A 55,901-nucleotide genomic window follows, 5' to 3' on the forward strand; every position below is an offset into this window, starting at 1 on the left:
GACCGCCTCGAACCTGACCCCATAGGGGCTCTGCGATTGGCAGACAAACGCATCCCGCCCCCACACCGAAAGGAAACACCATGACCCGCGAGAAAACGGCCCACATCGAGCCATCCAAGCACTCCACCGACGAAGTCGATGAATTTCTGGAAATGGTGAAAGACAACGTCGACGACGCTCCAGGCGCTGGTTCGCCGGCCATCAAGCCGAACACGAATCTGGACGACGACGGCAAGCCCACCACGGACACGCCGAAGAACCCCAAGATCTGAACTGTCCGCTTTCAGCGCCGGGTTGAAACCGGCAGAATGGCCCGGTTCAGGCCGACCGGGATGTGCCCGGTTCGACAACCCGATGGCGTTGAAAGAGGTGCGTGCTCATGAGAATGGTGGCTTTGTTATTGGCTCTTCTGGTGGTCGGCCTTCTCGTGGCCCGTCAAATGGGCGGCGGCGCGCCGGCTCAGGTCAAGCAACCGGAAGCCATTTCGGATGTGGCGGTCCCCGCCATGCCCGCCGTTCCCACAAAGCCCCAGGATCTGCCCGAGTTTGAACGGCAGGTGGAGGGCTACGTCAGCGATCTGGCCGCTGAGCGGGTGAAGCAGATGGAGCAGGCGGAATCGGGGAAGTGACGGGGGACTGCTTCATGCCGCTCCTGGCCGGACCTGGCGTTGCGGATCGATGAGGCTTCAGCGCGCAAATTCTTTCGACTCTTGTCGATTGCCGGGTGGCAGCTTCGTCGTGAAGACAGCATCCACCAAAAAGGAGTGAGCCATGAAGTACCTCGGCCTTGCGTACTACAACCCTGAAAAATTCGCCGCGATGGCGCCAGACGACGTGCGAGCATTGGTGAGTCAATGCCCGCCGATGGATGAAAAGATGCGCGCCACCGGAAAGGTGCTGGTTTCCGCGTCACTTGCTGAGCCCAAGGACTGGATGACGCTGCGCCCGCGCGGGGGCAAACCACAGATCACCGACGGACCCTATACCGAGGCAAAGGAAATGGTGGGTGGTCTGTTCATCATCGAGGCCGGAAGCCGTGACGAGGCCATGCGTCTCGCGGCCATGCACCCCGCCGCCTCGTTGGGTGAGTCTGTGGGATGGGGCATCGAGTTGATTCCCATGGAGTCCTTCCTGGGCTGATGTTGATCCGGGTCAGGCGGAGCCGGTGCATGCGGGGTAGGTCTACCGAGATGCGGGGGCGGACCGTAACGTCTGCCTGTGGTGTGGTGACTGCCTCGTGCCGACCCGTTGTTGTCATTCTCCACTCCCCCAAAAACGCTCCTTCGGACGTACACCTGCTCAATGCTGAGGCTATAGTGGATGAACCGAATGCGCTCACGCATCTGATCCAAACACCGGTTGGACTGCGGCACAGGGGTGCTGGGTTTCACGGAATTTTTATAACTGGACATGCATCCATGTATATTGGGCGCCAATCCAAGCTGCAAGCCACTTTCAGGAGGGACACATGACCAACTTATGGAGCAGCGGCCAGTTTATAGAGCAGGTTTTGCTCTGGACATTACGTTAGGCCTTTGACGCTATGTCGCTGACCGCAGATGACCTAAAGACCGCAGCCTCAGTGGCGGCTATCGTCATATCTTTGGTGTCGCTCTACTTCACGCGCGCCAACTGGCTGCAGGCGAATCGTCCGATCGTCACAGCGTTCCTAACAGAGCATGAGTCTGGCAACTCGGCCGCGACTTTCAATCTGGTCTTGGCCAATACGGGAAACAGGCCAGCCGTTAGAGTTCGATTGCATGCGTCCCACAGTGAAATTGCCAAGCTCTTGGAACCCGGTGTAGCCAAGAGTCGTTTCGAGCAAATCGAGGCCGTTTTCCTGCCAAAGAGCGAAGTTCCTCTCCTTCGAAACGGAGAGGAACTCACAACATCCTTCGGCGCCTTCATTGGTGTCTCAGCTACCGGTCCTTGGCTACAGTACGGCTCCGAGGTTGCCGTATCCATCACGTACAACGACCTCGAAGGACGTTCGTATGAATCCAGACTTCCACTCAAAATCTATGCCCGCGAAGGTTTCGGTGGCGGCGTCTGGGCTGGCAAAAAGGCCTAACTCCTCCGTCAAGGGGACCTGCCTTCGGCAGGCCCCTTACGTCGAACGTTGAACGTCCGCTCTAACCTACGGGCAGGGGCTGCTGATGGCCGGCACCGGCCCCATGTATCCAGCCTTTGCCGGCTACCACCCAACAAACCACTCCCGGCAAAAACCCGAACACCCAGGGGCCGTTCCCCGCCCCATGCCTCAGTCGCCCCTTCCTTGGTAATATACGAACCAGCTACAAACCGTATACAAGGAGGCTCGCATGGGCATCATCAAGATTTCAGAGCAGATGCATGAAAACCTGCGTCTGACCAGTGGGGCGCTGAGCCGCTCCATGAACGCGCAGGCCGAACACTGGTTGCGCGTGGGCATGTTGTCGGAGCTGAACCCGACGCTGTGCCACGGCGAGATTTGCCAGCTGTTGATCGACACGGAGCGGCAGGCGCAGCCCAGTCTCAGGAGCGTGCCGTCCGCCGGCCTGGAGAAAGCGGCATGACGGGCAGCAAGCGGGGGGTGACCATCAAGACGGCGGCCGAGATCGACATGGCCCGGCGCGCCGGGCAACTGGCCGCCGACGTGTTGCGCATGATCGGCGAACACGTGAAGCCGGGCGTGACCACGGACGAGCTGGACCGGCTGTGCCACGACCACATCGTGAACGAGCTGAAGGCGATTCCGGCCAACATCGGTTACCACGGCTACCCGAAGACGATCTGCGCTTCGGTGAACCACGTGATCTGCCACGGCATCCCGTCGGACAAGAAGCTGAAGGACGGCGACATCGTCAACATCGACGTGGCGCTGATCAAGGACGGCTGGTTTGGCGACACGAGCCGCATGTATTGCGTGGGTGAGCCGGGCATTCTGGCCAAGCGCCTGGTGCGCACGACCTACGAGGCGATGCGCGCGGGCATCCAGCAGGTGCGCCCGGGCGCGACGCTGGGCGACGTGGGCCACGCGATCCAGTCGGTGGCGCACGCGGCGGGTTTCAGCGTGGTGCGCGAGTACTGCGGCCACGGCATCGGGCAGATCTACCACGACGAACCGCAGGTCTTGCACTACGGCCAGCGCCACACGGGCCTGAAGCTGGAGCCGGGCATGGTGTTCACGGTGGAACCCATGATCAACGCGGGCAAGCGCGAGACCAAGGAGCTGTCGGACGGCTGGACGGTGGTGACGCGCGACCGCTCGCTTTCGGCGCAGTGGGAACACATGGTGGCGGTGACGGACACCGGCTTCGAGATCCTCACGCCCTGGCCCGATGGCCTGGGCGACTACGCGGCGATCGAGCAGGTCAGCGCCGCACCGGCCGTGGGCGTGTTCGAGCCGGTTTGAAGAGGCTCCTGCAAGCCCAGGGCACCGCCGGGCCGGCTTTGCCGGACGGCCAGTGCCGCCCCCTGGGGGTAGTGCGAAGCGCTGCGGGGGGTCAATAGTGCGGTGGGAGTTCGTCGCGCGGGTTGCGAAACCCGGGTGAGCCGCCATCAGCGCCCTGGCGGCGCAGCAGGCTCACTTCGCGCAGCAACAGGTCGATCTGCTCTTGCTGGCGGGCCACCACCGCGTTCAGCGTGTCGAGCAGGTCGTCGGCGTAGCTGGCCTTGATTTCCAGTTCGGTAAGGCGGTCTTCCAGGTGCACGGCGGCGGGTGCTGAGGGTGGGGTCGAAGCGGTGCTCATGTGGCTATTGGACACCACGGGACACCACGCCGGCGCGTGACCCGCTCACTCCGACTGGTGTTCGAGCGAGGCGGAGTTCATGCAGTAGCGCAGGCCGGTGGGCGAGGGGCCGTCGTTGAACACGTGCCCCAGGTGCGCGCCGCACTGGCTGCAGACGGTTTCCACGCGCACCATGCCGTGGCTGCGGTCGGTGATCTCGGTGATGGCGCCGGGCACGGCCTGCGAAAAGCTGGGCCAGCCGCAGCCGGCGTCGAACTTGGTACTGGCGTCGAACAGGGTGTTGCCGCAGCAGATGCAGTGGTAGCTGCCGTCGGCCCAGACCTGCTCGTATTTGCCGGTGAACGGGCGCTCGGTGTGGGCGTGGCGGGTCACGTCAAACGCGCCGGGCTCGGCGCCTTTCTCGGCGAGCAGGGCGCGCCATTCGGCTTCAGTCTTCTGGACGGGGAAGGTCATGGGGGGAACTCCTTCAGGACGAGCAGCTGATTTCGATGTGGGCCGCCCAGTCGGGCGGGAAGTCGGCCAGGTCTTCGTGGCCGGGCAGGGCGGTGTACGGCTGTTCGAGCGCGGTCTGCAGCCGCCGCAGGGCCGAGAAATCGCCCTGGCGGGCGTGCTGGATCGCGATCTCGCCCAGGTGGTTGCGCAGCACGGTCTGCGGGTTGGTGGCCAGCATGCGCGCCTGCGTTTCGGCCGGGTCGAAGCCGGGCTGGCTCTGCAGGCGGCCGCGCCAGTGCAGGGCCCAGGCGTCGAAGGCTTCGCGCTGCAGAAACAGGTCGCGCACCGGCTCAATCGCCAGGCGCGCGGCGGTCTGGTCGGCCAGGGGCTCGGCAAAGCCGGCCACGGCGTGCGAGAGGCGGCGCCAGAAAATGGTGAAGTCCACCGCGTCGCGGGCCATGAGCTGCATCAGCTGGTCGACCAGCTCGGCGTCGCCGTCCTGCACGGTGGCCAGGCCCAGCTTGGCGCCCATGCGCTGCTGCAGCGCGGCGGGAAAGACGGCCTTGTAGGGCTCCAGCGCGTCCAGCGCCTGCTGCTGGTCGTCCATCAGCGGCAGCAGGGCCTGGCCCAGGCAGAACAGGTTCCAGTGCGCGATGTTGGGCTGGCGGTGGTAGGCGTAGCGCCCGCTGGTGTCGCTGTGGTTGCAGATGTGGGCGGGGTTGAAGGCGTCGAGAAACTGGAACGGGCCGTAGTCGATGGTCAGGCCCAGCACGCTCATGTTGTCGGTGTTCATCACGCCGTGGCAGAAGCCCACCGCCTGCCACTGCGCCACCATGGCCGCGGTGCGCGCGCTCACGGCTTCGAGCAGGTTGGCGTAGGGGTTGCCGTCGGCGATGCGGCAGCCGGGGTAGAACTGGTCGATCACGAAGTCGGCCAGTTGCTTGAGCGCGTCGTGTCGGCCGCTGTGCGAGAAGTGCTCGAAATGCCCGAAGCGGATGAAGCTGGGCGCCACGCGGGTGACCACGGCGGCGGTTTCGATCTCTTCGCGGCGCACCGGCGCGTCGGACCCTGTGACGCACAGTGCCCGGCTGGTGGGGATGCCCAGGGCGTGCATGGCTTCGCTGCAGAGAAATTCGCGGATGGAGCTGCGCAGCACGGCGCGGCCGTCGCCCATGCGCGAATACGGCGTGAGCCCGGCGCCCTTGAGTTGAATCTCCTGCGGCCCCTGCTCACTGGGCAATTCGCCGAGCAGGATGGCCCGCCCGTCGCCCAGTTGCCCGGCCCACTGGCCAAACTGGTGGCCGCTGTACACACTGGCCAGGGGGCGCATGCCGGGCAGCAGGCGGTTGCCGGTGAAGGCTTGCAGGGCGTCGTCGGATTCCGCCCAGGCCTCGTCCAGGCCGAGCTCGCGCGCCAGCGCCGGGCTGCTGCCCACCAGGTAGGGGGCCGGCAGCGGCGTGGGGCGCAGTTCGGTGTAAAACGCAGGGCCGAGGCTGGCGAAGCGGTGGCTCCAGCGGCCGGGCGCCAGGCCGGCCACCGTGTCGGCACCCGTGGGCGCGGAGTGGGGAGGGGTCATGCGCCGCATTGTCACCGGGATGACTTGCACCCACGCCCGGGCGGGCTATCGGGGGCAACCCGCTGTGAATCGCGCCACCGACTGCGGCATGATGCGAACGGTTGTTCTATTTCAGTGCAAGTACACCTACACCAAGGAGATTTCCCATGCTGGGACAAATGCAAAGCCAACCGCTGCTGATCTCGTCGCTCATCACCCACGCCGAGCGCCACCACGCCAGCACCGAGATCGTCTCGCGCCGGGTCGAGGGCGACATCCACCGCAGCAACTGGGGCCAGATCGCCCGCCGCGCGCGCCAGGTGGCCAACGCGCTGGACGGCCTGCACCTCGCCGCGGGGGACCGCGTGGCTACCTTGGCCTGGAACGGCTACCGCCACCTGGAGCTGTACTTTGGCGTCAGCGGCACCGGCCGCGTGCTGCACACGCTCAACCCCCGCCTGCACCCCGAGCAACTGGCCTGGATCGTGAACCACGCCGACGACCGCGCGGTCTGCTTCGACATGACCTTCCTGCCGCTGGTGCAGGCGGTGGCGGGCAAGTGTCCGGGCGTGAAACACTGGGTGGCGCTGTGCGACGCCGACAAGCTGCCGGCCGACAGCGGCCTGCCCGGCCTGGTGAGCTACGAGGCCTGGATCGGCGCGCAGCCCGACACCTACCTCTGGCCCGATCTGGACGAAAACAGTGCATCGAGCATGTGCTACACCAGCGGCACCACGGGCAACCCCAAGGCGGCGCTGTATTCGCACCGCTCCACGCTGCTGCACGCGTACGGCGCGGCGCTGCCCGATGCGCTGGGCTGCTCGGCGCGCGATGCCATCCTGCCGGTGGTGCCGATGTTCCACGTCAACGCCTGGGGCCTGCCGTATTCGGCCGCGGCCGTGGGCTGCAAGCTGGTGTTTCCCGGCCCGGCGATGGACGGCAAGTCGGTCTACGAACTGATCGAGGCTGAAAAGGTGAGCATGGCCGCGGGCGTGCCCACGGTCTGGCAGATGCTGCTGGGCCACATGCAGGCCGGCGGGCTGAAGTTCAGCACCCTGAAGCGCACGGTGATCGGCGGCTCGGCCTGCCCACCGGCCATGATCAACGCCTTCCACGACACCTACGGCGTGGAAGTGCTGCATGCCTGGGGCATGACGGAAATGTCGCCCCTGGGCACGGTCTGCACGCTGAAAAACGCGCAGCTCGCGCTGTCGCCCGAAGAGCAGACCAAGGTGCGCCTCAAGCAGGGCCGCGCGGTCTACGGCGTGGACATGAAGATCGTGGACGAATCGGGCAACGAACTGCCCTGGGACGGCAAGGCCTTTGGCGACCTGCTGGTGCGCGGCCCCTGGATCATTGCCAGCTACTTCAAGGGCGAGGGCGGCGACCCGCTGCGCTACGACGCGGCGGGCAAGGGCTGGTTCCCCACCGGCGACGTGGCCACCATCGACGCCGACGGCTTCATGCAGATCACCGACCGCAGCAAGGACGTGATCAAGTCCGGCGGCGAGTGGATCAGCTCGATCGACGTGGAGAACATTGCCATGGCCCACCCGGCCGTGGCCATGGCCGCCTGCATCGGCATGAAGCACCCGAAGTGGGACGAGCGCCCCATCGTGGTGGTGGTGAAGAAGCCGGGCGCCGAGCTCACGCGCGAAGAGCTGCTGGCGTTCTACGAAGGCAAGACCGCCAAGTGGCAGATACCCGACGACGTGGTGTTCGTCGATGCGATCCCGCTGGGCGCCACCGGCAAGATGCAGAAGATGACGCTGCGCCAGCAGCTCAAGGACTACGTGCTTAAGTGAAACACCCCCTGCGCCGCGTCGCTCTGGTGGCCGCGCTGGTGTGGCCGCTGACGCTGTGGGCCCAGCAGGGCCAGACCGTGCGTATCGCCTTCATCGACCCGCTCTCGGGGCCGTCGGGTGACATCGGGCGCAACAGCCTCAAGAGCTGGCAGTTCATGGCCGAGCGCAGGAACGGCGCGGCCAACCCGGCCGGTGTGCGTTTCGTGGTGGCCGGCTTTGACAACAAGGGCTCGCCGCAGGAAAGCCTCAACGCGCTCAAGGCCGCCATCGACCAGGGCTTTCGCTACATCGTGCAGGGCAACGGCTCGGGCGCGGCGGCGGCCATTTCGGACGCGGTGACGCGGCACAACGCGCGCGACCCGGAGCACCCCGTGCTCTACATCAACTACGCCGCCATGGACCCGGCGCTGACCGCCGAGAAGTGCAGCTACTGGCACTTCCGCATCGACGCCGACACCGGCATGAAGATGCAGGCCCTCACGCGGTTCATGGCCGTGCAGCCCTCGCTGCAAAAGGTCTTTCTGCTGAACCAGAACTACGCCCACGGCCAGCAGGTGTCGCGCTACTTCCGCCAGGCCATGGCGCAGCAGCGCCCGGACGTGCAGGTGGTGGGCGACGAGCTGCACCCGCCGTTCCAGGGCATCGATTTCACGCCCTTCGTGCAGCGCATCCGCGACTCGGGCGCGCAGGCGCTGGTCACCGGCAACTGGGGCGCCGACCTGCGCGACATGATCCAGGCGCTGCAGCAGCAGGGCCTGGGCATTCCCCTCTACGCCTACTACCCCGGCCTCAAGGGCACGCCCACCGCGCTGGCCGAGAGCGGCGTGCGTCTGCCGGTCTACCAGGTGGCCTACAACCACTCCAACCAGGAGGGCCCGATCAGCGAGCTGGCCACGGCCTTTCGCCAGCGCTACGGGGAGGACCTGACGGTGTACGCCGCCTACGACGGCATCGAGATGCTGGCGCACGCCATGGCCCACGTGCGCTCGACCGAGCCCGCCCGCGTGGCCGCCCGGCTCAGCGGTATGATCTTTCGCGGCTTCAGCGGCCCGGTGCAACTGCGCGCGGACGACCACCAGCTGCAAAAGGGCGTGTACATCTCGCGCTGGCAGAAGGTGGACCCGCGCCACCCGCGCAGCGCTGAAAACACCGGTTACACCTTTGCCCCGGTGCAGTACTTCGACGGGCCTGGGCTGGCCGGTCCATCGCGCTGCCAGATGGAGCGGCCATGACTTGGAGCCCCCCCGCAGCGCTACGCATGTGCGAGCGCACAGTCACCTGCGCGATAGGTGCTAGGGGCAATCCCTGAGGGTCGGGAGGGGGCAAAGGCTTACGCTGGCGTTTTCCCCCCTACCCAAGGAGACCACCTGTGAAATTCGTTCTCAAATCCGTCGCCGTTGCTGCCCTGTCGCTGACCCTGGCAAGCGCCTTCGCCCAGAAGGGCGAGACGGTCAAGATCGCGTTGATCGATCCGCAGACCGGCCTGATGGGCCCGGTGGGCATGAACCAGATGCGCAGCTGGCAGTTCTTCGCCGAGAAGTTCAGCGCCAGCAACCCGGCGGGCGTGAAGTTCGAGATGGTGGCCTTCGACAACAAGCTCAGCCCGGCCGAGAGCCTCAACGCCTTCAAGGCCGCGCTGGACCAGGGCGTGCGCTACATCACCCAGGGCAACGGCTCTTCGGTGGCCGGCGCGCTGATCGATGCGGTCAACAAACACAACGAGCGCAACCCCGGCAAGGAAGTGATCTTCCTGAACTACGCCGCGGTGGACCCCGATTTCACCAACAGCAAGTGCAGCTACTGGCACTTCCGCTTCGACGCCGACACCTCGATGAAGATGGAGGCCATGACCACCTTCATGAAGGACCAGCCGGATGTGAAGAAGGTCTACCTGCTCAACCAGAACTACTCGCACGGCCAGCAGGTGGCGAAGTTCGCCAAGGAAAACCTCAAGCGCAAGCGCCCGGACGTGCAGGTGGTCGGTGAAGACCTGCACCCGCTGGCCCAGGTACGCGATTTCGCGCCCTACATCGCCAAGATCAAGGCCTCGGGCGCCGACACCGTGATCACCGGCAACTGGGGCTCCGACCTGGCGCTGCTGATCAAGGCGGCCAACGAAGGCGGCTACACCGGCAAGTTCTACACCTACTACACCGGCGTGACCGGCACCCCGACCGCGCTGGGCACCGGTGGCGAAGGCCGCGTGTTCCAGGTTGCCTACCAGCACTACAACATGGGCGGCCAGATGGGCAAATGGGCCGACGAGTTCAAGGCCAAGGTGAAGGACGACATGTACACCGGCGCCATCCCCACGGCGTTCAACGTGCTGAGCGCGGCCATGGCCAAGGCCAAGTCGACCGACCCGGTGAAGGTGGCCGCGGCCATGGAGGGCATCAAGGTCGGCAACTTCAACGGCGAAGTGGAAATGCGCAAGAACGACCACCAGTTGCAGCAGCCGCTGTACCTCACGGTCTGGCAGAAGGCCGATGCCAAGTACCCCTACAGCCCGGAAAACACCGGCATGACGCTGGCGCCGGTGAAGGAGTTCCCGTCCTACGTCTCCAGCACGCCGACCAGCTGCAATATGAAGAGGTGACCCCCCCGCGCCGCCTGCGGCGTCACCCCCCAGGGGGCAACGCGAGCGGCCCGGCAAAGCCGGTTCCGCCGCGTTCTGGGTTTCGGGCACTTCGCTCCGGTGATGGGGTTGGACTGCTTCTGCTCGGGGTTGCTTTCTTGACCTCCCGCTGACTCGGTGGGTGCTCCTGACGGGTCATACTCGTCCCCCGCTCCCACCCGTTTACCTCTCCCTCACGTTCCGCCCTCGAAAGGCAAGCTTCATGGAGTTCTTCATCATCTCCATGCTCAACGGTGTTAGCTACGGCTTGCTGCTGTTTCTGTTGAGCTCGGGACTGACCCTCATCTTCAGCATGATGGGGGTGCTGAATTTTGCGCATGCCAGCTTCTACATGCTGGGTGCCTACATCGGCTATTCGATCGCCCAACTGGTGGGTTTCTGGCCGGGGCTGATCGTGGCGCCGCTGGTGGTGGGCGCTTTGGGCGCGCTGTTCGAGCGGCTCACGCTGCGACGGGTGCACAAGTTCGGCCATGTGCCCGAGCTGCTGGTGACCTTCGGCCTGTCCTACATCATCCTGGAGCTGGTGCAGCTGATCTGGGGCCGCACGGCGGTGGAGTTCACGCCGCCCGAGCTGCTGCGTGGCCCGGCCTTCACCCTGGTGCACCACGCCAACGACACGCTGGAATGGTTCTGGGGTTCGGTGGAGGGCGCGGTCTGCGCGGGCCAGGGCGTGATCTGCTCGCCGTTTCCGGCCACGCGCGCCTTCATGATGCTGGTGGCGCTGCTGATGCTGGTGTCGCTCTGGCTGCTGCTCACGCGCACGCGCATCGGCCTGATCATCCAGGCCGCGCTGACCCACCCCGAGATGGTGGAGAGTCTGGGCCACAACGTGCCGCGCGTGCTGATGCTGGTGTTCGGCGCCGGCACCGGCCTGGCCGGGCTGGCCGGGGTGATCGGTGGCAGCACCTTCGTGACCGAGCCCAACATGGCGGCCACGGTGGGTTCGGTGATCTTCGTGGTGGTGGTGGTGGGTGGCATGGGCTCGCTCTCGGGCGCCTTCCTGGCCTCGCTGCTCATCGGCGTGATCCAGACCTTCGCCGTTGGGCTCGACCATTCGTTTGTCAGCGTGGCGCAGCAGTTCGGCATGGAAGTGAGCGACGCGATGCGCGAGAACTCGGTGCTCAGGCTCACGCTGTCGCAGGTGGCGCCGATCCTGCCCTACCTGTTCCTGGTGCTGATCCTGATCTTCCGGCCCAAAGGCTTGCTGGGCACGCGCGAAGGCTGACCGACCATGTCCAAACAGTATTACGAATTCAAACCCTACAACGTCGGCCGCTGGATCGTCTGGTCGCTGTTCGCGCTGGTGCTGCTGGGCGCGCCGCTGGTGTTCAGCGGCAACCTGTCCATCACCATGCTCTCGCAGATGGGCATCGCCATCATTGCCTGCTTGTCCTACAACATCCTGCTCGGCCAGGGCGGCATGCTGAGCTTCGGCCACGCGGTCTACACCGGCCTGGGCTCGTACATGGCGATGCACGCGCTCAACGCGGTGGCCGACGGGCAGTGGCCGATCCCGGTGAGCCTGATCCCGCTGGTGGGTGGGGTGGCCGGGCTGTTCTTCGCCATCCTGTTCGGCTACGTGACCACCAAGAAGGCCGGCACGCCGTTTGCCATGATCACGCTGGGCATGGCCGAGCTGGTGTTCGCCATGTCGCTGATGTTTTCCGAGTTCTTCGGCGGCGAGGCCGGCGTGTCGGGCAACCGGGTGGTGGGCGAGGCCTTCATGGGCATCACGTTTGGCCCGCCGCGCCAGGTGTATTACCTGATCGCGGCCTACACCTTCGTCTGCGTGGGCCTCATGTTCGCCTTCACGCGCACGCCGCTGGGCCGCATCCTGAACGCCGTGCGCGACAACCCCGAGCGTGTGGAATTCATCGGCTACAACACGCAGAAGGTGCGTTACCTGGCGTTCATGATCGCGGGCTTTTTCGCCGGTATTGCGGGCGGCCTGGGCGCGCTGAACTTCGAGATCGTCACCGCCGAGGTGGTGGGCGCGGCGCGCTCGGGCGGCTATTTGCTGTTCACCTTCCTGGGTGGCGCCACCTTCTTCTTCGGCCCCATCATCGGCGGCATCCTGATGGTGCTGGCCGCGGTGCTGCTCTCGGAGCTGACCAAGGCCTGGCTGCTCTACCTGGGCCTGATCTTCCTGTTTATGGTGATGTACGCGCCGGGCGGTATCGCCAGCCTGATCATGATGAACCTGCGCGTGGCCTCGTTCGGCAAGCTGCGCGAGGTCTGGGTGGCCTACCTGGCGCTGGGCGTGACGGCGTTGGTGGTCTTGCTGGGCGGCGGTGCGATGGTGGAAATGATCTACCACCTGCAGCTCGACGCGGCCATGGGCGACGTGGTGAAGTACCTCGGCATGTCGCTGCACCCGAAAGACGCGGGCAGCTGGTTCGGCGCGGCCTTCGTGACGCTGACCGGCCTGGGCATCTTCGAGCTCACGCGCCGCCAGTTCAGCGCCCAGTGGGCCGAGATCCAGACCGAGATCGAGAAAGAAATCAAGCGCCGGGAGACGCAATGAGCAGCGCAACGTCCACAGCCGACACCGGCCGTTTCGAACAGGCCATGAGCCACGTGCACGCAGGTGGCTACGCATTGGAATTGCGCGACCTGCGCAAGCGCTTCGGCAAGACCGAGATCATCCGCGGGGTGGACCTCGCGGTGCGCCCCGGCGAGCGCGTGGCCATCATCGGTCCCAACGGCGCGGGCAAGTCCACGTTGTTCAACCTGATCTCGGGCCGCTTCGAGCCCAGCAGCGGCGAAGTGATCCTCAATGGCACGCGCATCGACGGCAAGAAGCCGTTCGAGATCAACCGCCTGGGCCTCTCGCGCAGCTTCCAGATCACCAACATCTTCCCCAAGCTCAGCGTGTTCGAGAACCTGCGCTGCGGCGTGCTCTGGAGCCTGGGCTACAAGTACACGCTGTTCCGCTTCCTGGCCGGCATGGACGACGCGAACGAGCGCGCCGAAGAGCTGATGAAGATGATCCGGCTCGACAAGAAACACGACACGCTGGCCATGAACCTCACCTACGCCGAGCAGCGCGCGCTGGAGATCGGCATCACCATCGCCGGTGGCGCCAACGTGATCCTGCTCGACGAACCCACGGCCGGCATGAGCAAGAGCGAGACCAGCCGCTTCATCGACCTGATCCGCGAGGTGACGGTGGGCAAGACCTTGCTGACGGTGGAGCACGACATGGGCGTGGTCTTCGGCCTGGCCGACAAGATCGCCGTGGTGGTGTACGGCGAGGTGATCGCCTTCGACACGCCGGAGGCGGTGCGCGCGAACCCGAAGGTGCAGGAAGCCTATCTCGGGTCCGTGCTCGCCGACGAACAAGCGGGGTTCAAATGAACACCCCCGTTGCTTGCTCGCTGCGCGTAGCCGCATCCCCCCTCAAGGGGGCAACGCTGGCAGCCCGGCAAAGCCGGTTCTGCGGCGTTTCCCGGAAAGCCACCGTGCCCTCGAAAGACGCACAATGCTGAAAATCGAAAACCTCCACGCCTATTACGGCAAGAGCCACGTGCTGCACGGCGCTTCGTTCGACGTGGGCCAGGGCGAGATCGTGGCCCTGCTGGGGCGCAACGGCTCGGGCCGCTCCACCACGGCCAAGGCCATCATGGGGCTGGTGGAGTGCGAGGGCTCCATCCAGTGGAAGGGGCAGGAGATCCGGGGCCGCAAGTCCTTCGAGATCGCGCACCTGGGGCTGGGCTACGTGCCGGAAAACCGCGACATCTTCCCCAAGCTCACCGTGCACCAGAACCTGCTGCTGGGCCAGAAGGGCAAAGGCAAGGATGCGCGCTGGAGCTTTGACGACATGTACGCCATGTTTCCGCGCCTGAAGGAGCGCCAGCACACCGAAGCCGGCGTGCTATCGGGCGGCGAGCAGCAGATGCTCACGCTGTGTCGCACGCTCATGGGCGACCCGGACCTGATCATCATCGACGAGCCCACCGAGGGCCTGGCGCCCAAGATCGTGGAGCTGGTGGGCGAGTACCTGCAGAAGCTCAAGGCCCGGGGCGTGTCGGTGCTGCTGATCGAGCAGAAGCTCACCATCGCCATGGCGATCTCCGACCGCGCCTTCGTCATGGGCCACGGCAGCATCGTGTTTCATGGCACGCCGGAAAGCCTCAGAGCAGACCCCTATACCCGCAAAGAGTGGCTTGAGGTCTGACCCTATTGCGACAGGTGGCTCTTGCCGCACCGCACAAATTCCCTAGAATCGCACGACCGTTCGTTTTTTCGGGCGCGCACCCCTACCGATCCACACAGAGGAGATTTCATGACCGCTGAGTACCAGGTCCACGGCGATGTGGCCGTCATCACGCTGAACAACCCGCCGGTCAACGGCCTGGGGCTGTCGACCCGGCAGGCCATCACCGCCGGGCTGGAGAAGGCCGAGGCCGATCCGGCCGTCAAGGCCATCGTGCTCACCGGCGCCGGCAAGGCGTTTTCGGGCGGTGCGGACATCCGCGAATTCGGCTCGCCCAAGGCGATCCAGGAGCCCAACCTGTTGAGCGTGATCCTGGCGGTGGAGAACACCAGCAAGCCGGTGGTCGCGGCGGTGCACAGCGTGTGCATGGGCGGCGGCCTGGAGCTGGCGCTGGGTGCGCATTACCGCATCGCAGCCCCCGGCTGCAACGTGGCCCTGCCCGAGGTGAAGCTGGGCCTCATCCCCGGTGCCGGCGGCACGCAGCGCCTGCCGCGCGTGCTGGGCGTGGAAGCCGCGCTCAACATGATCGTCTCGGGCGAACCCGTCAAGAGCGAGATGCTGGCGCAACTGCCCGGCCAGAAGCTGTTCGACAAGCTGGCCGCCTCCCCCGAGTCGCTGGCCGAAGAAGCGCTGGCCTTTGCCCGCGAAGTGGCGGCCAAGCACGCCGACGGCTTTGCCCTGCCGCTGGTGCGCAATCTGCCCTGCAAGCACAAGGACGGCGACGCCTACTTCCAGTTCGCGCGCAACATGGTCAAGGGCATGGCGAAAAATTTCCCCGCCCCTCCCAAGTGCGTGGACGCCGTGGAAGCCGCCACCAAGAAGAAGTTCGCCGACGGCATGGCCTTCGAGCGCGAGACTTTCATCAACCTGATGTGGACGCCCGAGTGCCGTTCGCTGCGTCACCTGTTCGTGGCCGAACGCGCCGCGAGCAAGATCCCCGACGTGCCGGAAGACACGCCGCAACGCAGCATCCAGTCGGTGGCCGTGATCGGCGCCGGCACCATGGGCGGTGGCATCACCATGAACTTCCTCAACGCCGGCATCCCCGTGAAGGTGCTGGAGATGAAGCAGGACGCGCTGGACCGCGGCGTGGCCACCATCCGCAAGAACTACGAAGCCCAGGTGAAGAAGGGCAAGCTGAAAGCCGACAAGTACGAGCAGCGCATGAGCCTGCTCTCCACCACGCTGAGCTACGACGACATCGGTTTGGCCGACCTCGTGATCGAGGCCGTGTTCGAAGAGATCGGCGTCAAGGAAGCCGTGTTCAAGGAACTCGACCGCGTGATGAAGCCGGGCGCGATCCTGGCCTCCAACACCTCCACGCTGGACGTGAACAAGATCGCCAGCTTCACCCAGCGTCCGCAGGACGTGGTGGGTCTGCATTTCTTCAGCCCGGCCAACGTGATGAAGCTGCTGGAAGTGGTGCGCGGTGAAAAGACCGCCAAGGACGTGATGGCCACCGTGATGACGGTCGCCAAGAAGATCAAGAAGACGGCGGTGGTCTCCGGCGTTTGCGACGGCTTCATCGGCAACCGCATGATCGAGCAGTACGGCCGCCAGGGCGGCTTCCTGCTCGACGAAGGCTGCACGCCCGAGCAGGTGGACAAGGCGATGGAGAAGTTCGGCATGGCCATGGGCCCGTTCCGCATGGGCGATCTGGCCGGCAACGACATCGGCTGGGCGATCCGCAAGCGCCGTTACCAGGAAAAGCCGGACATGAAGTACAGCAAGACGGCCGACCTGCTGTGCGAGAAGGGCCGCTTCGGCCAGAAGACCGGCGCCGGCTGGTACGACTACGTGCCGGGCAAGCGCGACGCGATCCCGAACGCCGAAGTGGTCCAGATGATCGAGGACCACCGCAAAGCCCTGGGCATCACGCCGCGCAAGATTTCCGACGAAGAGATCGTGCAGCGCCTGGTGTTTTCGCTGGTGAACGAGGCCGCGCACATCCTCGAAGAGGGCATCGCCAACAAGGCCAGCGACATCGACGTGGTCTACATCTTCGGCTACGGCTTCCCGGTGTACCGCGGTGGCCCGCTGAACTACGCCAACGAGGTGGGGCTGTTCAACGTGGTCCAAGCCATGAAGCGCTTTGCGAAGAACCCGCTGGACGACGCAAAGTTCTGGCAGCCCGCGCCGCTGCTGGCTCGCCTCGCCGAAGAAGGCAAAACCTTTTGATGACCGCACGAACAACGAATTGAGGATTCCATCATGACCAACGCCGTCATCGTCTCCACCGCCCGCACGCCCCTGGCCAAGAGCTGGAAGGGCGCCTTCAACATGACCCATGGCGCCACGCTCGGCGGCCACGCCGTGCAGCATGCCGTGCAACGCGCCGGCATCGACGCCGCCGAAGTCGAAGACGTGATCATGGGCTGCGCCAACCCCGAGGGCGCCACGGGCGCCAACATCGCGCGCCAGATCGCACTCAAGGCCGGCCTGCCCATCACGGTATCGGGCATGACCGTCAACCGTTTCTGCTCGTCGGGCCTGCAGACCATCGCCCTGGCCGCGCAACGCATCATCGCCGGCGAAGGCTCGGTCTACGTGGCCGGTGGTGTGGAAAGCATTTCCTGCGTGCAGCAGGAGATGAACCAGCACATGCTCAAGGACCTGGCGCTGGAAAAGCAGAAGCCCGAGATCTACTGGAACATGCTGCAGACCGCCGAACAGGTGGCCAAGCGCTACGGCATCGGCCGCGATGCCATGGACGAGTACGGGGCCGCCAGCCAGCAGAAGGCCGCCGCCGCGCTGGAAGCCGGCCTGTTCAAGGCCGAGATCGCGCCCATCACCGTGACCGCCGGCGTGGCCGACAAGGTGATGGGCCTGATGACCAAACAGGTCACGGTCGAGAACGACGAAGGCATCCGCGCCGGCACCACGTTCGACGGCATCCACGGCCTGCGCTCGGCGCTGCCGGGCGGCCTGGTCTCGGCCGGCAACGCCAGCCAGTTTTCAGACGGCGCCGGTGCCTGCGTGGTGATGGACGAAGCCCTGGCCGAGAAGCGTGGCCTGCAGCCCTTGGGCCGTTTCCTGGGTTTTGCGGTGGCGGGTTGTGAACCCGACGAAATGGGCATCGGCCCGGTGTTCGCCATCCCCAAGGTGCTCGCGCGCCTGGGCCTGAAGGTGAGCGACATCGACCTGTGGGAACTCAACGAAGCCTTCGCGGTGCAAGTGATCTACTGCCGCGACAAGCTGGGCATTCCGCACGACAAGCTCAACGTGAACGGCGGCGCCATCGCCGTGGGCCACCCCTACGGCGTGTCGGGCCAGCGCCTGACCGGCCACGCGCTGATCGAAGGCAAACGCCGCGGCGCCAAGCGCGTCTGCGTGACCATGTGCATCGGCGGCGGCATGGGTGCCGCGGGCGTGTTCGAAGTCTTGTAAGCCTCGCGCCATCGGCCCGATCCGGACATGCAGGACGTGACGCCCTACCGGATCGGCGCTGGCGCCGGCTACGCCGGTGACCGCATCGACCCCGCGCTGGACCTGGCCGAGCGCGGCGAACTCGACGCCCTGGTGTTCGAGTGCCTGGCCGAGCGCACCATCGCGCTGGCTCAGCTGCGCCGCGCCAACGATCCACAAGCCGGCTACGACCCGATGCTCCAGGCGCGCATGCGTGCGGTGCTGCCGGCCTGTGTGCGCAACGGCGTGACCATCCTCACCAACATGGGCGCTGCCAACCCGATGGCGGCCGGGCAGGCCGTGCTGGAGGTGGCACGCGAGCTGGGCCTGCCGCGCCTGCGCGTGGCGGTGGTGACGGGCGACGACGTGTTGCCCTGGATGCTGGCGAACGACGTGCCGCTGATGGATTCGCCCGACACGGTGCGCAGTCTGGACGGCCGCCTGATCTCGGCCAATGCCTACCTCGGCGCCGACGCCTTGCTGCCCGCGCTGCAGGCCGATGTGAACGTGATCATCACCGGCCGCGTGGCCGATCCCTCGCTGTTCGTGGCGCCGCTCATGGCCCACTTCGGCTGGGCCGCGGACGACTGGCATCGCCTGGGCCAGGGCCTGCTCGTTGGGCACCTGCTGGAATGCGCGGCCCAGGTCAGCGGCGGCTACCTGGCCGATCCGGGCCATGTGGACGTGCCCGATCTGCACCGCGTCGGTTTCCCGCTGGCCGAGGTGTCTGCCGATGGCAGCGTGGTCGTCACCAAACTGCCGGGCACCGGCGGGCGCGTGGACCGGCTCAGCTGCACCGCGCAACTGCTCTACGAGGTGGAAGACCCAGCGCACTACCTGCAGGCCGATGTGGTGGGCGATTTTTCTCAAGTGCGTTTCAGCGAGTTGGCACCCGACCGCGTGCAGGCACAGGGCGCCAGCGGTCAGGCGCGCCCTGAACAATTGAAAGCCATGCTGGGCTACCGCGACGGCTTCATCGGCGAGGGCCAGATCTCCTACGCTGGCCCGGGCGCGCGAGCGCGGGGTGAGCTGGCGCTGTCCATCCTGCGCCAGCGCCTGCAGGACGCCACACTGTCTCATGGCCTCAGCGGTCTGGAACACCGCGCCGAGCTGATCGGCGTGAACGCCATGCACGGCCTGCAACTGGGCGCCGACCGCGAGCCGTACGAGGTGCGTGTGCGCCTGGCGGTGCGCTGCGCCAACCGCGCGCAGGCCGAAGCCGTGGGGCAGGAGGTCGAAGCGCTCTACCTCAACGGCCCGGCCGGCGGTGGCGGTGTGACGCAGTCGGTGCGTGAGGTGATCGCCGCGGCTTCGGCACTGGTGCCGCGCACGGCGGTTCAAGCCCGCTGCGACATCCTCGAACTCCATGCAGGAGACTGACATGTCGAAAGCGGCCACCCCATCCAAGACCGGTCGCACCCTGCGCGACATCGCCCTGGCCCGCTCGGGCGACAAGGGCAACCGCGCCACGCTGAGCGTGATCGCGCTGAACCCGGCAGACTACCCCGAGCTGGAGCGCCTGCTCACCGCCGAGCGGGTGCGCGCGCACTTCGCGGGCGTGGTGCAGGGCGCGGTGCAGCGCTACACCCTGCCGCACCTGGGCGCCGTGCATTTCGTGATGTTCGACGCGCTGGGCGGGGGCGTCACGCGATCATTGGCGCTGGACGCCCACGGCAAGACCCTGAGCGCGGCCGTGCTGGACTTACCGCTTTGATCGACCCGAGACCGACCCTGTTTTCACCACCCAGAAGGAGACTTTGATGAAGCCTGTTGTCCGATTGATCGCCGCCACGGTGGCCGCGCTCACCTTGTCATCCACCGCCTTCGCCCAGGCCTGGCCCGAGCGGCCCATCAAGGCGGTCGTGCCCTTCGCCGCGGGCAGCGCCACCGACACCATCGGCCGCGCCTTCGCGCTGAAGATGCAGGAAGTCCTGGGGCAGACCATCGTGGTGGACAACAAGCCCGGCGCCAGCGGCCTGCTGGGCGCCGACGCGGTGGCCAAGGCCGCGCCCGATGGCTACACCATCCTGATCGGCACCAACAGCACCAACGCGGCGCTGAAGAGCCTGATGAAGAAGCTGCCCTACGACCAGGACACCGCGTTTGCGCCCGTGGCCTACATGGGCTCGGTGCCGCTGATCATGGCGGTCAACAACGACGTGCCGGTCAAGACCCTGAAGGAACTGGTCGATCTGGCCAAGGCCAAGCCCGGCAGCATCAACTTCGCCAGCGCCAGCACCTCGCAACTGGTGTCCACCGAAATGATGGCCGGCATGGCCGGCATCCAACTCACCAACGTGTCCTACAAGAGCGGCCCCGCCGCCATGACCGACCTGATCGGTGGCGTGGTGCAGATGTTCAGCGCCGACTTCGCGGTGATGCTGCCGCAGGTGAAGGCGGGCAAGGTGCGCGGCCTGGCGGTCACCTCAAGCAAGCGCTCGCCCGCTGTGCCCGAGCTGCCCACGGTCAACGAAGCGCTGGGCTTGAAGGACTACGAGCTGATCGCCTACTTCGCGGTGTTCGCGCCCGCGGGCACCCCGCCCGACATCGTGGCCAAGCTCAACAAGGCGGTGAACGCCGCCGCCAGCAGCAAGGAGATCCAGGAACGGTTCGCGGGCATCGGCTTCGCGGTCGAACCCGGCACTCCCGAAGACCTGGCCAAGCGCAGCGTGACCGAAACCGCCAAGTGGGCCAAGGCCATCAAGGACGCGAAGATCGAACCGCAATAAGCGGTGCGGTGAGGCCGAAGGGGGCGCGGGGGGCTTGCCTCAGGGCGCCGACAGGGCCCAGGCCGCCATCAAGGTGTTGGACGGCTGGTGTTCGTCCAGCAGCTTGCGCGCCGTCTCGATGCCGGCCACCGGCAGACCGGTCGGGTCGAGTTTGCCGATCTGAACCAGCACGCTGGCCTGGTCCCAGTAGATGTGTTCGTGGTAGAGCTTGTCGCCACGGAACTTGACGATGGCCACCAGCGGGATTTCGACGCGTTTGCCGGTGGGCGCGATGCCGGGCAGCATCCAGTCGATCTCGCAGGTGTGCGTGAAGCAGAACAGCAGCTCGTCGACGATCTGGGTCGCACCGATGGTGCGCGAGATCGGCACCAGCGTGGTGTCGGGCGGGTTGCTGTTGACGAAGTGGTGCTGGTAGAAGCGCGAGAGCATGGTGTGGCCCACGCCGCCGGTCATGGTGGGAATGTGGTTCACATAGGGCTCGGCCACCATGGTGGCCATGGTGGCGGCCACGTCGCGGGTGGCGAACTCGTGTTCGCAGTGCTTGTCCCACAGGGCGGAGAAGTCGGGGTGGGGGCCCATGGCGGCCTTGAAGGCGGCCACGCTGCGCTGGTGCGCCATCAGCGCCGAGGGCTTGTGAAAGTGGTCGCCGCCCTGCCGGGCAAACGCATGGTCCACACCGGGGTACACGTACAGCTCGGTCTGCTCGCGGCCAGACAGCGCCGCCAGGATCGCGGCGCGCGCCTCGGGCGGGCAGAAAGCGTCGTTTTCGGCGATGTGCAGCACCAGGCGGCCGCGCAGACCCTGGGCGTCGTCCAGCGCCTTTTCAATGCCCACGCCGTAGTAGCCCACGGCCACATCGGCATCGGTGTGGCAGGCCGCCAGGTAGGCCAGCTTGCCACCCAGGCAGAAGCCCAGCACACCGGCCTGGCCCGAACACTCGGGGCGCTCACGCAGCGCGTTCAGGCTGGCCTGGATGTCGGCCACGCCCAGGGTTTCGTTGAAGCCCTGGTACAGACCGAAGGCGCGCTGGAAATCGGCCTCGGTGTAGCCCAGCTGTATGCCGGGCTGCTGGCGCCAGAACAGGTCGGGCACCAGCACCACATAACCTTCTTCGGCGTAGTGGTCGGCCACGGCGCGCATGGTGGCGTTGACGCCAAAAATCTCCTGCGCGAGCACGATGCCGGGGCCATGGCCCGAGGGTGGCAGGGCGAGGTAGGCGTCGAAAGATCCGCTGCCGTCGCTGGCTGGGATGCGGATGGTTGGGGCGGTGGGTGTCATGCGGGTTCTCCGAGGTCTGCGAGGGTGGTGTATTGGCCGTCCGAGTACAGCAGCGGCGCTTCGTTGCGCGGGCTCAGCAGCACCGCCTTGATTTCGCCGATCATGGCGGCGTGGCTGTGGGCCACCATCATTTCGTCAACCACGCAGTCGAACACGGCCAGCGCGTCCAGCAGCACCGGCGCGCCGGTGGCCAGCGTGCCCCAGCGGCCGGGCTCGAAGCGCTGCGACTGCGGGGTGGGCGCGCCGCCGAACTGCTGCGCCAGGTCGAGGTGGCGGTAGGCCAGCAGGTTCACGCTCATGCGCCGGCTCTCCGCGATGGCGCGGAAGGTCGAACCCTTGAGGTTGACGCAGGCCAGCAGCCGCGCCGGTTCGGCCGAGAAGGAGGTGACGGCGGTGGCGGTCAGGCCGGCCAGGGTCTGGCCATCGTGGGTGGCCACCAGGGTCACGGCGCCGGTCAGGCGGCGCATGGCCAGCCGGAAGTCGGACAGCGGCAGGCAGGCGCTGTGGCGCAGGGCCTGCAAGGGGGGCAGGGTGCCCAGGTCGGCTGCGGTCATGGGACTACCCTCCGTGCTGCGCACTGCGGGGCTGAGCGCCTTCGGAACGGCCGGGCGGCGCTCATGCCGGCACCGCTTCCAGGTAGGCGTCGACCTTGTCCGGCGTCATGAAGAAGTTCACGAAGTCGGTCGGGTCGTTGAAGCCGTTGACGATGCGCCGGGCCACTCGGGGTTCGCCACAGGCCGCGCCCAGCACCTTGAGCACGTGGGGAGGTGGCGGCGACAGCATGGCGTTGGTCCAGTCGGTCGCATGGTGGCCGTAGCCCGCCCAGAACGCCTCGAAGGTCTGCTGCATGAAGGCGGCGTCAAAGGGCTGGTCGCCGTGCGCCACGATGGCCCGTTCCACCGCGTTGGCGAACTTGGCCGCGTTGTTGGAGCCCTGGCCGGTGATGGGGTCGTTGAGCATCACCGCGTCGGCCATGCCCATCACCACCCGGCCGCTGGGCAGCTGGCCCACCGGTTTGCGCACCGTGGGGGCGAAGCGCCCGGCCAGGATGCCGTTGGCATCGGTCAGCTCCACCTGGGTGCAGCGGGCCGCTTCCCAGGGCAGGAACTTGCCCAGGATTTCTTTGGACAGGGCCAGGTGCTGGGCCGGCGTCGCCACATCGCCCCAGCAGTCCATGGGGCCACCGGGCACGCCCTCGAACACCATGATCTCGCAGGGGCCGCTGACCGTCAGCGCGGGGAACACGAAGTACTCGCCGACACCGGGGATGAGGTTGAAGTTGACGGCCGAGTACTCGGGGCGGGGCGCCATGCCGTGCACATAGGTCAGCGCCAGGGCGCGCTGCGGCTGGTCGTAGGGGCTGCGGCTGGCGTCGCGCTGGAACATCTGGGCGATCGCGCCCTTGCCGGCGGCCACGATCACGAGATCGTGGTCCTGCGTCCAGCGCTCCAGATCGTCCATGCCGGCTTCGTGCATCAGCAGCTCGCCGCCCAGGCGGCTGAACTCGGCCATCCAGCCGGGCACCTTCACGCGCTGGTCGACCGACTGCGCCTTGTGGTCCAGCCGGTGGCCCCAGCTCATGGCCTTTTCGCCGGGCAGTTCGGGGTGGGGCACGGTGAAGGAAATGCCTTCGACCGGCGGGCATTCGGCTTCCCAGAAGTTGAGCCCGCGGTCGCGTTCGAGCTGCAGGCTGTCGTGGAACATGCACTGGCTGGACAGCACCTTGCCGGTGCGCAGGTCCTCGGGTGTGCGGTTGCTGGTGATGCTGACGCGGTAGCCGCGCTGGAGCAGGCCGATGCCCAGTTGCAGTCCGGCCTGGCCGGCGCCGACGATCATGATCTTGCGCATGGTGGTGTCTCCTTGTGTGGTGTGGGTGAAAGCGGAGTTGGCTCAGTCCATCAGCTTGGGGATGGCCGGCTCATGGGATTCCGGGCCCATGGCCGAATAACCGCCATCGACCGCGTAGTCGGCGCCAGTGACGAAGCTGGCGTGGTCCGAGCAGAGGAACAGCACCACCTGGGCCACCTCGTCGGGGTCGCCGACGCGCCTGAGCAGGTGGAAGGGGGCGGCCACGCGGTCGGTCTTGGCGCGGTCGCCCTGGGTCAGCTGGTTCATGATGGCCGACCAGGTCCAGCCGGGCGACACGCTGTTGACCCGGATGTGATCGGGGGCCAGGTCCATGGCCATGTTGCGCGTCAGCTGCACCAGCGCGGCCTTGCTGACCGGGTAGAGCCAGCGCCCCGTCTGCGCCACGCCCGAGGAAATGCTGGTGAAGTTGACCACCGCGCCGCCACCGGTGCGCTGCATGTGCGGGTGCACGGCCTTGAGCATCATCACCGCGCTGACCACGTTCACGTCCAGGGCCTGGTGCCAGTCGGTGCGGCTCGACCGCAGCCCGTCGTCCACGTAAGAGCAGGCCAGGTTGACGAGGAAGTCGACGCTGCCGAAGCGCTTGGCGGTCTCGTCCGCGCAGGCAGACACCTGGGCGTCGTCGGTGATGTCGGTGGCGCGGAACCACACGCCGTCACCGCAGCCATCGGCCACGGCCTGGCCGCCAGCGGCGTCGATGTCGGCGAGCGTGACGCGAACCCCCTGGGCGTGCAGGGCGCGCACCACGGCGGCGCCGATGAGCGTGGCGCCGCCGGTGACGATGGCGGTTTTGCCGGACAGACCGAGAAAGCTGGCTTGGGGCATGGGGGTCTCCTGTTTTTTGAATCACGCCGCGTGTCGCGGTTGGGGCCAATGTAGGAGCGGCCCGGCGCTGGCAGCATCCCGTTTGCGCAGCCACTGTCCCAAAAACGAGAAATTCGAGGCATCCCCTGTCCGGGGCATGGTCGGGGGAAAGTCCCCTGGCACACCGGCGCGTGTTTTGCTAGCTTCGGCGCCATGTTGTCGCCCTACCGTTACCCGCTGGCCAGCCACGCGCTGTTTCACACGCGGGATGTGGACGAGGCGCGCGAGTCGGTGGCGCGGGTGTTTTGCCCGCATGTGCTTCAACCCTGTGGGCCGATCGTGGTGCTGGACGCGCGCCACCACAGTGCGCCGGTGTTTCGCGACGTCAGCCTCAACTATGTGCAGTACGGCCCGGCGGTCGACATCGAACCCGGGCCGCTCGGCAGTTTCTACTTGTTGCAAATGCCCTTGCGCGGCAGTGCCGAGGTGCGTTGCGGTGGGCAGCAGGTCACGGCCGGGCCGGGCATGGCCTCCCTGCCGTCCCCCAGCGAATACCTGAAGATGCGCTGGGCCGACGACAGCCCGCACCTGATCCTGCGCATGTCGCAGGGCGCCGTGGTGCGGCAGGTGGAGCAACTGACGCAAACCGCCGTGCACCGGCCGCTGGTGTTCGGGCTGGGCCTGGCCATGGACACGCCGGCGCTGGCACCCCTGACCGGTTTCGTGCGCTATCTGGCCGACACCCTGGAGGGCGACGGCGGGTTCGCCGGCTCCGCCCTGGCCCAGCAGGCCGAGGCCTACCTGCTCAACGTGTTGCTGCTGCAGGCGCCCCACAACTACAGCGATGCCCTGGGTGGGGACGCTCGCCGCCCCTTGTTGCCCCGCGTCGTGCGGCGGGCGCTGGACTTCATGCAGGCCGACCTGAAACGGCCACTGACGCTGGCCGACCTGTGCGAGCACCTGCATGTGAACGCGCGCAGCCTGCAGCAGGCCTTCGTCGCCCACACCGGCGAGTCGCCCATGGTCTGTTGGCGCAACCTGCGGCTGGACCGGGTGCGTGAGGTGCTGCGCCGGGCCGCCAGTCAGGCGTCGGCCGGCGTGACGGTCACGCAGGTGGCCGTCGAGCACGGTTTCCTGCACATGGGCCACTTCGCCGCGCAGTACCAGCGCCGCTTCGGCGAGCTCCCCGTGGAAACCCTGAAAATGCCGCGTGCTGTCATGAAGGGGTCAAGCCCGCGCGCCTGAGCGCATTACAGTTGGCGCTCCTTCGGTTGAGGAGTTCCATGAGTCTGCGTCCCACCCTCGATTTCTTGCTCCACCAGTGGCTCGGTGTGGAGTCGCTGCGGTCGCGCGAACGGTTTGCCGACCACAGCCGCGAAACCTTCGACGCCGTGCTCGACACCTGCGAGCGCATTGCCCGCGAGAAGTACGCACCCTTCAACCGCCTCGTGGACACGCAGGAGCCGCAATTCGACGGCGAAAAGGTCATCCTGCCGCAGGCCACGCACGACGCGCAGAAGGCCTACGCCGAGAGCGGCATGCTGAGTGCCGCGCAAGACTACGAAGTGGGCGGCATGCAACTGCCCTACACGGTGGAGGCCTCGGCCAACGCCTTCTTCGCCATGGGCTCGGTGAGCATCGGCAGCGGCATGCTCACCACGGGCAACGCCAACCTGCTGATGAAGCACGGCACCGAAGCGCAGCAGCGCGTGTTCGCGCTCAACGAGTTCAGCGGCCGCTTCTCCGGCACCATGTGCCTGAGCGAACCGCAGGCCGGTTCGTCACTCAGCGACGTGATAACGCGGGCGCTGCCGGACGGCGATGGTTTTGAGAACGACCCGCTCGGCCCACGCTACCGCCTGCGCGGCAACAAGATGTGGATCTCGGCCGGTGAACACGAGCTGACCGAGAACATCATCCACTTGGTGCTGGCCAAGATCCCGGACGAGAACGGCAAGCTGGTCCCCGGCGTCAAAGGCATCTCGCTCTTCATCGTGCCCAAGAAGCTGGTGGATACCGATGGCCAACTGACCGGTGAACGCAACGACGTGGCGCTGGCCGGCTTGAACCACAAGTGCGGCTGGCGCGGCACCACCAACACCTTGCTGAACTTTGGCGAAGGCAAGTACCCGGTGCGCGGTGAAGCCGGCGCGGTGGGCTACCTCGTCGGCCAACCCGGCAAGGGCCTGCAGTGCATGTTCCACATGATGAACGAGGCCCGCATCGGCGTCGGCATGGCGGCCACCATGCTCGGCATGGCGGGCTACCACGCCTCGCTCGACTACGCGAAGAACCGGCCGCAAGGACGGCCGATGGGTGCCGGCGGGAAAGATGCGAGCGCCCCACAGGTCCGCATCATCGAACACGCCGACGTGAAGCGCATGCTGCTGGCGCAGAAGAGCTACTGCGAAGGCGCGCTGGCGCTGGAACTCTATTGCGCGCGTCTGGTGGACGAACAACACACCGGCGACGCGCAAGCGGCCGACGACGCGCGCCTGCTGCTGGAGGTGCTGACACCCATCGCCAAGAGCTGGCCCAGCGAGTGGTGCCTGGAGGCCAACTCGTTGGCGATCCAGGTGCACGGCGGCTACGGCTACACGCGTGATTTCCCGGTGGAGCAGTACTGGCGCGACAACCGCCTCAACATGATCCACGAGGGCACGCACGGCATCCAGGGCATGGACCTGCTGGGCCGTAAGGTGCTGATGGAAAACGGCAAGGGCCTGCAACTGCTGGCCGGCCGCATCAACGCCACCCTCGAACGCGCGATCCAGATCCCCGAACTCGCGGCGCACGCCAACGCGCTGGGCCAGGCGCTCGCACAAGTGGGCGCGGCCACGAAAGCCGCTTGGGCCACCGGCGACCCGGGCGACGCGCTGGCCAACGCCGTGCCCTACCTGCAGGCCTTTGGCCATACCGTGCTGGCCTGGATCTGGCTCGACGTGGCGCTCGCGGCGCATGCCTTGGCTGAGTCGCCCGCGCGCACCGGGCGCCTGGGTGCCATGCGCTATTTCTTCCACTACGAACTGCCGAAAATCGGCGCCTGGCTGCAGGTGGTGAGCGCGCGCGACCAGACCTGCGCCAGCCTGCCCGAAGCCGCTTTCTGAACACCCATCCACAGGAGACCCACCATGACCCGAAGCATCCAGCAACTCTTCGACCTCAAAGGCAAGACGGCCCTTGTCACCGGCGGCTCGCGCGGCCTGGGCCTGCAGATGGCCCACGCGCTCGGCGAAGCCGGTGCCCGCGTGGTGATCAGCTCGCGCAAGGCCACCGACCTGGAAGAGGCCACCGCCGAGCTGCAGGCCGCCAACATCGACGCGCGCTGGATCGCTGCCGACTGCTCGCTCGAAGAAGACATCCGCCGCCTCACCAGTGAAACCCTGCAGCGCGTGGGCGAGGTGGACATCCTCGTCAACAACGCCGGCGCTGCCTGGGGCGCGCCCGCCGAAGACCACCCGCTCGAGGCCTGGGACAAGGTGATGAACCTCAATGTGCGCAGCTACTTCCTGCTGAGCCAGCTGATCGCCAAGGCCAGCATGATCCCGCGCCGAGCAGGCAGCATCATCAACACCGCCAGCATCGCCGGCCTGGGCGGCAACCCTTCGGGCATGAAGACCATTGCTTACAACACCTCCAAGGGCGCGGTGATCAACTTCACCCGTGCGCTGGCCGCCGAGTGGGGCGAACACGGCATCCGCGTCAACGCCATCTGCCCGGGCTTCTTCCCGAGCAAGATGACGCAGGGCACCTTGAAGGCCATGGGGGAAGAGAAGTTGGCCTCGCATGCGCCCCTGCGCCGCCTGGGCGACGACGAAGACCTGAAGGGCCTGACCGTGCTGTACGCGTCGGATGCCGGCAAACACATCACGGGGCAATGGCTCGCGGTCGATGGCGGTGTCTCGGTCATCACAGGAGGTTAGACAGGCCCACCCCCGCCGCGCTTCGCGCGACCCCCTCAAGGGGGCGGCACTGGCGGCCCGGCAAAGCCGGTTCCGCGGTGCCCTGGGTTGCAGTCACTTCGCTCGTGCGGTTGTATCGTTTGCTCATGAAATTCCAAGTCCATATCCCTTTTGTTGAATTGCTCGGTTTCGAACTGGAAACGTTCGAAGGCGGTGAGGCCTCGATCAGCTTCAATCCCAAGCCTGAGCACGAGAACTCGTTCAACGTGGTGCACGGCGGCGCCAGCATGACGCTGCTCGACGTGGTCATGGCGCACGCCGCGCGTTCGGTGGAGCCGGCCATGGGCTGCGTCACCATCGAGATGAAGACGAGCTTCATGCGCGCGGCCAAGGGGCCGTTGCTGGCCAAGGGCAAGCTGCTGCACCGCACCGCCACCATGGCCTTCACCGAAGGCAGCATCTTTGACGCGGCGGACAAGCTCTGCGCCCACGCCACCGGCACCTTCAAGTTCGTGCCGCGCCTGCCCGTGGGGAAAACCACGCAGGCCTTGAACACCATCCAGACCGACTGAACGTCGACCCCTCACACCACCGGAGACACAGCATGCCCGCCAACCAACAGATCCTGCTCGACAACCGCCCCCAGGGCGAAGCGACGGTCGACAACTTCAAGCTCGTCACCACCGATACCCCGGCGCTTGCCGACGGCCAGGTGCTGGTGCGCCACCACTACCTGAGCCTGGACCCGTACATGCGTGGCCGCATGAACGACAGCAAGAGCTATGCGGCTTCCCAGCCGCTGGGCGAAGTCATGATCGGCGGCACGGTGGGCGAGGTGGTCGAATCGAAGCACCCCAAGTTCCAGCACGGCGACATGGTCGTGGGCATGGGGGGCTGGCAGGAATACAGCGTGGTGGATGCGAACCAACCCGGCGCTCTGCGCAAGGTGGACACCACGCACGTGCCGCTCTCGTACTACCTGGGCGCGGTCGGCATGCCGGGCGTGACCGCCTGGTACGGCCTGGTGAAGATCATCAACCCCAAGGCGGGTGAGACGGTGGTCATCAGTGCCGCCACCGGCGCGGTGGGCAGTGCGTTTGGCGCGCTGGCCAAGGCGCGTGGCTGCCGCGTGGTGGGCATCGCGGGCGGGCCGGACAAGTGCCAGTACGCGGTGGACGAGCTGGGCTTTGACGCCTGCATCGACTACAAGCAGTACAAGGACATGTACTTCCTGGCCAAGGCCCTCAAGGAGGCTTGCCCGAACGGCATCGACGGCTATTTCGAGAACGTGGGCGGCATGATTCTGGACGCGGTGCTGCTGCGCATGAACGCGTTTGGCCGCATCGCCGTCTGCGGGATGATCGCCGGCTACGACGGCCAGCCGCTGCCCTTGGCCAACCCGGCGCTGATCCTCATCAACCGCCTGAAGATCGAGGGCTTCATCGTCAGCGAACACATGGAAGTCTGGCCCGAAGCGCTGACCGAGCTGGGCACGCTGGTGGCCACCGGCAAGCTGCGCCCGCGCGAAACCGTGGCCCAGTGCCTGGCGTCCGCCCCCGAGGCCTTCATGGGTTTGCTCAAGGGTCGGAATTTCGGTAAACAGCTGGTGAAACTGATCTGAACACCCTCCAGGAGCACACCATGTCACACACGACCCTTGCCATCACCGTCCTCGCCGCCACCCTCACGCTCGCGGGTTGTGGCGGGCATCCCATGCACCGCGGCGACCGCCACGCCGGCATGGGCTACGGCGCCATGGCCCCCGACGCCGCGCCCTCTGCACCGGCCAAGGTCACGGCGAGCATGCCCACGCTGTCGTCGGGCTACAAGAAGGTGGACGCGCCGGCGGGCGCCAAGCTGTATTTCGTGAATCTGCGCAATGGCATGACCGTGGGCAGTCCGGTGAAGGTGGTGTTCGGCCTGAGCGGCATGGGCGTGGCGCCGGCCGGCATCGAGAAGGCGGGCACGGGCCACCACCACTTGCTGGTGAACGTGAACGAGTGGGACGCCAACGCGCCGCTGCCGGCCAACGAGCAGTTCCGGCATTTTGGCGCGGGCCAGACCGAGACCTCGCTCGACCTCAAGCCCGGGCAGCACACCCTGCAACTGGTGCTGGGCGACCAGAACCACATCCCGCACCACCCGGTCGTCATGAGCGAGCGCATCACGATCACCGTGAAGTAGGTTCCGGGTCCACACGGTTCAGGAGACCCACCATGCCAGCCACCCACGAAGTGCTCAACCAGCCCGAGCCGCTGGTGAATGTGAACCTGTTCGCAGGCAACCGGCCCCTGCGGGACGCGCTGGCATTCAACGCCCCCGCGCTGGACACCGCGCCGCTGCAGGCGCTGGGCGACGTGGTGGGCCGTGCCGAGATGCAGACCCATGCGCGCCTGGCCAATGTGTTCACGCCGCAGCTCAAGAGCCACGACCGTTTCGGTCACCGCATCGACCAGGTGGAGTTCCATCCGAGCTACCACGCGCTGATGACGGCGGCCACGGCAGCGGGGCTGCATGGCACGCCATGGGGTGAGGGTGCGGCGAATCCACACCTCTCCCGCGCCGCCGGCTTCATGCTCTTCACCGAGCTGGAGTCCTCCACGCTCTGCCCGATCTCCATGAGCTACGCGGTCACGCCCGCGCTGCGAGACAACCCCGCCATCTACGCCGACTGGGCGCCGCAGCTCACCAGCCGCGCCTACGACCCGGCACTCAAGCTCTGGAAAGACAAGGCCGGCGTGACCATGGGCATGGGCATGACCGAGAAACAGGGCGGCTCGGACGTGCGCGCCAACACCACGCAGGCGGTGCCCGCTGGCAGCGATCACTGGGGCCAGCGCTTCAGCGTCACCGGCCACAAGTGGTTCTTCTCGGCGCCCATGTGCGACGCCTTCCTGATCCTGGCGCAGACGCCGGGCGGGCTCTCTTGCCTGTTTCTGCCGCGCGTGCTGCCCGATGGATCGCTGAACCCGCTCTACATCCAGCGCCTGAAAGACAAGCTGGGCAACAAGGCCAACGCAAGCTCGGAAGTGGAGTTCGCGGGCGCCACCGCCTGGCTGGTGGGCGAAGAAGGCCGGGGCGTGCCGCAGATCCTGGCCATGGGCACGATGACGCGGCTGGATTGCGCGCTCGGCACCAGCGGGCTGATGCGCCAGGCCTTGTCCATTGCGCTGAACCACACATCGCAGCGCAAGGCCTTCGGCAAGCGGCTCATCGACCAGCCGCTGATGAAAAACGTGCTGGCCGATCTGGCGCTGGAGTCCGAAGCGTCCACCGCGCTGGCCCTGCGGCTGGCGCGCAGCTTCGACCGTCCGGAGGATGAACACGAGCGCGCGATGCAGCGCCTGCTCACGCCCGTGGCCAAGTTCTGGATCTGCAAACGTGGCAGCCATTTCGCCGAAGAAGCCATGGAATGCCTGGGCGGCAACGGTTACGTGGAAGAGGGCGGCGAGGGCATCATGGCGCGCATCTACCGCGAGATGCCGGTCAACAGCATCTGGGAAGGCGCGGGCAACATCATGGCGCTGGACCTGCTGCGCGCCCTACGCAAGGCCGATGCCGCCGCCGCACTCGCGCACGAACTGGCGCCCGCCAAAGGCATGCACCCGGCGCTGGACCACCTGGCCGCCAGCCTGCCCACCCGCGTGGAACAGATGGCCACCGAAATGGAGGCCCGCCGCCTGGCGCAGGACGTGGCGCTGGCCGTGCAGGCCGCGCTGCTGGCGCAGACCGCGCCGCCAGCGGTGTTCGGTGCCTTCTGCGATTCACGCCTGGCCGGTCACTGGGGCCACAGCTTCGGCTCACTGGGCGCGGGCGTCGACTTCGATGCCATCATTCAAAGAGCCCAACCGCGCTGAACTCTGGAGACCCCATGTCGGACCTGATCCTGCACCACTACCCCATGTCGCCCTTTTCGGAGAAGGTGCGGCTGATCCTGGGCCACAAGCAGCTCGCGTGGAAGAGCGTGCTGATTCCCAGTGTGATGCCCAAACCCGACGTGGTGGCGCTCACGGGCGGTTACCGGCGCACACCCTTCCTGCAGATCGGTGCCGACATCTATTGCGACACCGCGCTGATCTGCGACGTGCTCGAACACCGCCAGCCCGAGCCCAGGCTCTACCCCGAGCACAACAAGGGCATGGCCCGCGTGCTGGCCCAGTGGGCCGACAGCACGCTGTTCTGGGCCGCGATGGCCTACACCCTCAGCCCCAAAGGCGCCGCTGCCATGTTTGCCAACCAGCCGCCCGAAGTGGGCCAGGCCTTCGCCGCCGACCGCGCGGCCATGCGCGCGGGCATGACCAGCCTGCGCGCGGGCGACGCCACCGCCGCCTACAAGAGCTACCTGCGCCGCCTGGCCAACATGCTGCACGAGCAGCCCTTCCTGCTGGGTTCGGCGCCCTGCGTGGCCGACTTCGCGGCCTACCACCCGCTGTGGTTCACGCGGGTGATCAACCCGAGCCTGGCCGGCATCCTGGACGCCACGCCCGACGTGCTGGCCTGGATGGACCGCATGGCCGCCTTTGGCCACGGCCACCTGGCCAAGCTCTCGTCCACCGAAGCCATCGCCATTGCGGCGGCGGCCGAGCCAGCCCCGTTGCACGACGAGGCTTTTCAGGACGAACACGGCATCCCGCTGGGCAGCCGCGTCACGGTGGCGGCCGAGAGCTTCGGCCAGGAGCCTACCGAGGGCATCCTGCGCGCGGCCTCGCGCACGCACTACACGCTGGAGCGCAGCGACGAGCGTGCCGGCCGGCTGCATGTGCATTTCCCGCGCATCGGCTTCGTGCTGAGGGAAGTGCGCGCTTGAGCCGGGCCGGATCAATCGGGGTGCGCTGGCGCTGCCTGCCGTTTGACGCGCTGTTGCCGCGCACGCTGTACGCGCTGCTCCAGCTGCGCAGCGCGGTGTTCGTGGTGGAGCAGGCCTGTGCGTTCCAGGACCTGGATGGCGCCGATGCCGATTGCATGCACGTGCTCGGCGAAGCAGTTGCCCCCACACTCCCCGCTGCGCGTGGTTCGTTGCCCCCCGAGGGGGCGCATTTCGCCTTGGGGCGGCCCGGCGGCGAAACCAGCGGTCCGGATGGTCAACCGCAACTGCTCGCCTACACCCGTCTGGTCCCCGCCGGCCTCAAATACCCCGAGGCCAGCATCGGCCGGGTGGTCACCGCACCCAGCACGCGCGGCAGCGGCATGGGCCACGCGCTCATGGCCGAGTCCATCCGCATGCTGCACAGCCTCTGGGGCGTGCAGCCCATCCGCATCGGTGCACAGGCGCATCTGGAACGCTTCTACAACGCACACGGCTTCGTATCCGACGACAAGCCCTACATCGAAGACGGCATCCCGCACATCGAGATGCTGAGGAAGTAACCCCCCCTGCGCCGCTGCGCGTCTTCCCCCCAAGGGGGACCACGCCCTTGGCCCGGCAAAGCCGGATCTTCGGCGTGTACTGACCCGTTCCCCCTCACACCCGACAGACCTTTAAGGAGACAAAAACATGATTTCAAATTTCAAAGGAAAGACCGCGGTGCTCACCGGCGCCGGCTCGGGCTTCGGCCTCGAATGCGCGCGCATCGGCGCCCAGCTCGGCATGAACCTCGTGCTGGTGGACGTGCAGCAGGACGCGCTGGACCAGGCCGCCGCGGAAATGACGGCGGCGGGTGCGCCCGTGCTCGCCAAGCGCGTGGACGTGTCCAGCGCCGAGCAGATGGAGGCGCTGGCCGCCGACGTGGTGCAGCGCTTCGGCGCGCCGCATTTCGTGTTCAACAACGCGGGCGTGGGCTCGGGCGGGCTGGTCTGGGAAAACTCGGTGAAAGACTGGGAGTGGGTGCTGGGCGTGAACCTCTGGGGCGTGATCCACGGCGTGCGCCTGTTCACCCCGCTGATGCTCGCGGCGGCCAAGGCCGATCCTTCGTACCAGGGCCACATCGTCAACACCGCCAGCATGGCCGGCCTGCTCACCCCGCCCAACATGGGCATCTACAACGTGAGCAAACACGCCGTGGTGAGCCTCACCGAAACGCTCTACCAGGACTTGAAGCTGGTGAGCGACCAGATCAGCGCCAGCGTGTTGTGTCCGTACTTCGTGCCCACCGGCATCAGCCAGAGCCACCGCAACAAACCCGCCGAGCTGGCCGACGAAAAAGCCACGCAGAGCCAGTTGATCGGCCAGGCCATGAGCGACAAGGCCGTGAGCTCGGGCAAGGTCACCGCGGCCGAGGTGGCGCAGAAGGTGTTCGACGCCATCGCCGCCGACCAGTTCTACATCTTCAGCCACCCCAAGGCGCTGGGCAACGTGCGCGCGCGCATGGAGGGCATCGTCAACCAGTCCAACCCGGCCGACCCGTTCCTTGAACGGCCCGAGATCGGTGTGGGTTTGCGCGCAGCGCTGCGCGCCGTGTGAGATAGACCGAGACGGCCATGGATGACGGTGGCCACACCCTGTTCGACACCCCCATCGGTGTCTGCGGCATCGCCTGGGGGCCGGGTGGCGTGGTCGCTGTGCAGTTGCCCGAGGCCGACGCGGCCCGCACCCGCGCGCGCCTGTTGAAGGGCTTGCATAGGATGGAGCACCCCCGCCGCGCTTCGCGCGACCCCCTCGAGGGGGCGGCACTGGCCGTCCGGCGAAGCCGGCCCGGCGGTGCCCCCGGCCGGACTGTTTCATTCGATGCGGGTGGCGCTCCGGCGCCATGGAGAACGGAGGTGGCTCAGCCGCCAGCGACCGTGCAGGCCGCCATCGAAGGCATCCAGGCGCTGTTGATGGGCGAGGCGAGGGACCTGCGCGAGGTGCCGCTCGACATGACACGCCTCACCCCGTTCCAGCGCGAGGTCTATGCGATGGCCCGCGCGATCCCCCCCGGCCAGACCCGCACCTACGGTGAGATGGCCCAGGCCCTGGGCGACGCCGGCCTGGCGCGCGCCGTGGGGCAGGCCCTGGGCCACAACCCGTTTGCCCCGGTCGTGCCCTGCCACCGTGTGCTGGCGGCGGGCAGCCGCTCGGGCGGGTTCTCGGCCCGCGGCGGCGTGGCCACCAAGCTGCGCATGCTGCAGATCGAAGGCGCGCAGATCGGCGGCGAGCCCGGCCTGTTCGACGGAGACGGCAGATGATCACCGCCACCGAGCTGCTGTCGGGCGCCATCCGGGTGGTGGACTACCGCTGCAGCGCCGGCCCCGCCGAGCAACCCTTCACCGAGCTGCACACAGGCCACTCGGTCTCCTACGTGCGCAAGGGGACCTTCGGCTACCGGGTGCGTGGCGCGTCGTACGAGCTGGTGGCCGGCTCGGTGCTGGTGGGCCACCCGGGCGACGAGTTCATGTGCACGCACGACCACCACGTCTGCGGCGACGAATGCCTGGCCTTTCACCTCTCGCCCGGCTTCGTCGATCTGGTCGGGGGCGACCAGGCCACCTGGCGCACCGGCGGCCTGCCGCCGTTGCCCGAACTCATGGTGCTGGGCGAGCTCGCGCAGGCGGTGGCCAGAGGCCGCAGCGATGCCGGTCTGGACGAAGTGGGCCTGTGGTTCGCGTCGCGCTTCGTGGACGTCGTGGCGGGCCGCACCCTCTCGCCGCAGCCAACCACCGGGCGCGACCGCCGCCGCGCCGTGGAGGCGGCGATGTGGATCGCCGCCCATTCGCACGAGGACATCGACCTGGACAGGGCGGCCGGCGAAGTGGCCTTGAGCCCGTTTCATTTCCTGCGGCTGTTCTCGCGCGTGCTCGGCGTCACACCGCACCAGTACCTGGTGCGTTCGCGGCTGCGCCACGCGGCGCAGCTGCTGGCCGACGGCGACAGCCCTGTGACCGACGTGGCCCTGGAGGTGGGTTTTGCCGATCTCAGCAACTTCGTGCGCAGCTTCCACCGCGCGGCCGGCGTCTCGCCGCGCGGCTTTCGCCAAGCCGCCCGAACCGGCCTGAAGAAGGACAGCAAGATTCTCCAAGACCGCGTGGCCGCCCTGATCGACGATGACCGCCTGATCCACCCATTGAACAGGAAGTCATCACCATGGTTGACCACATCGGACTGAACGTCCAAGACCTCGCCGCGAGCATCCGCTTCTACGAAGCCGCGCTCGCCCCACTCGGCCACGAGCTGGGTTCCCACGACGACACCTACGCCGGCCTGGGCCCGAAGGGCGCGCCCGCGCTGTGGCTCTACGCGGCCAGGGGCGCCCAGGGCGTGCAGGGCCCGGGCATGCACATCGCATTCCGCGCCCCCGACCACCAGGCGGTGGACGCCTTCTACCAAGCGGGCCTGAAGGCGGGCGCCAAGGACAACGGCGGCCCCGGCCCACGCCCCGACTACAGCCCGACCTACTACGCGGCCTTCCTGATCGACCCCGACGGCAACAACGTCGAAGCCGTCTGCCCCTGAAGAATGGGGAGAGGCGCGAGGGCCACCGTCGGTGGCCAGCCACGGGCCCCCGCACGCCACCTCGCGCCAGCACCGCTGTTCGCCGACGGCGCACGGCACAGCCGCTTCGTCTGGAGCCGATTCAGGGCAAATGCGTGAGAAAGTTGTCATTCAGGTGTTAATAGGTATTGCCAAAGAAGTACAAAAGCTCACAATTACTTTCGTGTGATGCAACTTTGTAAGTGCATTCCAGTGGGAGGGGAATTAGTTTTGCACTACAGGTGGCACCTCACTCCAGCATTGGTCACCCATGGGGGGCGGCTGATGTTTCAACCTTGTTTGGAGTGTCATCATGGAAAAGCTGCTGATTGCAACCCGCCGTTTTCTTCGCGACGAAGAAGGCGTGACCGCCATTGAATATGGCCTGATCGCTGCCCTGATCGCGGTGGTGATCATCGTTGGGGCTGGCCTGGTGGGGACCAACCTCAACACCCTTTTCACCGACATCTCTAACTGCCTGGCAAACCCGCCGGCTGGAGCCATCTGCGGTTGACCGGTGCTGGGTTGGCTGACCGAGAGGCCCGGAGAAGGGCGGGCGGTCAGCCCACCCGCGGCGGGCGGAGCATTTGTTCCGCTGACCCCGGTGAACACATCAAGGGCTTCAACCATGTCAAGACCCTCCTGCGGATGCCGCCATCGGCAGCAAGGCGTGAGCGCCATCGAATACGGCTTGCTCGCTTCGCTGATCGCCTTGGTGGCCATCGTGGGCATGACCGCACTGGGGAATGCCAACGGAGCGGGTTGGGACGCATGGGTGGCGAGCGTGCTCGCCGTGATTTCGCCTCCATGAACAGGGCAGGCCTGCGCGCAGGCCGGGAGCAGCGCAGTCGGCAACGGCTGGGCGCCTGGATGAGAACCATGATCGGTCCAACCTTCGGAAGGTTGCCGAGAGCGCGATAGAGACGACCACCACCGGTTTTGCCCTTTGGCGCAAAACCCGAACTGGGAGTTGGGCATGAACATCGGCATGGCACCTGGCGACTGGCAGGTATTGGGCTTGGGCCTGCTGGCGTTGTGTCTTGCGCTGGCCGCACTCTCCGATGGGCGGCAGCGCCGCATTCCCAACGCGCTGGTGCTGGCAACCCTGCTGGTCGGCCTGCTGTTGAACGCCCTCGGCCCGCAACCTTTCCGCGACAACCAAGGCCTGTTTTCCCTCTACCCCGGTGCCCTCGGTTGGGGCGCCAGCGTGCTGGGCGCGCTGGTGGCGCTGGTGGTCTTCCTTCCCTTCCACGCCTTGCGCGCCCTGGGCGCCGGCGACGTGAAGCTGTTTGCCGCCGTGGGCGCTTTCGCCGGCCCGGCTGCCAGCGTGAACCTCGCCTTGTGGGTGCTGCTGGCCGGCGGTCTGCTGGCGCTGGCCCGCATGGCCATGGCGCGCAATACCCGCCTGGTGATGCGCAACACGCTGGCCGCTCTGGGCCAGATGCTGCCGGGCTCGGTCGGTTCCTTTGATGCCCGCACCCAGACCGCCTGGCGCATGCCCTACGCGGTGGCCATCGCGCTCGGTGTTGCGGCCCACGCCGCCTGGCTGTTCAGCGGCCACGCTCCCATCCTCCACTTCTGAAAGCCAGCCATGCAAGAGCTTTCACTTTCCAGCGCCTCCCCACTGCTCAAGGCCGTCGTGGCCGAGCCCTTCGTCGATGCGGTGGATGTGGAAGGCCTGCCCGCGTCGTTCGTGATCGACCTGGCCTTGCGGCATTTCGCGCGCAAGGGCGAGCTCAAGCTCTTTGCCGTGGCGCAGCAACTGGGCCTGCCGGTGCCGGTGATGGACAAGCTGTTGACCCAGATGCGCAGCCTGTCCCTGCTGGAAGTACCACGGCGCGGCACGCTGGAGGGCGACATCAGTTTTGCGCTCACCGATGCCGGCCAGCGCATGGCGCGCATGGCCTTTGACAAGTGCCAGTACGTGGGTCCGGCACCCGTGACGCTGGCCGACTACGTGGCCCAGGTGAAGGAACAGGTCCAGCACCAGGCGCCGGTGCGCGCCGAGCGCCTGCAGCAGGTGCTCAAGGACATGGTCATGGCGCCCGAGCTGCTGCCCACGCTGGGCAGCGCGCTCAACTCGGGCAAGGCGATCTACCTGCACGGCGACAGCGGCACCGGCAAGACCTATCTGGCCGAGCACCTGGTGCGCACCCTTGACGGGCACATCTGGGTGCCCCACGCGCTGTATGTCGATGGCGAGGTGGTGCAGGTGTTTGACCCGATCGTGCACAAGCGGGTGACCCTGGCGCCGGTGCCCGATCGCACGCTGGCCCGCGATCTGTCGACCGACGGCCGCTGGGTGCGCAGCGAGCGGCCGGTGGTGATCGCCGGTGGCGAACTCACCCTGGACACGCTCGACCTGGAATACGACCCCCACACCCGCCTGCACACGGCATCGCCCCAGTTGAAGGCCAACAACGGCATTTTCGTGATCGACGACCTGGGGCGCCAGCGCGTGAGCCCGAGCGAGCTCATGAACCGCTGGATCGTGCCGCTGGACCGCCATGTGGACTACCTGACGCTCAACACCGGCACCAAGTTCGCCGTGCCGTTCGATGTGCGGGTGATCTTCGCGAGCAATCTGCCGCCCAGCGATCTGGTGGACCCGGCCTTTGCCCGCCGGCTGGGCTACAAGATCCGGATCGACGCGCTCGATGCCAACCGCTACCGCAGCGTGGTGAGCCAGGCATGCGCACGCACCGGCGTGCCCGAGGACCCGGCCGGGGTGGATTACCTCATCCACACGCTGCACCCGCGCGACGGGCAGCCCTACTACCCGTGCATTCCGTTTGATGTGATCAGCAAGATCGCCGACCTCGCCCGCTACCTGGAGCAGCCCGCCCGCATGACACCCGAACGGCTGGAGTGGGCCTGGCACACCTACTTCGGCCGCGAGGATCGCCTCGGCGTTGCCGCCATTCCCACGCATTCAGGAGAATGAAAATGCAAAGCAAACGCGCCTTCGTGATGCTGGCCCTGTCGGTGCTGGCCGGTGTGGCCGCCGTGATCCTGGCCGCCCGCTGGATGGGGCAACAGGCTTCGGGCGAGCGGGCCACCGTGCTGGTGGCCACGAGCGATCTCGATCTCGGTCAGGCGATCACCGCCCCGATGCTGCGGCCCATCGCCTGGCCGGCCGGCGCGCAGCCGGAGGGGTCGTTCAACGATGCCTCGAAGCTCGAAGGCCGGGTGGTGCGCACCAGCATCTACAAAGGCGAGCCGGTGCTGGAGCCCAAACTGGCCCCCGAAGGGACCAAGGCCGGCCTGGACTCCGTCATCAAGAAAGGGCATCGCGCCATCACCGTGAAGGTCAACGAGGTGGTGGGCGTGGCCGGCTTTCTGGCGCCGGGCAGCCATGTGGACCTGCTGGTGAACATCAAGGACGACCGCGACACGGCCATTTCGCGGGTGGTGCTGGAACGCATCATGGTGCTGGCGGTGGCCCAGGAGGCCCGGCGTCCCGAAGAGACCAAGGCCCGCGTGGTCAACGCCGTCACGCTGGAGGTGACCCCCGAGCAGGCCGAAAAGATCGACCTGGCACGCAACGTGGGCTCCTTGTCGCTGATGCTGCGCAACCAGGTGGACACGCAGGACAACGCCACGGCGGGCGTCACCCGCAAAGACCTCTTCGGCGATGCGGCGCCCGTGGTGAGTCCCCCGGTTGCCGTGGCCGTCGTCAAAAAGCCAGCGCCGGTTCGCCGTGCCGCCACGCCGCGCCCGCCCGCACCCCGCATCCCGGTCGAACCCACCAACACGGTGGAACTGATCCGCGGCATCCAGAAGTCTTCGTCTCAGTTCTAAGGAAGCATCATGAAAACACACGTTCTGCATGCACTGAGTGCTTCCATCTGGGCCGCGGGCCTGCTCACCGTGAGCGCCTGGTCGCAAACCGTCGCGACCAAGGGCGTGACCACCAGCAAGGTGGCCGCGGCGCCGATGTCGGCCGACGTCGGCACCGACCTGGCCGCCATCGGGCCGTCGATCAACCTGACCGTCGGCAAGTCCACCCTGCTGCGCATGCCGTCGGCCGTGAGCCGGATTTCGCTCGGCAACCCCAGCGTGGCCGACGTGACGCTGATCAGCGCGACCGAGCTGTACCTGCTGGGCAAGACCTACGGCTCAACCAACCTCATCGTCTGGCGCAAGGGGGGCGGGCCGACCGCCATCGACGTCAATGTGAACATCGACCACCAGCGCATGGAGGCCAAGCTGCGCGAACTGCTGCCGAATGAAAAAGGCATCCAGGTGCGCCCGGCGGCCGACTCAGTGATCCTCACCGGGGTGGTGTCGAGCGCCGTCAAGGCCAAGGCCGCCGAGGAAATTGCCGCGGCCTTCGTGCGTGACGTGAACAAGAGTCTGGTGTTGCCGGTGATGGCGGGCGACAAGCCCGCCGAGCCGGGCACCAAGCTGGCGGTCAGCAGTGGCGGTGGTGGTGGTGCGGCAGCGGCCAACACGGCGGGCGCCAAGGTGGTCAACCTGCTGAGCATTGCCGAAGCCCAGCAGGTGATGCTGGAGGTCGTCGTGGCCGAGGTGTCCAAGACCCTCATGGACAAGATGGGCGCCAACCTGCTCTTCAGCCGCACCAACGGCAGCTGGACCTACGGCATCGGATCGGCCTTTGGCGGCGACGGCCGTGGCCTGCTCAGCGCCATCAAGAGCAACGGCAATGGCATCGAGATCGACGCCGAGAAGAGCAATGGCCTGGTGAAGATCCTCGCCGAGCCCAATCTGGTGGCCATCAGCGGCCAGGAGGCCAGTTTTCTCGCGGGCGGCAAGATCTTCATTCCCGTGGCGCGCAGCAATGAAGTCACCGGTGGCACCACCATCACGCTCGAGGAAAAAGAGTTTGGCGTGGGCGTGAAATTCACCCCCACGGTGCTCGAAGGCGGCCGCATCCACCTGAAGGTCTCGCCCGAAGTGTCCGAGCTGTCGCAGACCGGCACGCCGTTCACCACGGTGAACGGCCAGACGGCGATCCTGCCCAGCTTCACCACCCGCCGCGCGCAGACCTCGGTGCAGCTCATGGACGGCCAGAGCCTGGCCATTGCCGGCCTGATCAAGAACAACGTGCGCCAGGCCATGGACGCGTTGCCCGGCCTGGGCGAGGTGCCGGTGCTGGGCGCCTTGTTCCGCAGCAACGAATTCCAGGGCGACCGCAGCGAACTCATGTTCGTGATCACGCCGCGCCTGGTCAAGCCGATCGACCCGGGCTACATCCTGCCCACCGACGGCTACAAGCCACCCAGCCGTTCCGAGTTCTACCTCGGCAACCAGCTGGAAGGCACGGGCCGTGTCGACGTGCCCACCGATCGACCCGTCGCCGCGCCACCCGCCCCGGCCGCGGGCAGCGGCGGCATGGAAGTGAAGTAAGGAGCATCAGCATGTCCCCCACCACCACCTCGTTCCTTCGCCTGGCCTCCCTGCTGGGCGCCCCCTGCCTGCTGGTGGCCTGCGCCAGCACCACACCGCAGCTCGACGCCGCGTTCGGCAACGCGGTGCGCGAGGCCCGCATGGCCCAGACCCTCAACCCCAAGGCCTCGGAGAACACCGACCCGGTGCTGGGGATCGACGGCAAAGCCGGGGCATCGGCGCAGCAGCGTTACCAGGAGTCGTTCCAGGCGCCGCCCAAGACCTTCGAGATCATCAACATCGGCGGGGCGATCACGGGCCAATGACCCGCCGCCCCAGGAGATCGCCATGCGACTGCCTTCACGCCAGCGCCCTTGCACCCACCGCCAGCGCGGCGCGGTGGCGATCGTTCTGGGCCTGACGATCATGGTGTTGATCGGGTTCGCCGGGCTGGCCCTCGACCTGGGCCGCTTCTTCGCGATCAAGACCGAGTTGCAGAACGGGATGGACGCCTGCGCGCTGGCCGCCGCCTCCCAATTGAGGCCTGGGCAGAACAACCCCACCGCGCTGACCAAGGCCATCGCCTACGGGCGCGTCTTTTCCACCGGAGGAGTGGACGATCCGGCCACCCCGGCGGGGGAAGGCAATACCGAGGCGATCAAGAACCGGGCCAATTTCCAGAGCATGGTGATCGACATCGCGGCCAGCCAGATCACGTTTTCGGCCACCTTGGCCGGCCCGTATGAGGAGGCCGGTGCGGCCGACTACAACACGGCCGCCTTTGCCAAGTGCACCTACCCCCTGACCGGGCTGCCCATCCTTTTCATGCGGGTGCTCAATCCCTTGCTGAGCACGCAGACCGTGTCGGCCATGGCGGCCGCCACCCTGGCGCCTTCGGCCTCCGCCTGCGCGATACCGGTGGCCGTGTGCAAGGCGCCGGGCAGCACCGCGGCGTCCAACTTCGGGCTGACCGTCGGACAGTGGATGAGCCCACCGGAGGGGGCTGGCTCGCCCTATGGGACCGGCAACTTCGGCTGGATCGACTTCACCCCGCCTGGAGGAGGCGCCTCCGAGCTGGCGGATCTGTTGACGGGGCCAGGGCAATGCGACACCAACATCGGCACCGAGGTGGGTGAGCCGGGCTCGATTTCGTCGCTGGATGTGGCCTGGAACTCCCGGTTTGGCTTGTACAAGCCCGGCGCGGGCAACCCCCAGGCGGGGTCGGCGCCACCGGATGTGACGGGCTACAGCTACACGACGGCCAACTGGACGCTCGGAGCCAACGCCTACACCGGCACGGTGGCGGGGCAGTTCAACTATGGCAATGCCGCGGCGAACTACCGGCCCTACCAGGTCGATCCACCCAACCCCTACAACCGGTTGACCGACACCCAGCACAACACCCTGGGCCGCTTCCGGCGGGTGGTGGTGGCCCCGGTGGTGGACTGCACCGCGTGGAACACCGGCGGTGCGAACCCCGTGGTGGACGGCTGGGCCTGCGTCCTGATGCTCAACCCCTTGCTGGCGGTGGGGGACGTCCCAGGCCTCGAATTCCTGGGCCTGAGCACCAATGCCGGCAGTCCCTGTTCCACGAACGGCGCCCCCGGCACCTTCGGGCCGCTCGTTCCCCAACTGGTGCAGTGACCATGCGCAGCACCATGCATTCACAACGGGGCGTCGCTGCCGTGGAGATGGCGATCGTCCTCATTCCGATGCTGGTGCTCTGCTTCGGCATCACCGAACTGGGGCGCGCGCTGTACCAGTACAACGGCCTGGTCAAGGCCACGCGCGGTGCTGCGCGTTACCTGTCGCAGCAGAGCCTGGCCAGCCCGCCCCCGGGGGAGACCGCCGACGGTCTTCGCCTCAAGGCCCGTTCGCTGGCGTTGTGCGGGGCCTTCGATTGCAGCGGAGTGCCTGCCCTGGTGCCCAACCTCACGCTGGCCATGATTTCCGTGTGCGATCCCGTGGCCTGCGTGGGCACCCATGCCAATGTGCTGACCGGTGAAGGCACCACCAGCCTCGTGACGGTGAGCATCGGTGCCGGAGATGCCGGCTACGGCTTCACGTCTGCGGTGCCCTGGGTGGTCCCGAGCATCACCTTCGGCACGATCAACATCACCATGGCGTCGAGCACGAACTGAGGTCACTGCCGTGAAACCCACCCGCAAGCTCCTTTGTCCCCGTGTCAGGCGCCAGGCCCAGCGCGGTGTGGCCGCGGTCGAGTTCGCGCTGATCGCCATCTTCTTCTTCACCCTGTTGCTGGGCATCATGGAGTTTGGGCGCTGGCTCTTTCTGCTCAACGGCGCCAACGAGGCCACCCGCCTCGGTGCCCGGCTGGCGGTGGTGTGCAGCGTCGAGGCGCCAGGGGATCTCACGCTCATCAAGGCGCGCATGAGCGCGATGACCGGGGGCGGCATTCCGGCCGACAACATGGTGCTCGACTACGTTCCGGTGAACTGCGACGCGTCGAGTTGCCTGACCGTGACCGCGCGCATCGTCGGGGCCACCTTCACCCCGGTCAGCCCCTTCTTTGGCGGCGCCTTTTCGATTCCCGAGTTTCCCACCAGCCTGCCGCGCGAGTACATGACGAGCGCGGGCAACCCTGTGTGCCCATAGGACCCAAACCACCATGTCACACAAAGTTTCCCTCATCTTCGAAACCACCGAAGAACGCGACCAGCTCATCGGAAAGCTCAGGCCGCTGCCCGATGTGAGCATCAATGCCCACGTGGGGGGCGCTCGAATCTTGCAGGCCGTGATGCACAAGGACCAACCGGACCTGGTTCTGATGTCGGTGTTGCGACCGGACGATGCGGCTTTCGAGATGATCGAAGCCGCGACCCTGCGTCACCCGACGGTGATGCTGTTGCTGGTGAGCTGGGAAACGGACATGGCCACGCTCAAGCGCGCCATGCGGGCCGGGGTGCGCGATGTATTGCCCGGGCCTTTGAGCACGGCGTCGGTCAAGGTGGGCGTGGAATACATCGAAGAATCCAAGTCGATCACCTCACAGTTCGTGGACAACGAGGGAACGCTGTACGCGTTCATGTCCGCCAAGGGTGGCTGCGGCTGCACCTTTCTCGTCACCAACCTGGCCTATCTGCTCGCCCAGGCCTCCAAGCGGGTGTTGATCGTGGACCTGAACCTGTATTTCGGCGACGCGGTCAGCTACCTCACGAGCCGCAAGCCCGATGCCAGCGTGGTCGACATGGCGCGCCAGAGCCGCCGGCTCGACGCCGCGCTGCTGGCGGTGAGCGTGCTCAAGGTGCGGGACAACCTGCATGTGCTGTGTGCGCCGGAACTGCCCTACCAACTCGAAGAGGTGACGCCCGAGACCGTGGCGGCCCTGCTGGGCCTGGCGCGCACCGAATACGACTTTGTGCTGCTCGACATGGCGCGGGTGATGGACCCGGCGGCGGTGAAGGCGCTGGACCTGGCCGAGCGCATCCACGTGGTGGCCGGACAGAGCTTGCCCGCCCTGCGGGACGCCCAGCGAATCATCGGTGTGTTCGAAGGACTGAGCTACCCCCGCGACAAGATCCAGCTGGTGCTCAACCGCTACAGCAAGAGCAGCCAGATCCTCCTGAGCGAAGTGGAGCGGGCCACGGGGCACAAGGTGGCCCGGGTCGTGCCGGCCAGCGACGAGGCGGTACTGGCCTCCATCAACCAGGGCATTCCACTCGCCAAGCTGGCGGCGCGCGATCCGGTGGCGCGCGCGTTGCAAGAGTGGGCGCATGAGCTTTCGCCGGTCGCGGTGCATGCGGGAAAGCTGAGCTGGCTGTCGACGATCACGGGACGCACGTGAACGACAGCGTTCCATCCCACCCCCCTCCTTACCGAGCACAAACACCATGAACATGAGAGTCACCACCCCCGAGTTGCGCAGTCCCACCCGCCTGAACGGATCGGAGGAGGGCCGTGCCCCGCTGTCCGGCCCGGTCCAGGAGCACAACACCCTCAAGGACCGGTTGCACGCTCAGTTGCTGGGGCGCATCGACCTGGAGGTGATGGGCAGCATGAAGCCCGAGCGCCTGCGCGAGGAGCTGGGCATCCTGACCGAGCGTCTGCTGGTGGAGTCGGGTGCCGCGCTCAACACGCAGGAACGCAAACGCATGATCCTGGACATCCAGGACGAGATCATGGGCCTGGGCCCCCTGGAGCCGCTGCTGGCGGACCCCACGGTGTCGGACATTCTGGTGAATGGCCCGAACCAGGTGTTCGTGGAGCGCCGGGGCCGGCTCGAACTCACCGAGGTGACGTTTTCCGACAGCGATCACCTGATGAAGATCATCGACAAGATCGTCTCGCGCATCGGGCGCCGGGTCGATGAGTCCAGCCCCATGGTGGATGCCCGTCTGCCCGACGGCTCACGGGTGAACGCCATCATCCCGCCGCTGGCGCTGGACGGGCCGGTGCTCTCGATCCGCCGGTTTGCGGTGGTGCCGCTGACCATCAACGACCTGATCGACAAGCGATCGCTGCCACCGGTGGTGGCCGGGCTGCTGCAGGCCATGGTCAAGGCCAAGATGAACATCCTGATCTCGGGTGGCACCGGCACCGGCAAGACCACCTTGCTCAATGTGCTCTCGGCCGCGATCCCGCCCAACGAGCGCATCGTGACCATCGAGGACGCGGCCGAGCTGCAGCTGCAGCAGCCGCATGTGGTGCGACTGGAGACGCGGCCGCCCAACATCGAGGGCAAGGGCGAGGTGAGCCAGCGCGCGCTGGTGCGCAACAGCCTGCGCATGCGGCCCGACCGGGTGATCCTGGGCGAGGTGCGTGGCGCCGAGGTGCTGGACATGCTGCAGGCCATGAACACCGGCCACGAGGGTTCGATGGCGACGGTGCACGCCAACTCGCCGCGCGACGCGCTGACCCGGCTGGAGAACATGGCCGGCTACGGCGGTGCGGTGATTCCGCAGGACGCGATGCGCCAGCAGGTCAGCTCGGCCATCAACGCCGTGGTCCAGCTTTCGCGGTTGAACGATGGACGGCGCAAGATGGTCAGCCTGATGGAGATCACCGGCATGGAAGGCAGTGTGATCACCATGCAGGAGATTTTCCACTTCCGTCAGACCGGCATCGATGCCGAGGGACGGGTCATGGGGCACTTCCGCGCCACCGGTGTGCGGCCCAAGTTCATGGACCGCCTGAAGGCTTACGGGCAGACCGTGACCGACGCCACGTTCGAACCCAACCTGATCTACGAGTAGCGGTATGAACATCGGCATGACTCTGTTTGTGGTGATGGGTTTTCTGGCCGTGGTGCTGCTGCTGGAGGGCCTGTACGTCTACTGGAGCGACACCAAGAGCCCCGAGGTGCGCCGCCTGGAGCAGCGCCTGCGCGCCATATCGGCGGGTGGTCAGGTCGATGGCGCCGCGCTCAAGCTGCTCAAGCAGCGCATGCTCAGCGACAGCCCGGCCTTGCAGCGCCTGCTGCAGAGTCTGCCGCGGGTTCAGCACCTCGATCGGTTGATGCTGCAGGCCGGGGACAACAACACGGTGTCGCACCTGCTGTCGTTCAGCGCCATGCTGGCCGTGGCGGGCTTGCTGGGTGGCCTGGTGCTGCGCATGCCCTGGTTCGTGTTGATCATCTTGTGCCCGATCCTGGCGGCATTGCCCGTGGTGCTGTTGCTGCGCCGGCGCACCCGACGCCTGCAGAAGATCGAAGGGCAACTGCCCGACGCGATGGACCTGATGTCGCGCGCGCTGCGTGCCGGCCATGCCTTTCCGTCGGCCCTGGCCATGGTGGGCAGCGAGGCCCCCGATCCGATCGCCACGGAGTTCCGCATCGCCTCCGACGAAATCGCCTATGGCGTCGCCACCGATGCCGCGCTGGGCAACCTGGCCGCACGCGTGCCCAGCCCCGATGTGCGCTACTTCGTGATGGCGGTGGTGATCCAGCGCGAGACCGGGGGCAACCTGTCCGAGCTGCTGGGCAAGCTGTCGGAGCTGGTGCGCGAGCGTTTCAAGCTCTTCGCCAAGGTGCGGGCCCTGTCGGCCGAAGGCAAGCTCTCTGCCTACATCCTCGTGGGCCTGCCGATCGTGGTGGGGTCCGTGATTCAGCTGCTCAACCCCACATATCTCTCGGTGCTGTTTTCCGACCCGGTGGGACTGATGCTGGTCTACGGCGCGATCGGGATGATGCTGGTGGGCATCTTCGTGATGTGGCGAATCATCGATATCAAAGTCTAGGATGAAACACCCCCGCCGCGCTTCGCGCGCCCCCCTCAAGGGGGCGGCACTGGCCGTCCGGCAAAGCCGGCCCGGCGGTGCCCTGGGCTGGACCGTTTCATGCCTTGCGGTTGGCGCTTCGGTGCCATGGAAAACGGAGGTGACGTTATGAGTCAGCAAACCCTTGTTCTGGCGCTCGTGTTCCTCGCGGTGGTGGGCATGACGATGGGCATCGCGCTCTGGCTGAACCGGCGAGCAGGCCTGCAGCAGCGTGTTGAGCAGATCGGCGGCGATGCCGTGGGCACGCGCGCCGATGACCGGCTGGAAGGCAATGCCCAGTGGCACGCCAGGGTGGTCAAGGTCGTGGGGCCGGTGGCCAAGCTCTCGGCGCCCAAGGAGGGCTGGGAAAATTCGAGCCTGCGGGTGCGCTTCATGCAGGCGGGCCTGCGCGAGGCGAGCTGGCCCGCGGTGTTTTTCGCGGCCAAGACCCTCCTGGCGCTCGGCATGCCCATGCTGTTCATGCTCTACCGTGGACTGACCCGTCTGGAGCTGAGCGCCGATACCAACCTCTTGTGGCTGCTGTTGCTGGCGGCCTTGGGTTACTACTTGCCCAACATGATCCTGTCGCGCATGGTGGCCTCCCGCAAGGAACAGGTGGGCAACGCCTTGCCCGACGCGCTGGACCTGATGACGGTGTGCGTGGAGGCGGGTCTGGGCCTGGATGCCGCGATGGCGCGCGCCGGGAGTGAGATCGGCCTGCGAAGCCCCGAGCTGGAAGAGGAGCTGGGCCTGCTGGCGCTGGAACTGCGCATGGGCGTGAAGCGTGAGAGCGCCCTGCGCAACCTGGCGCTGCGCACCGGGGTGGAGGAGGTGGCCTCGTTCGTGGCGATGCTGGTGCAGGCCGACCGTTTCGGTACCAACGTGGCCGAGGCGCTGCGCATTCAGGGCGAAACCATGCGGGTGCACCGGCGTCTGCGCGCCGAGGAGCGCGCGGCCAAGATCCCGCTCAAGCTGCTGTTTCCGCTGATCTTCTTCATCTTCCCGTCGTTGATGCTGGTGCTCATGGGGCCGGCCATGATCAACATCTACCGCGTGCTTCTTCCGACCTTGGGAGGCGGTCGTTGAATCCCTTTCACCAGGAGACCAGGACCATGAAACTCAAGACGTTGGCTTCGTTGTCGGTGCTGGGCAGCCTGATGGGCTGTTCAAGCATGATGCCGGGCTCCTTGCACGGCACCCAGAGCGTGCGCACCGCTGCGGCGGGCCTGGTGAAGATGGCGCCCTTGCCTCCGGTCGGCACAGCCATGGCCGAGCACGAGGTCTTGTACGTCACCGGGCGCTCCGCGCATGGCGCAGGACACTTCGCCCGGGCGGTGGCGTATTACGAACGCACGCTGGCTCTCAAGCCGGACCACGTTGGCGCGCTGAACGCGCTGGGCGTGTTGCATGCACAGGCGGGGCGAACCGCCGAGGCCCTGGCCTTGTTTGACAGGGCGCGTGTGCTCGAACCCCTGGCCGCCCATATTTACAACAACATGGGCTTTGCACTGCTGAACGCCAACCGGCTTGAGGAAGCCGAGTTCAGGTTGCGCACGGCCCGGGCACTGGACCCGGACAACCAGCAGATTCTGGAGAATTTCGATCTGCTGGCGAAAGCCCGGATCGAGCACGACGAGCGCAACCGGCAGGTGCCGCAAGCGGTGCCGGCGGGCGGGGCCTACACCGTGCGGGACGCCGACCATCCCTCGGGGCCGCAACTGGTGGCCGTGGCACCCCATGTGTATGAGCTTCGCACCCCGGGGCCGCAGGCCATCGAAGCGCTGGCCAGGGCACAGGCCGCGCCAGCGGACCCGCCCGCGAACGAACCGGCAGCGCCACCGCAGCCCCTGGCCCTGGCCCTGCGCCCGGCGCTGACCACCGAGGCCCCCACGGTGGCGCAGGCGGAGCCTCCCCGCCCGGCACGGATAGAGGTTTCGAACGGCACGGGCGCGCCCCGCCTGGCCCGACACACGGCGAACAAGCTGGCCCCGGCGGGCATCTTGGCCACCCGGCTGACCAATGCCAGTTCTTTCCAGCAGGCACAGACTTGGCTCCAGTACCTGGCTGGACAGGAGAGCGTGGTGGACGCGCTGCAGGCAACGCTGCCGATGCCCGTGCAGACCGTGGAAGTGGGCACGCTGGGGGGCGGGACGCAGGTCCGCCTGGTGCTGGGACACGATGGCGCGGGCAAGGCGATTGCCCGATGGGCTCAACCCGACTCCAGCCGTCTTGCGGTTGCGGGGCTGAAGCCTCGCGGCTAGGATGAAACACCCCCCGCGCCGCTTCGCGTCACCCCCCTCAAGGGGGGCGGCACTGGCCGTCCGGCAAAGCCGGCCCGGCGGTGCCCTGGGCTGGACCGTTTCATGCCTTGCGGTGAGCTTTCACCGGATGCGGTTGCGCCAGCCCTCGGGCATCAGGTCGAACAGGGGCGAGGGTTCGCGCTGCAGCCGGTAGCCCGAGGCCGGGCTGCCCAGGGTGGGAATGGCCTGAGACAGGTCCACATAGGCCAGTTGCCGCATCCACTCGATGTTGACGCCGCCATCGGCGGCGGGGCGGGACGAGATCAGGGCCAGCATTCTGCCGGCCTCCTCACTGCCGGCGGCCTCGGCCTGGCGGTACAGACGCAGGGCCTCGCTGTAGTTGGCCGTCACGCCCTCGCCCCGGTGTTGCCTTCGGGCCTCTTGCAGCAGCGTTCTGGCTTGTCGAGGGGTGCCGGAATCGGGTGTTTGCTCCCGGGCGAGCATGTCGCGCACCACGGCCGCGTTGGCCGCGGCGACGGCCGAGCGGGGCGCTGCAAGCTCCAGTTGCGTCAGCGCTGCCGTCCACTGACGGGCGACCGCCAGCCCCAGGCCGATTTCAATGCGCGCGTGGGGGTCTCCGGCGTTGGCCGCCCGGGTCAACAGGTCGTACGCGGGCAGCGCGACCGTGGCGCTGGTGCCCGGTGCCAGGCCAGGGTTGAAGGTGATCGGCGCGAGCCGGTATTCCACCAGCCACTCCAGGAACAGGGCGCGCGGCATGCTGGTACGCCGCAACTGCTGTATCCAGGGGCGGGCGGCCACGGGGTTCGCGGGTCCCACGCAGCCGTCGATCTCGCACATGGCCAGACCGGCGCTCGCCAAGGGATGGCCCAGGGCATGGGCTTTCGTGAACCACTGTTGCGCCTGCGGCAGGTTTTGCTGCACGCCGGCGCCGTGAAAGTAGATCAGGCCCAGATACCAGGCGGCCTGGGCCGCGTTGCGCCGCTGCTGAGCCGAGCTGGCGTCCTGCGCGGCCGGGGCCACGCGCATGGCCTGGTTCTTCAGGCGTTCGATCTCCGCCGTGACCCAGGGGTCGGTCAGTGGAGACACCTGCAGTGTGGCGGGCGCTTCCCTTTGAACGGGCGCAACGGTGCTGGGAGGCGGCAGGCGGATGTCCGGGTTTTGTGGTGGAGGTGTCCGAATGGGGTCCTGGGTCGAGGGGGACGCCTGGATGGGCGGCGTCGACGGTACTTCAACCGCCGTTGCCGCCGTGCCGGCGGCGAGCGCCAGAAGCATCCAGGCTGTGCGGACCGGGCGCAGCGGGGCCATGGCGCTACCCGCCTCAGCGGGCCGCTGCCGCCGCCGCTGCGCGCCTGGGCACGACCCGCCACTTCAGCGTTTGCTCGGTGACGCCCTGATCGCCCGCGGCTGTGCGGTAGGCATCCCGGATGCTCTGCAGACCGACGAACCCGGCGATGGGGCGCAGGCCCGGCAGTTGCAGGCCCGCCGGCAGCTTCGCCAACAGATCGTTGTCGGTGGTCAGACACATGACCGACTCTTCGCCCGGGCTGCCCGCATCCAGAACAAAGCCGGGGTTGGGCACCATCCAGTCCGGGATGCGCACAGCCTGGTTGGCCGACACCTGCGAACTGCTGTTGGTGGGGTTGGGCAGCAGGCGCATCACGGAGCCTTGCGCCTGCTCCATGTAGCAGTACAGGTGGGCGTTGCGGGACACGGTGGCCGAGAGGAATATCTGCGTCCCTTGTTCGAACACCGACTTGTCCGCCGCCAGGTTCTCGATCTGGAGATCCAGCTCAAGGGGGCCGGTTTCGGTGCCCAGCGCCGGACCCACCGGGGCGGCAGTGACCTGCCCGTCGAAGACCGTGGGCACTGGGGGCCGGGACGAATCGGGGCTCCAGCCCACGCGGATGAACTGCCCGTTTTCGCCCAGCATGACGTAGTTGCGCAGCGCGCGTTCGTAGGTGGCGAAGTTCAGTTCGCCCGTGACCACCATGCCGTGATCGACCTGGTACCTGGCCAGGGCCGAGCGCACCGTCGGGTGGTTGATCGGCAGCTGCGCGGTCTGGGTGTTGAGGTAGCCGCTGCCTGTCAGGGACTTCTTGACGAGCGCCTGGTGCACGTTGGCGTCGCCTTCGTCGTACCAGTCGCGCAGCTGGCGCTGGAAGCCGGGGTGGGTCTGGTCCAGCGTCAGGCATTGCCAGTAGGGAACGCGGGCCCATTTGCCGGCCAGCTCGATCATGGCCAGCTCAACGAGCGTGCGCATGGCGGCGCCCGATCCCTGGGTGTAGTTCCGCCCGACGTTGAACTGCCAGCCGTAGTCGGAAATGCGGCCGGCCAGGTCCAGGCCCTGGCCGCCGGTACCGATGATGACCTCGTTGGCCGAATCCAGCCCCGGAATCAGGGTGCGTGTGCGGAAGTCGCCGAGGTGGAGTTCCATGCCAATGATGGTCGCGTTCTTGTCCCGGCTGTAGCCCGTTTCCAGGCGCGAGGCCGACGTGCCCACGTCGAACCGGTTGTTGATCACGTTCTGGTCCACGAAGGCGACCGCGCCCGACACGTACAGCGCGGGGCGCTGCAGCTGGATCTGGTTGCTGTTGAGCAGCAGGGTCGTCAGGTTCTGGACGGTGTCCTGTCTCGCGATGTCCACTTCAAAATCGACGTAGCGGAAGGCGTTGCTCAGTCGGGACATCTGGGAAATGGCGGTGACGATCATGTCCTTGGTCGCCACGGGAATGCGCCCCGAAAAGTCGGGGATCTGCTTGCTGGTGATCAGCGTCGTGGGGATCTGGGCATCCCGGAAAAGACGGTCCATGCACACCAGGGAGTCCGAAAAACTCGACAGCGATCGCGTGGGGCGGTGGGTCGGGCGGTCGGCCGTGTGTGCATAGGACTGGAATGAGGTGTCCTTGCGGGCGTCCATCGGGGTAGAGCATCCCGCGGCGAGCAGTGACGCGGCCAGCAAGGTCCAACCTAGAATGTTTCGGCGCGGACCTGCGGCTTTGATGCCTTGACGCAGGATGTTCATGATGTCCTCCACTCTTTCGTTGTTGTTTCAGCGGCAGACGTTGACCAGATCGCCGCGCAGGACCACGACCTGTTCTCGCGTGTCGGGTCCGTACCGGGTACCCAGCGCGTCGGCCGCCTGGGTGTTGCTACCCACCTCCTGCACGCAGGTCTTCTTGAATCCATCGGTCTGAACGGTCGTGACCACGTCTTCGTCGGTGTATATCGTGTCGCTCTCGCCCGAAAGACCATAGGCCTTGGCCACGTAACGGGTGACGCGTGCGCGCATCCAGGCGGGCAGGTCGGTGGGCCCGTCCATGCCGCCCGACCGTTGTTGCGGCGCGGTCGGCATGGCCGCGTATTTCACGGGGCCCTTGAGCACGATGGTGTCCTCGCCCGGGGCACCGTGCGCCTGCTGGAAGCACAGAAGGTGGACCACGGCCATGGCAACGCCCAGTCTCCGCACCTGTATCAGATACCTCTTCATGGGGGACCTCCTGGGGTCATGGGATCAGAAGACAGCGCCCCCTGAACGGGGTTCAGGGGGCGTTCTGGGCCGGAGCCGTTCAGTGACCGCCGTGGCCAGACTTGGGCACGCAAGCCACGCAACCGTTGTTGCTGGCGAGGTTCTGCACGGCCTGGGTGTCTTCAGCGGCGATGTTGTACACGCCCGAGCCCTGCAGGGCGGTGATCTGCAGCGAGTTGCCAGCGATGGTGACGTCGCCGATGTTGGACGACACGTTCTGGCTGGCGTAGGAGTCTTCGCCAGCCGCGTAGTTCGCCACCACGGAGCCCGAGGCGACGGTCAGCTGGATGGAGTTGGCGCCGCTCTCGACCGTGACGTTGCCCGAGTTGCTCGAGACGTTCTGCTGTGCATAGGCGTCTTCACCCGAGGCGGAGTTGTAGAAGATCGTCGAGGTGGCGGCCACGGCCTGGACCGAGTTGCCGTCGATGACGATTTCCGGATCGGCGAAAGCCGAGGTGGCGAATGCCGCGAAAGCGATGATGGCGAGCTTTTTCATGATGGTTCCTCAAAAAGTTGGTTCACATTTCCCCGGTGAACCGGAGGATTCCGGGATCACCAGCCTGATCGACGCCGCTTGATACGGAAGCTCGCCCTTGTGGGGTTGCGCCTCACCTCCTGCTTTGTCTGGCTCCAGTTTCGTGAGGGAATGCACACCGGCCAATGACCTGAACTGTGTACCGAACACAGACGACCACAAATGAGGTAAATCGGGTGACTAGTACCTTTGTTTCCAAGGGAGACGAACCAGCTGGTGCTATGAAATTTGAGTACTTTCGAGTGTAAAAACTGGGTAGTTACAAAATGTGAATTTGCAAACAGAATGCAAAGTAGTCAAAATTCGTCCAAGATCTGTATCAAATTTGCAGCGTCAGCGGGCTTTTCGCACGGTTTTACAGGGGCCCGGATCGTCAATTTGTGCTAACGGAAAATTTTCGTCACACAGCGACATGTTGCGCAACAGTCGAAACGACTCGGGTACTTGATGCGTTCCTTCAGGGAGGATTCATGAAAAAAGAGATGAACGTGGGTGGGCTCGTGAGCGCCTCTTCGACCGTGGCGCCGACGCTCAGTCGGCAGTTCGCGATGCACACCAACCAGCCATCCGTATGGCCCGACTTCATGGTGGGGCAGTCCATGCAGCCCGTGCGCGTGCTGCTGGTGGACGACGATCCCCACATCCGGCACGTGATCGCGCAGGAGCTGCTGGCCGACGACCGCATCAACCTGGTGGCACAGGCTGGCAGCCTCAAGGAGGGCCGGCGCAAGGTGGCGATGCACGAATTCGACGTGCTCGTGGTCGACCTCAATCTGGGCGACGGCAACGGCTACGACCTGATCGAGCAGGTCAAGTCGGTGCGACCGCAGGCGGAGGTGGTGGTGATCTCCGCCAGCGAAGACGACGAGCATGCGATGCACGCCTTCGGGTTGGGGGCCAACGGCTACCTGATCAAGAACTCCTGGTTTGGCAACTTCCCGCAGGCGGTGCTGCAGGTGGTCAACGGCGGCGCCTCCATCACGCCCAACCTGGCACGGCGCCTGCTGCACCGGCTGGAGCCCGGCAAGCCCTCGGGCCACATGCTTCGTGGCAGCCGCGACCGGCTCTCGGAGCGCGAGCGCGAGGTGTTGAAGATGGTCGCGGCCGGCTACACCAGCGGCGAGATCGGGGCGCGGCTGGTGATCAGCGGTCAGACCGTGAACACCCACATCCGCAACATCTACCGCAAGCTCAACGTCAGGACCCGTGCGCAGGCGGTCAGCTGCGCCACGGATCGCGGCCTCTTATAGACGCCCTTCACGCGTTGGTCT

58 protein-coding genes are annotated in these 55,901 nt (G+C 66.6%); 47 read left to right on the plus strand and 11 right to left on the minus strand.

Features of this window, described 5'->3' with window-relative positions; genetic code table 11:
* Window positions 1-80: 80 nt before the first annotated feature.
* The 6 genes from HTA01S_RS13870 to map all read left to right on the plus strand — a co-directional run bounded on the left by HTA01S_RS13870 (window position 81) and on the right by map (window position 3,393).
* Window positions 81-272: a hypothetical protein gene (locus tag HTA01S_RS13870; RefSeq protein ID WP_068172547.1), complete on the plus strand. Its 192-nt coding sequence runs from the start codon at window positions 81-83 to the stop codon at window positions 270-272.
* 107 nt (window positions 273-379) lie between these two features.
* On the plus strand, window positions 380-628 hold the full coding sequence (locus tag HTA01S_RS13875) for a hypothetical protein (protein ID WP_068172550.1): 249 nt from the start codon (window positions 380-382) through the stop codon (window positions 626-628).
* A gap of 142 nt (window positions 629-770) precedes the next feature.
* The gene (locus HTA01S_RS13880; RefSeq protein ID WP_068172553.1) at window positions 771-1,139 is read left to right on the plus strand and encodes a YciI family protein; all 369 of its coding nucleotides are present in this window, start codon (window positions 771-773) and stop codon (window positions 1,137-1,139) included.
* Window positions 1,140-1,542: 403 nt separating this feature from the next.
* A complete protein-coding gene (locus HTA01S_RS25295; protein WP_157572107.1) occupies window positions 1,543-2,070 on the plus strand; it encodes a hypothetical protein in 528 nt (175 codons plus the stop codon).
* Between the two features lie 250 nt (window positions 2,071-2,320).
* Window positions 2,321-2,554, plus strand: coding sequence for a ParD-like family protein (locus HTA01S_RS13885; protein WP_068172555.1), 234 nt, complete (start codon window positions 2,321-2,323; stop codon window positions 2,552-2,554).
* Window positions 2,551-3,393, plus strand: a complete 843-nt coding sequence (gene map, locus HTA01S_RS13890) for a type I methionyl aminopeptidase (RefSeq protein WP_068172558.1) — start codon at window positions 2,551-2,553, stop codon at window positions 3,391-3,393. The genes HTA01S_RS13885 and map overlap by 4 nt, the downstream gene beginning before the upstream one ends.
* Before the next feature lie 91 nt (window positions 3,394-3,484).
* Here map and HTA01S_RS13895 read toward each other — a convergent pair whose 3' ends face one another.
* The 3 genes from HTA01S_RS13895 to HTA01S_RS13905 are packed head-to-tail and all read right to left on the minus strand — an operon-like array spanning window position 3,485 to window position 5,738.
* Window positions 3,485-3,730: a SlyX family protein gene (locus HTA01S_RS13895; RefSeq protein ID WP_068172562.1), complete on the minus strand. Its 246-nt coding sequence runs from the start codon at window positions 3,728-3,730 to the stop codon at window positions 3,485-3,487.
* Between the two features lie 45 nt (window positions 3,731-3,775).
* Entirely contained in the window at window positions 3,776-4,183 is a 408-nt protein-coding gene (msrB, locus tag HTA01S_RS13900; protein WP_068172565.1) for a peptide-methionine (R)-S-oxide reductase MsrB, read from the minus strand.
* Between the two features lie 13 nt (window positions 4,184-4,196).
* On the minus strand, window positions 4,197-5,738 hold the full coding sequence (locus HTA01S_RS13905) for a protein adenylyltransferase SelO (protein WP_068172567.1): 1,542 nt from the start codon (window positions 5,736-5,738) through the stop codon (window positions 4,197-4,199).
* A gap of 146 nt (window positions 5,739-5,884) precedes the next feature.
* Between HTA01S_RS13905 and HTA01S_RS13910 the strand changes: the two genes are divergently transcribed.
* From HTA01S_RS13910 to HTA01S_RS13965, 12 genes are all read left to right on the plus strand, one after another.
* The gene (locus tag HTA01S_RS13910) at window positions 5,885-7,522 is read left to right on the plus strand and encodes a 3-(methylthio)propionyl-CoA ligase (protein ID WP_068172570.1); all 1,638 of its coding nucleotides are present in this window, start codon (window positions 5,885-5,887) and stop codon (window positions 7,520-7,522) included.
* Entirely contained in the window at window positions 7,519-8,754 is a 1,236-nt protein-coding gene (locus tag HTA01S_RS13915) for a branched-chain amino acid ABC transporter substrate-binding protein (RefSeq protein WP_068172574.1), read from the plus strand. Before HTA01S_RS13910 ends, HTA01S_RS13915 begins: the two co-directional genes overlap by 4 nt.
* Window positions 8,755-8,891: 137 nt before the next feature.
* The gene (locus tag HTA01S_RS13920; RefSeq protein WP_068172577.1) at window positions 8,892-10,118 is read left to right on the plus strand and encodes a branched-chain amino acid ABC transporter substrate-binding protein; all 1,227 of its coding nucleotides are present in this window, start codon (window positions 8,892-8,894) and stop codon (window positions 10,116-10,118) included.
* 241 nt (window positions 10,119-10,359) lie between these two features.
* On the plus strand, window positions 10,360-11,382 hold the full coding sequence (locus HTA01S_RS13925; protein WP_068172580.1) for a branched-chain amino acid ABC transporter permease: 1,023 nt from the start codon (window positions 10,360-10,362) through the stop codon (window positions 11,380-11,382).
* 6 nt (window positions 11,383-11,388) lie between these two features.
* Complete coding sequence (locus HTA01S_RS13930) at window positions 11,389-12,681, plus strand: branched-chain amino acid ABC transporter permease (protein WP_068172584.1); 1,293 nt, start codon at window positions 11,389-11,391, stop codon at window positions 12,679-12,681.
* 44 nt (window positions 12,682-12,725) lie between these two features.
* Window positions 12,726-13,514: an ABC transporter ATP-binding protein gene (locus HTA01S_RS13935; RefSeq protein WP_068172795.1), complete on the plus strand. Its 789-nt coding sequence runs from the start codon at window positions 12,726-12,728 to the stop codon at window positions 13,512-13,514.
* Between the two features lie 124 nt (window positions 13,515-13,638).
* Window positions 13,639-14,334, plus strand: a complete 696-nt coding sequence (locus HTA01S_RS13940; RefSeq protein ID WP_068172589.1) for an ABC transporter ATP-binding protein — start codon at window positions 13,639-13,641, stop codon at window positions 14,332-14,334.
* A 108-nt stretch (window positions 14,335-14,442) separates the two neighbouring features.
* Complete coding sequence (locus tag HTA01S_RS13945) at window positions 14,443-16,551, plus strand: 3-hydroxyacyl-CoA dehydrogenase NAD-binding domain-containing protein (protein WP_068172592.1); 2,109 nt, start codon at window positions 14,443-14,445, stop codon at window positions 16,549-16,551.
* 33 nt (window positions 16,552-16,584) lie between these two features.
* Window positions 16,585-17,760, plus strand: coding sequence for an acetyl-CoA C-acyltransferase (locus HTA01S_RS13950; protein WP_068172595.1), 1,176 nt, complete (start codon window positions 16,585-16,587; stop codon window positions 17,758-17,760).
* 27 nt (window positions 17,761-17,787) lie between these two features.
* Complete coding sequence (locus HTA01S_RS13955) at window positions 17,788-19,158, plus strand: acyclic terpene utilization AtuA family protein (RefSeq protein ID WP_068172598.1); 1,371 nt, start codon at window positions 17,788-17,790, stop codon at window positions 19,156-19,158.
* 1 nt (window position 19,159) lies between these two features.
* The gene (locus HTA01S_RS13960) at window positions 19,160-19,492 is read left to right on the plus strand and encodes an AtuA-related protein (RefSeq protein WP_068172601.1); all 333 of its coding nucleotides are present in this window, start codon (window positions 19,160-19,162) and stop codon (window positions 19,490-19,492) included.
* Window positions 19,493-19,538: 46 nt separating this feature from the next.
* Window positions 19,539-20,507 (plus strand): Bug family tripartite tricarboxylate transporter substrate binding protein, encoded by a 969-nt coding sequence (locus HTA01S_RS13965; RefSeq protein ID WP_068172604.1) that lies wholly within the window; start codon window positions 19,539-19,541, stop codon window positions 20,505-20,507.
* A 39-nt stretch (window positions 20,508-20,546) separates the two neighbouring features.
* On the opposite strand, the gene HTA01S_RS13970 is transcribed toward HTA01S_RS13965, so the two are convergent.
* The 4 genes from HTA01S_RS13970 to HTA01S_RS13985 all read right to left on the minus strand — a co-directional run bounded on the left by HTA01S_RS13970 (window position 20,547) and on the right by HTA01S_RS13985 (window position 24,479).
* Entirely contained in the window at window positions 20,547-21,785 is a 1,239-nt protein-coding gene (locus tag HTA01S_RS13970; RefSeq protein WP_068172607.1) for a dienelactone hydrolase family protein, read from the minus strand.
* Complete coding sequence (locus tag HTA01S_RS13975; protein WP_068172610.1) at window positions 21,782-22,339, minus strand: flavin reductase family protein; 558 nt, start codon at window positions 22,337-22,339, stop codon at window positions 21,782-21,784. The genes HTA01S_RS13970 and HTA01S_RS13975 overlap by 4 nt, the downstream gene beginning before the upstream one ends.
* 61 nt (window positions 22,340-22,400) lie before the next feature.
* Window positions 22,401-23,633, minus strand: a complete 1,233-nt coding sequence (locus tag HTA01S_RS13980; RefSeq protein ID WP_068172613.1) for a styrene monooxygenase/indole monooxygenase family protein — start codon at window positions 23,631-23,633, stop codon at window positions 22,401-22,403.
* Between the two features lie 42 nt (window positions 23,634-23,675).
* Window positions 23,676-24,479: an SDR family oxidoreductase gene (locus HTA01S_RS13985; RefSeq protein ID WP_068172616.1), complete on the minus strand. Its 804-nt coding sequence runs from the start codon at window positions 24,477-24,479 to the stop codon at window positions 23,676-23,678.
* Between the two features lie 192 nt (window positions 24,480-24,671).
* Here HTA01S_RS13985 and HTA01S_RS13990 point away from each other — a divergent pair, with 192 nt between their 5' ends.
* The 28 genes from HTA01S_RS13990 (at window position 24,672) to HTA01S_RS14120 (ending at window position 50,569) form a co-directional block, all read left to right on the plus strand.
* On the plus strand, window positions 24,672-25,703 hold the full coding sequence (locus tag HTA01S_RS13990) for an AraC family transcriptional regulator (protein WP_068172618.1): 1,032 nt from the start codon (window positions 24,672-24,674) through the stop codon (window positions 25,701-25,703).
* 38 nt (window positions 25,704-25,741) lie between these two features.
* A complete protein-coding gene (locus HTA01S_RS13995) occupies window positions 25,742-27,565 on the plus strand; it encodes an acyl-CoA dehydrogenase (RefSeq protein ID WP_068172621.1) in 1,824 nt (607 codons plus the stop codon).
* Window positions 27,566-27,589: 24 nt separating this feature from the next.
* The gene (locus HTA01S_RS14000; RefSeq protein WP_068172623.1) at window positions 27,590-28,381 is read left to right on the plus strand and encodes an SDR family oxidoreductase; all 792 of its coding nucleotides are present in this window, start codon (window positions 27,590-27,592) and stop codon (window positions 28,379-28,381) included.
* Between the two features lie 125 nt (window positions 28,382-28,506).
* Window positions 28,507-28,932, plus strand: a complete 426-nt coding sequence (locus tag HTA01S_RS14005; protein ID WP_068172626.1) for a PaaI family thioesterase — start codon at window positions 28,507-28,509, stop codon at window positions 28,930-28,932.
* 32 nt (window positions 28,933-28,964) lie between these two features.
* On the plus strand, window positions 28,965-29,981 hold the full coding sequence (locus HTA01S_RS14010; RefSeq protein ID WP_068172629.1) for an NADP-dependent oxidoreductase: 1,017 nt from the start codon (window positions 28,965-28,967) through the stop codon (window positions 29,979-29,981).
* A gap of 20 nt (window positions 29,982-30,001) precedes the next feature.
* The gene (locus HTA01S_RS14015; RefSeq protein WP_218017354.1) at window positions 30,002-30,544 is read left to right on the plus strand and encodes a DUF4399 domain-containing protein; all 543 of its coding nucleotides are present in this window, start codon (window positions 30,002-30,004) and stop codon (window positions 30,542-30,544) included.
* Window positions 30,545-30,576: 32 nt separating this feature from the next.
* The gene (locus HTA01S_RS14020) at window positions 30,577-32,217 is read left to right on the plus strand and encodes an isovaleryl-CoA dehydrogenase (RefSeq protein WP_068172632.1); all 1,641 of its coding nucleotides are present in this window, start codon (window positions 30,577-30,579) and stop codon (window positions 32,215-32,217) included.
* 14 nt (window positions 32,218-32,231) lie between these two features.
* Window positions 32,232-33,167 (plus strand): glutathione S-transferase family protein, encoded by a 936-nt coding sequence (locus tag HTA01S_RS14025; protein WP_068172635.1) that lies wholly within the window; start codon window positions 32,232-32,234, stop codon window positions 33,165-33,167.
* A 20-nt stretch (window positions 33,168-33,187) separates the two neighbouring features.
* On the plus strand, window positions 33,188-33,727 hold the full coding sequence (locus HTA01S_RS14030; RefSeq protein ID WP_245638086.1) for a GNAT family N-acetyltransferase: 540 nt from the start codon (window positions 33,188-33,190) through the stop codon (window positions 33,725-33,727).
* 127 nt (window positions 33,728-33,854) lie between these two features.
* Window positions 33,855-34,760 carry an SDR family oxidoreductase gene (locus HTA01S_RS14035; protein ID WP_068172637.1) on the plus strand — a complete coding sequence of 302 codons (906 nt, stop codon included), beginning with the start codon at window positions 33,855-33,857 and terminating at the stop codon, window positions 34,758-34,760.
* 299 nt (window positions 34,761-35,059) lie between these two features.
* Window positions 35,060-35,464, plus strand: coding sequence for a methylated-DNA--[protein]-cysteine S-methyltransferase (locus HTA01S_RS14040; protein ID WP_407656111.1), 405 nt, complete (start codon window positions 35,060-35,062; stop codon window positions 35,462-35,464).
* Window positions 35,461-36,381, plus strand: coding sequence for a helix-turn-helix domain-containing protein (locus HTA01S_RS14045; RefSeq protein WP_068172643.1), 921 nt, complete (start codon window positions 35,461-35,463; stop codon window positions 36,379-36,381). The genes HTA01S_RS14040 and HTA01S_RS14045 overlap by 4 nt, the downstream gene beginning before the upstream one ends.
* The gene (locus HTA01S_RS14050) at window positions 36,360-36,728 is read left to right on the plus strand and encodes a VOC family protein (protein ID WP_068172646.1); all 369 of its coding nucleotides are present in this window, start codon (window positions 36,360-36,362) and stop codon (window positions 36,726-36,728) included. Before HTA01S_RS14045 ends, HTA01S_RS14050 begins: the two co-directional genes overlap by 22 nt.
* Before the next feature lie 331 nt (window positions 36,729-37,059).
* Window positions 37,060-37,260: a Flp family type IVb pilin gene (locus HTA01S_RS14055; RefSeq protein WP_068172648.1), complete on the plus strand. Its 201-nt coding sequence runs from the start codon at window positions 37,060-37,062 to the stop codon at window positions 37,258-37,260.
* Between the two features lie 156 nt (window positions 37,261-37,416).
* Window positions 37,417-37,557, plus strand: a complete 141-nt coding sequence (locus HTA01S_RS24750; protein ID WP_245638087.1) for a Flp family type IVb pilin — start codon at window positions 37,417-37,419, stop codon at window positions 37,555-37,557.
* A gap of 165 nt (window positions 37,558-37,722) precedes the next feature.
* Window positions 37,723-38,328 carry a prepilin peptidase gene (locus HTA01S_RS14060; protein WP_068172653.1) on the plus strand — a complete coding sequence of 202 codons (606 nt, stop codon included), beginning with the start codon at window positions 37,723-37,725 and terminating at the stop codon, window positions 38,326-38,328.
* 9 nt (window positions 38,329-38,337) lie between these two features.
* Window positions 38,338-39,690, plus strand: coding sequence for a hypothetical protein (locus HTA01S_RS14065; protein ID WP_068172657.1), 1,353 nt, complete (start codon window positions 38,338-38,340; stop codon window positions 39,688-39,690).
* Window positions 39,691-39,692: 2 nt separating this feature from the next.
* Entirely contained in the window at window positions 39,693-40,547 is an 855-nt protein-coding gene (cpaB, locus tag HTA01S_RS14070) for a Flp pilus assembly protein CpaB (RefSeq protein WP_068172660.1), read from the plus strand.
* 9 nt (window positions 40,548-40,556) lie between these two features.
* Complete coding sequence (locus HTA01S_RS14075; RefSeq protein WP_068172665.1) at window positions 40,557-42,116, plus strand: type II and III secretion system protein family protein; 1,560 nt, start codon at window positions 40,557-40,559, stop codon at window positions 42,114-42,116.
* A gap of 11 nt (window positions 42,117-42,127) precedes the next feature.
* Entirely contained in the window at window positions 42,128-42,421 is a 294-nt protein-coding gene (locus HTA01S_RS14080) for a hypothetical protein (protein WP_084236110.1), read from the plus strand.
* Window positions 42,422-42,443: 22 nt separating this feature from the next.
* Window positions 42,444-43,739, plus strand: a complete 1,296-nt coding sequence (locus HTA01S_RS14085) for a TadE/TadG family type IV pilus assembly protein (protein WP_068172668.1) — start codon at window positions 42,444-42,446, stop codon at window positions 43,737-43,739.
* 2 nt (window positions 43,740-43,741) lie between these two features.
* Window positions 43,742-44,236: a TadE/TadG family type IV pilus assembly protein gene (locus tag HTA01S_RS14090; protein WP_084236111.1), complete on the plus strand. Its 495-nt coding sequence runs from the start codon at window positions 43,742-43,744 to the stop codon at window positions 44,234-44,236.
* A 10-nt stretch (window positions 44,237-44,246) separates the two neighbouring features.
* On the plus strand, window positions 44,247-44,711 hold the full coding sequence (locus tag HTA01S_RS14095; RefSeq protein ID WP_068172672.1) for a TadE/TadG family type IV pilus assembly protein: 465 nt from the start codon (window positions 44,247-44,249) through the stop codon (window positions 44,709-44,711).
* Window positions 44,712-44,724: 13 nt separating this feature from the next.
* A complete protein-coding gene (locus tag HTA01S_RS14100; protein ID WP_068172674.1) occupies window positions 44,725-45,900 on the plus strand; it encodes an AAA family ATPase in 1,176 nt (391 codons plus the stop codon).
* A 46-nt stretch (window positions 45,901-45,946) separates the two neighbouring features.
* Entirely contained in the window at window positions 45,947-47,308 is a 1,362-nt protein-coding gene (locus tag HTA01S_RS14105) for a CpaF family protein (protein ID WP_068172678.1), read from the plus strand.
* A gap of 16 nt (window positions 47,309-47,324) precedes the next feature.
* Window positions 47,325-48,290, plus strand: a complete 966-nt coding sequence (locus HTA01S_RS14110) for a type II secretion system F family protein (protein WP_245638088.1) — start codon at window positions 47,325-47,327, stop codon at window positions 48,288-48,290.
* 147 nt (window positions 48,291-48,437) lie between these two features.
* On the plus strand, window positions 48,438-49,394 hold the full coding sequence (locus HTA01S_RS14115; RefSeq protein ID WP_245638089.1) for a type II secretion system F family protein: 957 nt from the start codon (window positions 48,438-48,440) through the stop codon (window positions 49,392-49,394).
* Window positions 49,395-49,420: 26 nt separating this feature from the next.
* Entirely contained in the window at window positions 49,421-50,569 is a 1,149-nt protein-coding gene (locus HTA01S_RS14120) for a LytR C-terminal domain-containing protein (protein ID WP_068172686.1), read from the plus strand.
* A 120-nt stretch (window positions 50,570-50,689) separates the two neighbouring features.
* Here HTA01S_RS14120 and HTA01S_RS14125 read toward each other — a convergent pair whose 3' ends face one another.
* The 4 genes from HTA01S_RS14125 to HTA01S_RS14140 all read right to left on the minus strand — a co-directional run bounded on the left by HTA01S_RS14125 (window position 50,690) and on the right by HTA01S_RS14140 (window position 54,591).
* The gene (locus tag HTA01S_RS14125) at window positions 50,690-51,655 is read right to left on the minus strand and encodes a tetratricopeptide repeat protein (RefSeq protein WP_068172689.1); all 966 of its coding nucleotides are present in this window, start codon (window positions 51,653-51,655) and stop codon (window positions 50,690-50,692) included.
* Window positions 51,656-51,887: 232 nt separating this feature from the next.
* Entirely contained in the window at window positions 51,888-53,378 is a 1,491-nt protein-coding gene (locus HTA01S_RS14130; RefSeq protein WP_245638090.1) for a DUF4384 domain-containing protein, read from the minus strand.
* Between the two features lie 240 nt (window positions 53,379-53,618).
* Complete coding sequence (locus HTA01S_RS14135) at window positions 53,619-54,056, minus strand: hypothetical protein (protein WP_157572109.1); 438 nt, start codon at window positions 54,054-54,056, stop codon at window positions 53,619-53,621.
* Between the two features lie 79 nt (window positions 54,057-54,135).
* Window positions 54,136-54,591: a hypothetical protein gene (locus tag HTA01S_RS14140; RefSeq protein WP_068172695.1), complete on the minus strand. Its 456-nt coding sequence runs from the start codon at window positions 54,589-54,591 to the stop codon at window positions 54,136-54,138.
* Between the two features lie 587 nt (window positions 54,592-55,178).
* On the opposite strand from HTA01S_RS14140, the gene HTA01S_RS14145 reads away from it, so the two are divergent.
* A complete protein-coding gene (locus tag HTA01S_RS14145) occupies window positions 55,179-55,880 on the plus strand; it encodes a response regulator (RefSeq protein WP_157572115.1) in 702 nt (233 codons plus the stop codon).
* Window positions 55,881-55,901 lie beyond the last annotated feature (21 nt).

Source organism: Hydrogenophaga taeniospiralis CCUG 15921 (genome assembly GCF_001592305.1).
GTDB classification, from domain to species: Bacteria; Pseudomonadota; Gammaproteobacteria; order Burkholderiales; family Burkholderiaceae_C; genus Hydrogenophaga; species Hydrogenophaga taeniospiralis.

Coding starts and splice junctions, on each gene's coding strand:
- HTA01S_RS13990 (WP_068172618.1), top strand. CDS start 24,672: ATGTTGTCGCCCTACCGTTACCCGCTGGCCAGCCACGCGCTGTTTCAC.
- HTA01S_RS14025 (WP_068172635.1), top strand. CDS start 32,232: ATGTCGGACCTGATCCTGCACCACTACCCCATGTCGCCCTTTTCGGAG.
- HTA01S_RS14050 (WP_068172646.1), top strand. CDS start 36,360: ATGGTTGACCACATCGGACTGAACGTCCAAGACCTCGCCGCGAGCATC.
- HTA01S_RS13970 (WP_068172607.1), bottom strand. CDS start 21,785: ATGACACCCACCGCCCCAACCATCCGCATCCCAGCCAGCGACGGCAGC.
- HTA01S_RS14085 (WP_068172668.1), top strand. CDS start 42,444: ATGCGACTGCCTTCACGCCAGCGCCCTTGCACCCACCGCCAGCGCGGC.
- HTA01S_RS25295 (WP_157572107.1), top strand. CDS start 1,543: ATGTCGCTGACCGCAGATGACCTAAAGACCGCAGCCTCAGTGGCGGCT.
- HTA01S_RS14110 (WP_245638088.1), top strand. CDS start 47,325: ATGACTCTGTTTGTGGTGATGGGTTTTCTGGCCGTGGTGCTGCTGCTG.
- HTA01S_RS14060 (WP_068172653.1), top strand. CDS start 37,723: ATGAACATCGGCATGGCACCTGGCGACTGGCAGGTATTGGGCTTGGGC.
- HTA01S_RS13925 (WP_068172580.1), top strand. CDS start 10,360: ATGGAGTTCTTCATCATCTCCATGCTCAACGGTGTTAGCTACGGCTTG.
- HTA01S_RS14130 (WP_245638090.1), bottom strand. CDS start 53,378: ATGGACCGTCTTTTCCGGGATGCCCAGATCCCCACGACGCTGATCACC.
- HTA01S_RS13875 (WP_068172550.1), top strand. CDS start 380: ATGAGAATGGTGGCTTTGTTATTGGCTCTTCTGGTGGTCGGCCTTCTC.
- HTA01S_RS13885 (WP_068172555.1), top strand. CDS start 2,321: ATGGGCATCATCAAGATTTCAGAGCAGATGCATGAAAACCTGCGTCTG.
- cpaB (WP_068172660.1), top strand. CDS start 39,693: ATGCAAAGCAAACGCGCCTTCGTGATGCTGGCCCTGTCGGTGCTGGCC.
- HTA01S_RS14005 (WP_068172626.1), top strand. CDS start 28,507: ATGAAATTCCAAGTCCATATCCCTTTTGTTGAATTGCTCGGTTTCGAA.
- HTA01S_RS14105 (WP_068172678.1), top strand. CDS start 45,947: ATGAACATGAGAGTCACCACCCCCGAGTTGCGCAGTCCCACCCGCCTG.
- map (WP_068172558.1), top strand. CDS start 2,551: ATGACGGGCAGCAAGCGGGGGGTGACCATCAAGACGGCGGCCGAGATC.
- HTA01S_RS14080 (WP_084236110.1), top strand. CDS start 42,128: ATGTCCCCCACCACCACCTCGTTCCTTCGCCTGGCCTCCCTGCTGGGC.
- HTA01S_RS13960 (WP_068172601.1), top strand. CDS start 19,160: ATGTCGAAAGCGGCCACCCCATCCAAGACCGGTCGCACCCTGCGCGAC.
- HTA01S_RS14000 (WP_068172623.1), top strand. CDS start 27,590: ATGACCCGAAGCATCCAGCAACTCTTCGACCTCAAAGGCAAGACGGCC.
- HTA01S_RS14065 (WP_068172657.1), top strand. CDS start 38,338: ATGCAAGAGCTTTCACTTTCCAGCGCCTCCCCACTGCTCAAGGCCGTC.
- HTA01S_RS14035 (WP_068172637.1), top strand. CDS start 33,855: ATGATTTCAAATTTCAAAGGAAAGACCGCGGTGCTCACCGGCGCCGGC.
- HTA01S_RS13945 (WP_068172592.1), top strand. CDS start 14,443: ATGACCGCTGAGTACCAGGTCCACGGCGATGTGGCCGTCATCACGCTG.
- HTA01S_RS13985 (WP_068172616.1), bottom strand. CDS start 24,479: ATGCCCCAAGCCAGCTTTCTCGGTCTGTCCGGCAAAACCGCCATCGTC.
- HTA01S_RS13895 (WP_068172562.1), bottom strand. CDS start 3,730: ATGAGCACCGCTTCGACCCCACCCTCAGCACCCGCCGCCGTGCACCTG.
- HTA01S_RS13965 (WP_068172604.1), top strand. CDS start 19,539: ATGAAGCCTGTTGTCCGATTGATCGCCGCCACGGTGGCCGCGCTCACC.
- HTA01S_RS13940 (WP_068172589.1), top strand. CDS start 13,639: ATGCTGAAAATCGAAAACCTCCACGCCTATTACGGCAAGAGCCACGTG.
- HTA01S_RS14010 (WP_068172629.1), top strand. CDS start 28,965: ATGCCCGCCAACCAACAGATCCTGCTCGACAACCGCCCCCAGGGCGAA.
- HTA01S_RS13880 (WP_068172553.1), top strand. CDS start 771: ATGAAGTACCTCGGCCTTGCGTACTACAACCCTGAAAAATTCGCCGCG.
- HTA01S_RS13870 (WP_068172547.1), top strand. CDS start 81: ATGACCCGCGAGAAAACGGCCCACATCGAGCCATCCAAGCACTCCACC.
- HTA01S_RS13935 (WP_068172795.1), top strand. CDS start 12,726: ATGAGCCACGTGCACGCAGGTGGCTACGCATTGGAATTGCGCGACCTG.
- HTA01S_RS14100 (WP_068172674.1), top strand. CDS start 44,725: ATGTCACACAAAGTTTCCCTCATCTTCGAAACCACCGAAGAACGCGAC.
- HTA01S_RS13955 (WP_068172598.1), top strand. CDS start 17,788: ATGCAGGACGTGACGCCCTACCGGATCGGCGCTGGCGCCGGCTACGCC.
- HTA01S_RS14135 (WP_157572109.1), bottom strand. CDS start 54,056: ATGAAGAGGTATCTGATACAGGTGCGGAGACTGGGCGTTGCCATGGCC.
- HTA01S_RS14120 (WP_068172686.1), top strand. CDS start 49,421: ATGAAACTCAAGACGTTGGCTTCGTTGTCGGTGCTGGGCAGCCTGATG.
- HTA01S_RS13995 (WP_068172621.1), top strand. CDS start 25,742: ATGAGTCTGCGTCCCACCCTCGATTTCTTGCTCCACCAGTGGCTCGGT.
- msrB (WP_068172565.1), bottom strand. CDS start 4,183: ATGACCTTCCCCGTCCAGAAGACTGAAGCCGAATGGCGCGCCCTGCTC.
- HTA01S_RS14145 (WP_157572115.1), top strand. CDS start 55,179: ATGCACACCAACCAGCCATCCGTATGGCCCGACTTCATGGTGGGGCAG.
- HTA01S_RS13950 (WP_068172595.1), top strand. CDS start 16,585: ATGACCAACGCCGTCATCGTCTCCACCGCCCGCACGCCCCTGGCCAAG.
- HTA01S_RS13930 (WP_068172584.1), top strand. CDS start 11,389: ATGTCCAAACAGTATTACGAATTCAAACCCTACAACGTCGGCCGCTGG.
- HTA01S_RS13980 (WP_068172613.1), bottom strand. CDS start 23,633: ATGCGCAAGATCATGATCGTCGGCGCCGGCCAGGCCGGACTGCAACTG.
- HTA01S_RS14140 (WP_068172695.1), bottom strand. CDS start 54,591: ATGAAAAAGCTCGCCATCATCGCTTTCGCGGCATTCGCCACCTCGGCT.
- HTA01S_RS14075 (WP_068172665.1), top strand. CDS start 40,557: ATGAAAACACACGTTCTGCATGCACTGAGTGCTTCCATCTGGGCCGCG.
- HTA01S_RS14045 (WP_068172643.1), top strand. CDS start 35,461: ATGATCACCGCCACCGAGCTGCTGTCGGGCGCCATCCGGGTGGTGGAC.
- HTA01S_RS13975 (WP_068172610.1), bottom strand. CDS start 22,339: ATGACCGCAGCCGACCTGGGCACCCTGCCCCCCTTGCAGGCCCTGCGC.
- HTA01S_RS14015 (WP_218017354.1), top strand. CDS start 30,002: ATGTCACACACGACCCTTGCCATCACCGTCCTCGCCGCCACCCTCACG.
- HTA01S_RS14115 (WP_245638089.1), top strand. CDS start 48,438: ATGAGTCAGCAAACCCTTGTTCTGGCGCTCGTGTTCCTCGCGGTGGTG.
- HTA01S_RS14020 (WP_068172632.1), top strand. CDS start 30,577: ATGCCAGCCACCCACGAAGTGCTCAACCAGCCCGAGCCGCTGGTGAAT.
- HTA01S_RS14090 (WP_084236111.1), top strand. CDS start 43,742: ATGCGCAGCACCATGCATTCACAACGGGGCGTCGCTGCCGTGGAGATG.
- HTA01S_RS13910 (WP_068172570.1), top strand. CDS start 5,885: ATGCTGGGACAAATGCAAAGCCAACCGCTGCTGATCTCGTCGCTCATC.
- HTA01S_RS13905 (WP_068172567.1), bottom strand. CDS start 5,738: ATGACCCCTCCCCACTCCGCGCCCACGGGTGCCGACACGGTGGCCGGC.
- HTA01S_RS14055 (WP_068172648.1), top strand. CDS start 37,060: ATGGAAAAGCTGCTGATTGCAACCCGCCGTTTTCTTCGCGACGAAGAA.